At 34.7% G+C, this 57,671-nt stretch carries 53 protein-coding genes and 1 tRNA gene (2 of these 54 running past the window's edge); 27 read left to right on the top strand and 27 right to left on the bottom strand.

The window, feature by feature from the left end; genetic code table 11:
- The 3 genes from AACZ41_RS09380 to AACZ41_RS09370 all read right to left on the bottom strand — a co-directional run.
- Positions 1-666: the 5' portion of a DUF885 domain-containing protein gene (locus AACZ41_RS09380; protein ID WP_339628157.1), read on the bottom strand. The gene continues 1,071 nt to the left of window position 1, outside the view; 666 of the gene's 1,737 nt are visible here — the first part of the coding sequence; its start codon is at positions 664-666; its stop codon lies off the left edge, out of view.
- A 10-nt stretch (positions 667-676) separates the two neighbouring features.
- Positions 677-2,251, bottom strand: a complete 1,575-nt coding sequence (locus AACZ41_RS09375) for an aldehyde dehydrogenase (NADP(+)) (RefSeq protein ID WP_339628156.1) — start codon at positions 2,249-2,251, stop codon at positions 677-679.
- Between the two features lie 117 nt (positions 2,252-2,368).
- Positions 2,369-3,286 (bottom strand): dihydrodipicolinate synthase family protein, encoded by a 918-nt coding sequence (locus AACZ41_RS09370; protein WP_339628155.1) that lies wholly within the window; start codon positions 3,284-3,286, stop codon positions 2,369-2,371.
- Positions 3,287-3,418: 132 nt separating this feature from the next.
- On the opposite strand from AACZ41_RS09370, the gene AACZ41_RS09365 reads away from it, so the two are divergent.
- From AACZ41_RS09365 to AACZ41_RS09340, 6 genes are all read left to right on the top strand, one after another.
- Positions 3,419-4,264, top strand: a complete 846-nt coding sequence (locus AACZ41_RS09365; RefSeq protein WP_339628154.1) for an AraC family transcriptional regulator — start codon at positions 3,419-3,421, stop codon at positions 4,262-4,264.
- Between the two features lie 86 nt (positions 4,265-4,350).
- Positions 4,351-4,434: transfer RNA gene (locus tag AACZ41_RS09360), tRNA-Leu, on the top strand.
- 110 nt (positions 4,435-4,544) lie between these two features.
- Positions 4,545-5,444: a MerR family transcriptional regulator gene (locus AACZ41_RS09355; RefSeq protein WP_339628153.1), complete on the top strand. Its 900-nt coding sequence runs from the start codon at positions 4,545-4,547 to the stop codon at positions 5,442-5,444.
- A gap of 14 nt (positions 5,445-5,458) precedes the next feature.
- Positions 5,459-6,916, top strand: coding sequence for a phytoene desaturase family protein (gene crtI / locus AACZ41_RS09350; protein WP_339628152.1), 1,458 nt, complete (start codon positions 5,459-5,461; stop codon positions 6,914-6,916).
- Between the two features lie 8 nt (positions 6,917-6,924).
- The gene (locus AACZ41_RS09345) at positions 6,925-7,764 is read left to right on the top strand and encodes a phytoene/squalene synthase family protein (RefSeq protein WP_339628151.1); all 840 of its coding nucleotides are present in this window, start codon (positions 6,925-6,927) and stop codon (positions 7,762-7,764) included.
- Positions 7,764-8,210: a beta-carotene hydroxylase gene (locus AACZ41_RS09340; protein ID WP_339628150.1), complete on the top strand. Its 447-nt coding sequence runs from the start codon at positions 7,764-7,766 to the stop codon at positions 8,208-8,210. Before AACZ41_RS09345 ends, AACZ41_RS09340 begins: the two co-directional genes overlap by 1 nt.
- Positions 8,211-8,332: 122 nt before the next feature.
- On the opposite strand, the gene AACZ41_RS09335 is transcribed toward AACZ41_RS09340, so the two are convergent.
- From AACZ41_RS09335 to AACZ41_RS09315, 5 genes are all read right to left on the bottom strand, one after another.
- Positions 8,333-8,887, bottom strand: coding sequence for a TlpA disulfide reductase family protein (locus tag AACZ41_RS09335; protein WP_339628148.1), 555 nt, complete (start codon positions 8,885-8,887; stop codon positions 8,333-8,335).
- 78 nt (positions 8,888-8,965) lie between these two features.
- Positions 8,966-11,239, bottom strand: a complete 2,274-nt coding sequence (locus AACZ41_RS09330) for an aconitate hydratase (protein ID WP_339628147.1) — start codon at positions 11,237-11,239, stop codon at positions 8,966-8,968.
- A gap of 186 nt (positions 11,240-11,425) precedes the next feature.
- Complete coding sequence (locus AACZ41_RS09325; protein ID WP_339628146.1) at positions 11,426-12,379, bottom strand: MoxR family ATPase; 954 nt, start codon at positions 12,377-12,379, stop codon at positions 11,426-11,428.
- 4 nt (positions 12,380-12,383) lie between these two features.
- On the bottom strand, positions 12,384-13,865 hold the full coding sequence (locus AACZ41_RS09320) for a peptidylprolyl isomerase (protein ID WP_339628145.1): 1,482 nt from the start codon (positions 13,863-13,865) through the stop codon (positions 12,384-12,386).
- Positions 13,816-14,715: a peptidyl-prolyl cis-trans isomerase gene (locus AACZ41_RS09315; protein ID WP_339628144.1), complete on the bottom strand. Its 900-nt coding sequence runs from the start codon at positions 14,713-14,715 to the stop codon at positions 13,816-13,818. Before AACZ41_RS09315 ends, AACZ41_RS09320 begins: the two co-directional genes overlap by 50 nt.
- Before the next feature lie 209 nt (positions 14,716-14,924).
- On the opposite strand from AACZ41_RS09315, the gene AACZ41_RS09310 reads away from it, so the two are divergent.
- The 4 genes from AACZ41_RS09310 to AACZ41_RS09295 all read left to right on the top strand — a co-directional run bounded on the left by AACZ41_RS09310 (position 14,925) and on the right by AACZ41_RS09295 (position 18,497).
- On the top strand, positions 14,925-15,176 hold the full coding sequence (locus tag AACZ41_RS09310) for a hypothetical protein (RefSeq protein ID WP_339628143.1): 252 nt from the start codon (positions 14,925-14,927) through the stop codon (positions 15,174-15,176).
- 2 nt (positions 15,177-15,178) lie between these two features.
- A complete protein-coding gene (locus AACZ41_RS09305) occupies positions 15,179-16,306 on the top strand; it encodes a serine hydrolase (RefSeq protein ID WP_339628142.1) in 1,128 nt (375 codons plus the stop codon).
- A gap of 23 nt (positions 16,307-16,329) precedes the next feature.
- Complete coding sequence (rluF, locus tag AACZ41_RS09300; protein ID WP_339628141.1) at positions 16,330-17,073, top strand: 23S rRNA pseudouridine(2604) synthase RluF; 744 nt, start codon at positions 16,330-16,332, stop codon at positions 17,071-17,073.
- A gap of 110 nt (positions 17,074-17,183) precedes the next feature.
- The gene (locus tag AACZ41_RS09295; RefSeq protein WP_339628140.1) at positions 17,184-18,497 is read left to right on the top strand and encodes a carboxypeptidase-like regulatory domain-containing protein; all 1,314 of its coding nucleotides are present in this window, start codon (positions 17,184-17,186) and stop codon (positions 18,495-18,497) included.
- Between the two features lie 68 nt (positions 18,498-18,565).
- Here AACZ41_RS09295 and AACZ41_RS09290 read toward each other — a convergent pair whose 3' ends face one another.
- Both AACZ41_RS09290 and AACZ41_RS09285 read right to left on the bottom strand, forming a co-directional pair.
- Positions 18,566-19,078 (bottom strand): fasciclin domain-containing protein, encoded by a 513-nt coding sequence (locus AACZ41_RS09290; protein ID WP_339628139.1) that lies wholly within the window; start codon positions 19,076-19,078, stop codon positions 18,566-18,568.
- Between the two features lie 460 nt (positions 19,079-19,538).
- The gene (locus AACZ41_RS09285) at positions 19,539-21,749 is read right to left on the bottom strand and encodes an ATP-dependent DNA helicase RecQ (RefSeq protein ID WP_339628138.1); all 2,211 of its coding nucleotides are present in this window, start codon (positions 21,747-21,749) and stop codon (positions 19,539-19,541) included.
- Positions 21,750-21,936: 187 nt separating this feature from the next.
- Between AACZ41_RS09285 and AACZ41_RS09280 the strand changes: the two genes are divergently transcribed.
- From AACZ41_RS09280 to lptB, 4 genes are read left to right on the top strand one after another with little or no spacing between them, the layout of a single operon-like run.
- Positions 21,937-22,902 (top strand): KpsF/GutQ family sugar-phosphate isomerase, encoded by a 966-nt coding sequence (locus AACZ41_RS09280; RefSeq protein ID WP_339628203.1) that lies wholly within the window; start codon positions 21,937-21,939, stop codon positions 22,900-22,902.
- Positions 22,902-23,753 carry a twin-arginine translocase subunit TatC gene (gene tatC / locus AACZ41_RS09275; RefSeq protein ID WP_339628137.1) on the top strand — a complete coding sequence of 284 codons (852 nt, stop codon included), beginning with the start codon at positions 22,902-22,904 and terminating at the stop codon, positions 23,751-23,753. Before AACZ41_RS09280 ends, tatC begins: the two co-directional genes overlap by 1 nt.
- On the top strand, positions 23,737-24,087 hold the full coding sequence (locus AACZ41_RS09270; RefSeq protein ID WP_339628136.1) for a carboxymuconolactone decarboxylase family protein: 351 nt from the start codon (positions 23,737-23,739) through the stop codon (positions 24,085-24,087). Before tatC ends, AACZ41_RS09270 begins: the two co-directional genes overlap by 17 nt.
- A 51-nt stretch (positions 24,088-24,138) precedes the next feature.
- Positions 24,139-24,879 (top strand): LPS export ABC transporter ATP-binding protein, encoded by a 741-nt coding sequence (gene lptB, locus AACZ41_RS09265; protein WP_339628135.1) that lies wholly within the window; start codon positions 24,139-24,141, stop codon positions 24,877-24,879.
- A gap of 21 nt (positions 24,880-24,900) precedes the next feature.
- On the opposite strand, the gene AACZ41_RS09260 is transcribed toward lptB, so the two are convergent.
- Genes AACZ41_RS09260 through AACZ41_RS09220 form a run of 9 tightly spaced genes read right to left on the bottom strand, consistent with a single transcriptional unit; the run spans position 24,901 to position 33,113 of the window.
- Positions 24,901-25,302 (bottom strand): DUF4345 domain-containing protein, encoded by a 402-nt coding sequence (locus tag AACZ41_RS09260; protein WP_339628134.1) that lies wholly within the window; start codon positions 25,300-25,302, stop codon positions 24,901-24,903.
- On the bottom strand, positions 25,265-26,548 hold the full coding sequence (locus tag AACZ41_RS09255; RefSeq protein ID WP_339628133.1) for an MFS transporter: 1,284 nt from the start codon (positions 26,546-26,548) through the stop codon (positions 25,265-25,267). Before AACZ41_RS09255 ends, AACZ41_RS09260 begins: the two co-directional genes overlap by 38 nt.
- On the bottom strand, positions 26,545-27,024 hold the full coding sequence (locus tag AACZ41_RS09250) for a GyrI-like domain-containing protein (RefSeq protein WP_339628132.1): 480 nt from the start codon (positions 27,022-27,024) through the stop codon (positions 26,545-26,547). Before AACZ41_RS09250 ends, AACZ41_RS09255 begins: the two co-directional genes overlap by 4 nt.
- A 7-nt stretch (positions 27,025-27,031) precedes the next feature.
- The gene (locus AACZ41_RS09245; RefSeq protein WP_339628131.1) at positions 27,032-27,544 is read right to left on the bottom strand and encodes a GNAT family N-acetyltransferase; all 513 of its coding nucleotides are present in this window, start codon (positions 27,542-27,544) and stop codon (positions 27,032-27,034) included.
- A gap of 15 nt (positions 27,545-27,559) precedes the next feature.
- The gene (locus AACZ41_RS09240; RefSeq protein ID WP_339628130.1) at positions 27,560-29,740 is read right to left on the bottom strand and encodes a B12-binding domain-containing radical SAM protein; all 2,181 of its coding nucleotides are present in this window, start codon (positions 29,738-29,740) and stop codon (positions 27,560-27,562) included.
- Positions 29,741-29,780: 40 nt separating this feature from the next.
- A complete protein-coding gene (locus tag AACZ41_RS09235) occupies positions 29,781-30,725 on the bottom strand; it encodes a tRNA-dihydrouridine synthase family protein (protein ID WP_339628128.1) in 945 nt (314 codons plus the stop codon).
- A 4-nt stretch (positions 30,726-30,729) separates the two neighbouring features.
- A complete protein-coding gene (locus AACZ41_RS09230) occupies positions 30,730-31,797 on the bottom strand; it encodes an FAD-dependent oxidoreductase (RefSeq protein WP_339628127.1) in 1,068 nt (355 codons plus the stop codon).
- A 29-nt stretch (positions 31,798-31,826) separates the two neighbouring features.
- On the bottom strand, positions 31,827-32,348 hold the full coding sequence (locus tag AACZ41_RS09225; RefSeq protein ID WP_339628126.1) for a DinB family protein: 522 nt from the start codon (positions 32,346-32,348) through the stop codon (positions 31,827-31,829).
- A 27-nt stretch (positions 32,349-32,375) separates the two neighbouring features.
- Complete coding sequence (locus AACZ41_RS09220; RefSeq protein WP_339628125.1) at positions 32,376-33,113, bottom strand: CDP-alcohol phosphatidyltransferase family protein; 738 nt, start codon at positions 33,111-33,113, stop codon at positions 32,376-32,378.
- A gap of 246 nt (positions 33,114-33,359) precedes the next feature.
- Between AACZ41_RS09220 and AACZ41_RS09215 the strand changes: the two genes are divergently transcribed.
- The 11 genes from AACZ41_RS09215 to AACZ41_RS09165 all read left to right on the top strand — a co-directional run bounded on the left by AACZ41_RS09215 (position 33,360) and on the right by AACZ41_RS09165 (position 46,846).
- Positions 33,360-34,544, top strand: a complete 1,185-nt coding sequence (locus AACZ41_RS09215; protein WP_339628124.1) for a DUF4105 domain-containing protein — start codon at positions 33,360-33,362, stop codon at positions 34,542-34,544.
- Between the two features lie 17 nt (positions 34,545-34,561).
- A complete protein-coding gene (locus AACZ41_RS09210) occupies positions 34,562-36,433 on the top strand; it encodes an ABC-F family ATP-binding cassette domain-containing protein (protein WP_339628123.1) in 1,872 nt (623 codons plus the stop codon).
- Between the two features lie 158 nt (positions 36,434-36,591).
- Positions 36,592-36,852: a hypothetical protein gene (locus AACZ41_RS09205; protein WP_339628122.1), complete on the top strand. Its 261-nt coding sequence runs from the start codon at positions 36,592-36,594 to the stop codon at positions 36,850-36,852.
- A 147-nt stretch (positions 36,853-36,999) separates the two neighbouring features.
- Positions 37,000-37,491: a hypothetical protein gene (locus AACZ41_RS09200; protein ID WP_339628121.1), complete on the top strand. Its 492-nt coding sequence runs from the start codon at positions 37,000-37,002 to the stop codon at positions 37,489-37,491.
- A 30-nt stretch (positions 37,492-37,521) separates the two neighbouring features.
- Positions 37,522-37,671, top strand: coding sequence for a hypothetical protein (locus tag AACZ41_RS09195; protein ID WP_218144557.1), 150 nt, complete (start codon positions 37,522-37,524; stop codon positions 37,669-37,671).
- A gap of 65 nt (positions 37,672-37,736) precedes the next feature.
- Positions 37,737-38,312 carry a cob(I)yrinic acid a,c-diamide adenosyltransferase gene (locus AACZ41_RS09190; protein ID WP_339628120.1) on the top strand — a complete coding sequence of 192 codons (576 nt, stop codon included), beginning with the start codon at positions 37,737-37,739 and terminating at the stop codon, positions 38,310-38,312.
- 134 nt (positions 38,313-38,446) lie between these two features.
- Positions 38,447-38,671 (top strand): DUF2795 domain-containing protein, encoded by a 225-nt coding sequence (locus AACZ41_RS09185; RefSeq protein ID WP_027064442.1) that lies wholly within the window; start codon positions 38,447-38,449, stop codon positions 38,669-38,671.
- Between the two features lie 215 nt (positions 38,672-38,886).
- Positions 38,887-42,249, top strand: a complete 3,363-nt coding sequence (gene secA, locus AACZ41_RS09180) for a preprotein translocase subunit SecA (RefSeq protein WP_339628117.1) — start codon at positions 38,887-38,889, stop codon at positions 42,247-42,249.
- A 161-nt stretch (positions 42,250-42,410) separates the two neighbouring features.
- Positions 42,411-43,805, top strand: a complete 1,395-nt coding sequence (locus AACZ41_RS09175) for a Gfo/Idh/MocA family oxidoreductase (protein WP_339628116.1) — start codon at positions 42,411-42,413, stop codon at positions 43,803-43,805.
- 116 nt (positions 43,806-43,921) lie between these two features.
- Entirely contained in the window at positions 43,922-45,142 is a 1,221-nt protein-coding gene (locus AACZ41_RS09170) for a sensor histidine kinase (RefSeq protein ID WP_339628115.1), read from the top strand.
- A gap of 114 nt (positions 45,143-45,256) precedes the next feature.
- A complete protein-coding gene (locus tag AACZ41_RS09165) occupies positions 45,257-46,846 on the top strand; it encodes an amidohydrolase family protein (RefSeq protein ID WP_339628114.1) in 1,590 nt (529 codons plus the stop codon).
- 167 nt (positions 46,847-47,013) lie between these two features.
- Here AACZ41_RS09165 and AACZ41_RS09160 read toward each other — a convergent pair whose 3' ends face one another.
- The 5 genes from AACZ41_RS09160 to AACZ41_RS09140 form a co-directional block, all read right to left on the bottom strand.
- On the bottom strand, positions 47,014-47,271 hold the full coding sequence (locus tag AACZ41_RS09160) for a hypothetical protein (RefSeq protein ID WP_339628113.1): 258 nt from the start codon (positions 47,269-47,271) through the stop codon (positions 47,014-47,016).
- Between the two features lie 313 nt (positions 47,272-47,584).
- Positions 47,585-48,937, bottom strand: coding sequence for a DEAD/DEAH box helicase (locus AACZ41_RS09155; protein WP_339628112.1), 1,353 nt, complete (start codon positions 48,935-48,937; stop codon positions 47,585-47,587).
- A gap of 515 nt (positions 48,938-49,452) precedes the next feature.
- Entirely contained in the window at positions 49,453-51,108 is a 1,656-nt protein-coding gene (locus AACZ41_RS09150) for an amidohydrolase (RefSeq protein ID WP_339628111.1), read from the bottom strand.
- A gap of 45 nt (positions 51,109-51,153) precedes the next feature.
- The gene (locus AACZ41_RS09145) at positions 51,154-53,655 is read right to left on the bottom strand and encodes an FtsX-like permease family protein (RefSeq protein ID WP_339628202.1); all 2,502 of its coding nucleotides are present in this window, start codon (positions 53,653-53,655) and stop codon (positions 51,154-51,156) included.
- Between the two features lie 47 nt (positions 53,656-53,702).
- Positions 53,703-54,392 (bottom strand): ABC transporter ATP-binding protein, encoded by a 690-nt coding sequence (locus AACZ41_RS09140; RefSeq protein WP_091622973.1) that lies wholly within the window; start codon positions 54,390-54,392, stop codon positions 53,703-53,705.
- A gap of 62 nt (positions 54,393-54,454) precedes the next feature.
- Here AACZ41_RS09140 and AACZ41_RS09135 point away from each other — a divergent pair, with 62 nt between their 5' ends.
- The gene (locus AACZ41_RS09135; RefSeq protein WP_339628110.1) at positions 54,455-55,195 is read left to right on the top strand and encodes an arylesterase; all 741 of its coding nucleotides are present in this window, start codon (positions 54,455-54,457) and stop codon (positions 55,193-55,195) included.
- On the opposite strand, the gene AACZ41_RS09130 is transcribed toward AACZ41_RS09135, so the two are convergent.
- The 3 genes from AACZ41_RS09130 to AACZ41_RS09120 all read right to left on the bottom strand — a co-directional run bounded on the left by AACZ41_RS09130 (position 55,192) and on the right by AACZ41_RS09120 (position 56,857).
- Positions 55,192-55,431: a hypothetical protein gene (locus AACZ41_RS09130; RefSeq protein ID WP_339628109.1), complete on the bottom strand. Its 240-nt coding sequence runs from the start codon at positions 55,429-55,431 to the stop codon at positions 55,192-55,194. The two genes, AACZ41_RS09135 and AACZ41_RS09130, sit on opposite strands and share 4 nt — an antisense overlap.
- Before the next feature lie 324 nt (positions 55,432-55,755).
- The gene (locus AACZ41_RS09125) at positions 55,756-55,992 is read right to left on the bottom strand and encodes a hypothetical protein (protein WP_339628108.1); all 237 of its coding nucleotides are present in this window, start codon (positions 55,990-55,992) and stop codon (positions 55,756-55,758) included.
- 181 nt (positions 55,993-56,173) lie between these two features.
- Complete coding sequence (locus AACZ41_RS09120) at positions 56,174-56,857, bottom strand: peptidoglycan DD-metalloendopeptidase family protein (RefSeq protein WP_339628106.1); 684 nt, start codon at positions 56,855-56,857, stop codon at positions 56,174-56,176.
- Positions 56,858-56,958: 101 nt separating this feature from the next.
- Here AACZ41_RS09120 and msrA point away from each other — a divergent pair, with 101 nt between their 5' ends.
- Positions 56,959-57,671, top strand: partial view of a peptide-methionine (S)-S-oxide reductase MsrA gene (gene msrA, locus AACZ41_RS09115; RefSeq protein ID WP_339628105.1) — the 5' portion only. It continues 13 nt past the right edge of the window; 713 of the gene's 726 nt are visible here — the first part of the coding sequence; it begins with the start codon at positions 56,959-56,961; its stop codon lies off the right edge, out of view.

Genomic DNA, 57,671 nt, shown 5'->3' with positions numbered 1-57,671 from the left:
TATAATTTTCTGGGCAGCAACTGTAATCGAATCTTGTTGCACTTTATTAATTACTTCAGGTAGCTGTTGTAAAGGTCCGTAGAAACTACTTTGCGAATAATCGTTTACAATATGTGTATCATAAGTAGATTGGTATCCTTTAAAAATGATTTTGGGTTGAGAAACACCTTCTTTCAATCCTTTTTTCAATAAAATGATATGCTCATCAACAAAATCAGGTATGGCACCAAGCATTTTCAGATACTGTTTTGCGTCATCATAGCTTAAAATTGGTGTAATCCTATAATTAAGATTTAAATGAAATCCTTGATCCGCCTGAATAGGATTTAAATACATTTTATACTCATACTCATTTACCTGATTTTGAAGTTGAAACCTTAAAAGTTCACAGGATATCAATTCAGTTTCAGATAGTTTATTCTTATCTAATCTATTTAAAATAGCTAGTTGTTTTAATGCAAACTCAGCATCTTTTTTTGCTAAAGATTCTTTATAAACGCCCAAGGGGTGTTCACTTCTGTCAAAAGAACTGTACCCCTCTATTTCCGAAATTATCGCAGTTAATGATGGTCCTCTATTTTGAGCTTGAGAATACATCGTAAATAGAAGTAACGACATATGTAAAATCGTAAAAACATATTTGAATTTATAACTCAAGCTTTTCATTTGTTTTAATTTAATTCGTATACCTGCCTTCTTCTAAACGTACAATCCCTAATGGATTTTCATTTTGTAGTGCTTTTGGAAGAAATTTATTAGGCCAATCTTGAAAAGAAACTGGGCGCACCCATCTTTTGATAGCCGACGTACCCACAGAGGTGAAACGAGCATCGGTTGATGCGGGAAATGGCCCACCATGAACCATTGAAGAACAGACTTCTACACCCGTTGGCACCCCATTGAACAAAATTCGCCCAACCCTGCTTTGAAGTGCATCAACCACATTACCATACGTTGAAAGATCCTTTTCGTTTCCTAATATCGTACCTGTTAATTGGCCTTCTAAATTATTTAATATTTCTTCTAGTTGTGCCGCGTTTTCGCAACTTACAATTACAGAGAAAGGCCCGAAAACCTCCTTATGAAGTTTTGGATTCGCTAAAAACTTAGCTCCACTTACCTTCAATATTGCTGGTCGCGCTACATTTGCACTAGTTTCTTTTGTATAATCTGCGATAACAGTAACCCCATCTTGCCCAGACAAATCATTTTTTCCCTCGTTATATATACCATATATATTTGGATGCAACATGTAGGTTGGTTCAAGCTTTAGAATTTCTTGAGATAAGGTTTTCGCAAAAGCATCCAATTGCTCTCCGTTTATACCTAAAACCAAGCCAGGATTGGTGCAAAATTGACCCGCACCCATAGTTATCGATGATGCGTATTTGGTTGCCCAGACATCGCCAGCAGCTTCAAATGCAGAAGGAAAAATAACTACTGGGTTTATACTACCCATTTCTGCAAAAACAGGAATAGGCTCATCGCGTTCGTTTGCCAATTTATATAAGGCCATACCACCATATAAACTACCTGTAAAACCAACAGCCTTAACTTTAGGGTGTTTTACTAATTGTTGACCTACCTCAATACCTCTACTATTTAAATTTGAAAAAACGCCATTTGGCATTCCTGTTTTCTCAGCAGCTTTTATAATTGCCGAAGAAACTAATTCTCCCGTTCCTGAGTGCATTGGGTGACTTTTTACAATCACAGGGCATCCTGCTGCAAGCGCACTTGCGGTATCACCACCGGCAGTTGAAAATGCCAATGGAAAATTACTGGCTCCAAATACCACAACAGGTCCTAATGGAAATAGCATTTTTCTAATATCTGCTTTAGGCATTGGCTCTCGGTCTGGTTGTCCTTTTTCGATTACAGCCTCTACCCAAGAACCGTCTTTCAATAGCGCCGCAAACGCTCTTAATTGGCCCATAGTACGACCACGTTCTCCACGGGCCCTACCATCTGGCAGACCAGATTCCTTACAATAAGTCTCTATCAATTCATCTCCTAAAGCTTCAATTTCTAAAGCTATAGCTTCTAAAAATTCAGCTTTCTTAGTACCAGGCAAATCTTTATAAACTTTATAAGCTTCAGAAGCCAATTCAACCGCTTCATTAATTTCAACCGAGGTCGCCTCGTAAAATGTAAAATTGGTCTCTTTATTCGTTTTAGGATTGAATGTTTTATAGGTTACATCTCCTTGTTTTGACAACTTGTTTCCTATTATATTTTTTCCGCTTATCATTTTATATTTTTATGTGGTACTCAAAAATAAAGAAAGAACCTTTAATAACTTATGATTCTCTTTTTACTATTCAATCTAATTAATCTTCTAATTTCATCACCACTAATAAAAAAGCAATTAGTTAATTCCTTTATACTTAGGTAATTTTGGTCTAGAAGCCATTCCTTTTTTAATAACAGCAGCTACGCGTTCTCTTTCAGTACCGATTAAAGGTAATCTTGGCGCACGTACATTTTCAGTTCCGATACCTGTAGCTACTTCTGCCATTTTAATATTTTGAACCAATTGCGGACTAATATCTAATTCTAATAAAGGTAAAAACCATCTGTAAATTTCCAGTGCCTCTTCAATTCTTCCTGCTTTCGCTAACTCGTAAACAGCACATGTTTCTGCTGGAAATGCACAAACCAATCCAGCTACCCATCCATCGGCACCCATTAAAACACTTTCTAAACCTAAGGTATCAACACCTGTTAAAACTTTTAAACGATTACCGAACCTCGATTTAATACGGGTGATATTAGAAATATCTCTCGTAGATTCTTTAACCGCTTGAATATTATCACAATCCATAAGCTCATCGAACATGTCTAAAGTCACCATAATACCATAATCGATAGGATTATTATAAATCATAATTGGTAAGCTTGTGCTTTTGGCAGTTTCTTTAAAGTAAGTTACTGTTTCATAATCATTCGCTTTATAGCGCATTGGTGGCAGCATCATTAAACCTGTAGCACCACAATCTTCAGCAACCTCGGCAGCATGAATAGCACCTTTAGTAGTTTGCTCTGCTATATTAATAATAACAGGGACCTCGCCCTTTACAAGCTTTACGGTTTCCTTCATTAATATTTTTTTCTCATCATAGGTAAGTGTGCTCGCTTCACCTAAAGTACCCCCTAGTATTATTCCACTAACACCAGCGTCTAATTGCGCTTTAATGTTAACTGAAAACATGTCTAAATCTAATTCATCTTTATTAGTAAACTTAGTAGTAACCGCAGGCATAACGCCTTTCCATGATATACTCATCTTATCTATTTTTAGTGATACTCAAAACTACTTGTAGCATTTTAAACTTTATATTATCATATTAACCAGACCTGATACTATTCTACCCTATTATTATCTTTTATATCTTTTAAAATGATAAATTAGACGCAAATGAAAGTATATCCTTTTAAAATACCGAAACCTATAGATGAACATTTAATTGTTCAGATAGACAAAGAGCCTATATTCTATAATCGCTTGCATCAACATGAAGAAATACAAATTAGTTATATTATAAATGGAACAGGTAAATTATTGGTTGGCGATAGTATACATCAGTTTTCAAGAGGCGATATTTATGTAATAGGCAGTAATCTTCCACATATTTTTAAGAGCATACCAAGTGAGTTAGACGCCCATATGATTACTGTTTTCTTTACCGAAAACACATTCGGAAATGATTTTTTCAAGTTACCATACTTCAAAGATCTACAATCATTTTTCTTAAATTCAAATGGCGGATTCAAAGTAAAATCAGGTGAAAAACATATATCAGATTCGATATTAAAACTATATTATCAAGACAAGTTGAACCGTTTTGTTACTTTTTTACAGCTATTAGAGCTCTTAAGTACGGAAACCATAGAACCATTGAGTAAATTTATTTACTCAAAAATCTTAACATCTAATGATGGTGAACGTTTACAGGTGATTTTCGATTTTGTTTTCAAAAACTTTCAAAAACCAATTGCATTAGAAGAAATTTCTAAAATGGCATTTATGACTCCTAATGCATTTTGCCGCTTTTTTAAACAACGTACCAATAAAACCTTTTTCCAATTTTTAATTGAGCTTAGAGTTGAACATGCTTGTCAATTACTCAACTCTAAAAAGGAATTGAACATTAATCTTATTTCTGATTTATCTGGTTTTAATTCAATTTCAAACTTCAACAAAAAGTTTAAAAAGATAAAGGGTGTAACCCCTACCCAATACCAACAATCTATTTTTAGATAGAAAAGTAGGTTTCCATATTTATTATCCTCAAATATTTTATAATGATAGATAGGTTTCTATATTTGCGCTTCTATATGTAAACAATTGCCCACGTGGTGAAATTGGTAGACATGCTACCTTGAGGGGGTAGTGTTCGTAAGGACGTGCTAGTTCGAATCTAGTCGTGGGCACAAAATGGTTAGATTTCTATCTAGCCATTTTTATTTTGATAAATTTAACTTTCGAGTAGTACTTCACAAACCAATTAATTGTAGATTTGTTTAATCCTTTTTCAGAAAACATGAACAATGTAAAAAAACAATTTAGTATTAGAGATTTAGAAAACCTCTCTGGTATTAAAGCACATACTATTCGAATTTGGGAAAAAAGATATAATCTATTATCACCAGAAAGAACAGACACTAACATTAGAACGTATAGTCTCTCAAGCTTACAAAAGTTACTTAATGTTACACTGTTGTATAATAACGGTCATAAGATTTCTAAAATTGCAAAAATTTCAGACCATGACATTCCCTATGTTGTAAGAGAAATTGTAGCAAAGCATAGTCATAAGAGTCAAGCCATAAATGCGTTTAAATTAGCGATGGTGAATTTTGACCAAACCATGTTCTTTAATACTTATAATGCATTGTTAAGTGAAAATTCGTTTAGAGAAATTTTCAAGGAAACTTTCGTTCCATTACTTAATGAACTTGGTCTATTATGGCAAACAGATACAATTAGTCCAGCTCATGAGCATTTCATAACTAGTTTAATAAAGCAAAAAATTCTGCTTAATACTGAAAAGCTACAACACTTAGAACCTACTAAAAAAGATAAAGTTTTTGTCGCCTTTTTACCAGAAAACGAAATTCATGATATAGGCCTTTTATATGTTAATTATGAAATAATCTTAAAAGGATATAAATGTATTTACCTAGGACCAACAATTCCTATGGAAAACCTAGAGGACGTTTTAAAATATTTTGATGATATCTACTTCGTATCATATTTCACCGTTTTTCCTGAGAAAGATCAAATCAATAAATATTTAGAAGATTTTAGCGTATTGGTTTCAAATTACAACAATCCTAATTTTTGGATATTGGGAAGACAAACCCAATTTATTGACGAAAAAACAAAACCAAACTTTTGTAGAACGTTTCATTCTATAGATAAATTGGTAAGTAACCTATAATTGAAAGTTAATAAATGAAGAAAAATTGCATCGTAATAGGTTCTGGTTTCGCATCTTTATCAGCAGCATGTTACTTGGCAAAAGATGGGTGGAACGTTTCTGTTTATGAAAAAAACGACTCTGTGGGTGGGCGTGCTTCTCAATTTGTTAAAGACGGTTTTACCTTTGATATGGGGCCAAGTTGGTACTGGATGCCAGATATCTTCGATAAGTTCTTTTCTGATTTCAATAAAAAAACCTCCGATTATTATCAACTAGATAAATTGAGTCCTGCGTACAAAATTTACTTTTCTGACGACATCATTACCATTGGTGATTCGATGGATAAAATTTGTATGGAATTTGAAAGAATTGAACCTGGCAGCTCAAAGGAGTTGAAAAAGTTTATTCAAGAGGCACAAATTAATTATGATATTGCAATTAATAAAATTGTTTTGAGACCAGGTCTTTCTCCCTTAGAATTGGTAACAAAAGAAACTATTTTAAAAGTCGACCAATTTTTTAAGACTATAAGTTCTCAAGTTAGAAAACGATTTAAAAATCAGAAATTAATATCTACATTAGAATTTCCGGTATTATTTTTAGGTGCAAAACCTAGTAATACTCCGTCATTTTATAGTTTTATGAATTTTGCCGATTTTGGGTTAGGCACTTGGCATCCTAAAGGGGGAATGTATGAGGTGATAAAGGCCATGCAGAATCTTGCTATTGAATTGGGCGTTACTATACACACATCTAAGCCCGTTGATAAAATATTAGTTACGAACGGAAAAGCATTAGGGATTTCATCTGGTGGAGAAATATATAATTCAGATGTGATTTTGAGCGGTGCAGACTATCATCATTCAGAAAGTTTACTTGAACAAAAATATAGACAATACTCAGAGTCGTATTGGGACAAGAAAGTATTTGCACCATCATCATTGCTTTTTTATATTGGTTTTGACACCAAACTGAAGAATATTGAGCATCATAATCTGTTTTTTGATACCGATTTTGAGTTGCACGCAAAAGAAATATATGATAATCCACAATGGCCATCCAATCCATTGTTCTATGCAAATTTTCCATCAATTACGGACAATAGCATGGCGCCAAAAGATTGTGAAACGGGTTTTTTCTTGGTACCTATTGCTACCAATTTAGAAGATACACAAGAATTAAGAGATCAATATTTCGAATTAATTATGAAAAGATTTGAATTAAGAACTGGTCAAAACATAAGAAATAATATTATATTCAAGAAGGCATTTTGCGTTAAGGATTTTAAAGAGCGATACAACTCATATAAAGGAAATGCTTACGGCATGGCAAATACCCTTACGCAAACGGCATTTTTGAGACCCAATTTAAGAAGTAAAAAAGTAACTGATTTATATTTTACAGGGCAACTGACTGTACCTGGGCCCGGAGTTCCTCCTGCATTGATCTCTGGTAAATTAGTGTCAGAATTAATTATAAAAGATAATTAGTTTAACGCATGAAAGTAACTTTTGACCAAGTCTCGTACCAATGTAGTAAAGTCGTTACTGAACGATACAGCACTTCGTTTGCATTAGCAACAAAGATGCTGCATTCATCTATTCGAGGCCATATATATAATATTTACGGCTTTGTTCGCTTTGCCGATGAAATAGTAGATACATTTCATGATTACGATAAAGTAGTACTTTTTGATAAATTTGAACAAGAACTGGAAGCGGCACTAATTGACAAAATTAGTCTTAATCCTATTTTGAACTCTTTTCAACATACCTATCATACGTACAATATACCTAAGCATCTTGTTGATTCTTTTATGAAGAGCATGCGAATGGATTTAGTAAAAAATGTATATCTAACAGATGCAGAATACAAAGAATACATATATGGATCAGCAGATGTAGTTGGTTTAATGTGTTTAAAGGTATTTGTAAAAGGTGATATTGAGAAATATGAAGGATTAAAGGAATCAGCAATGGCTTTGGGATCGGCATTTCAAAAAGTGAATTTTCTAAGAGATGTAAAGGCAGATTTTGAAGAATTAAATAGATCCTATTTTCCAAACACCAATTTAATGGAACTAGATGAAAATTCTAAAAAACGAATTGTTGAAGAGATTAAAGCAGATTTTAAGTTAGGTTATAAAGGAATTATCGCCTTACCAACAGAAGCTAAATTCGGTGTTTACACAGCTTTTAAATATTATTACAAACTATTAAAAAAACTACAAAGCACCCCATCTTTAGAAATTAAGAATGCACGAATAAGAGTACCCAACTATCAAAAATTTGGACTTTTGGCACGCTCTTATGTTAAATATAAAATGAACTTAGTATAATGAATATAGTAGTGTGGATAATAATATTTTTAGGAACTTTTTTGTTCATGGAATTTATGGCGTGGTTTACGCACAAATACATAATGCATGGTTTTCTATGGAGTTTACATAGGGATCATCACAAAAAAGATCATGATTCATGGTTCGAAAGAAATGATGCTTTTTTTATTTTTTATGCAATTGTTAGCATGTCTTTATTCTATTTTGGCACCACCGGTTTTTGGTATGGCTATCCATTAGGGTTTGGAATATTAGCGTATGGCATAGCTTATTTCTTAGTGCATGACATTTTCATTCACCAACGTTTTAAACTCTTTAGAAACGCTAATAACTGGTATAGCAGAGGTGTAAGAAGAGCTCATAAAATGCATCATAAACATTTAGGAAAGGGTGATGGAGAATGTTTTGGTATGCTTTTCGTGCCTTTTAAATACTTTAAGAAGTAATCCAATAGAGAATTCGTATCAATTTTACCAACCGAGAAACATTCACCAGAAAAGTAGTTTTGCTTTTTTATCATTTAAAATTGATAAAACAGTTGAGAATTAAACTACCAAATTTCAATCTATTATTCCGATATTAATTTGTTTAAAAGATTGTTCACTTTTTCATTGTCCCAATCAGCTATAGCATTTTGGTGTATTACGATAAAACCATTCTTATCTATTACGTAAGATCCTGGTGGCTTAAGCAATGATAATGGACTCGTTTCTCCTATAATTTGGTATGTTACAGGAAAAGTGTATCCTTTCTCTTTCATAAAAAGTTCAACAGGCTCTCTTTCCTCATTTGTTATTATATAGAACTTTATCTTAGTACCAAAAGTATCGTATAGATATTGAATATCTTTTAATTGTGCCTGTGAAGGCATGTGCCAAGATGTCCAAAAAGTTATGAATGCTACTTTTTCTTTAGCCTCATTGAAATTAATAAATTTCCAACTTTCATCCTTAAGTTTCCAATCATAATCAGAAATCTTACCTCTTTTTTCTTGCTTGATAATCGTTGGTGAAGTAGCAAAAATTCTATTAAGGAGTATTTTGCTGTAATCACCCAAAGGCGTAACAAAAAATGAAAGTACAAATGCAATAATCATTAGGGTAATAACCGTCTGTCTCTTCATTGAAATTTAATAGGGTTCAAAACTAAAAAACTCCTGATTATAATCAGGAGTTTTGCTTACTTATTTTAAGCTATTGATTTATGAAGCATTTTCCCTCTTAATTACATTAAGAGCAGAACCTTCTCTATACCATCCTATTTGGGCAGCATTATATGTATGATTTACTTTAATTACATCGTTACTACCATCAGCATGTACAATCTCTATTGTTAATTGTTTGTCCGGTGCAAATTCTGAAATATCCAGAAAGTTAAATGTATCGTCTTCTTGAATTAGGTCATAATCACTTTCATTTGCAAAAGTCAACCCTAACATACCTTGTTTTTTAAGGTTTGTTTCATGTATACGCGCAAATGACTTAACTATAACAGCGGCAACCCCTAAATGACGAGGCTCCATAGCAGCGTGCTCACGAGAAGAACCTTCACCGTAGTTATGATCGCCCACAACGATACTTCTAACACCAGCAGCTTTGTACGCGCGTGCTGTATCAGGAACACCGCCAAATTCACCTGTTAATTGATTTTTAACCATGTTAGTCTTATGACCAAAAGCATTAACCGCACCAATTAAACAGTTGTTAGATATGTTATCTAAATGACCACGGAAACGTAACCAAGGACCTGCCATTGATATATGATCCGTAGTACATTTACCAAAAGCTTTAATCAACAATTTAGCACCTTTTAGACTTTCGTCCTTTATAGGTGTAAATGGTTCTAATAATTGTAATCTTTCAGAATCTAAAGCTACTTTAACAACCACACCAGAACCATCTTTGTCTGGAGCAAGGTAACCTGCATCTTCCACTTCAAAACCTTTTGGAGGTAATTCCCATCCTGTTGGCTCATCGAACATGACTTCTTCACCATTTTCATTGATTAATTTATCCGTCATCGGATTAAAATCTAATCTGCCAGCAATTGCGATAGCCGCAGTTATTTCTGGAGAAGCTACGAAAGCGTGCGTATTTGGGTTACCATCTGCACGTTTTGCAAAGTTTCTATTGAAAGAATGTACAATACTGTTTTTCGGTGCATTTTTAGGATCGCTGTAACGCGCCCATTGACCGATACATGGTCCACATGCATTAGTGAATATTTTAGCGTCCAATTTCTCAAAAATTCCAAGAATACCATCACGAGCAGCTGTATAACGAACTTGCTCGGAACCAGGGTTAATTCCTAATTCAGCTTTCATTTTTATTCCTTTATCAATTGCTTGTTGTGCAATTGAAGATGCTCTAGACAAATCTTCATAAGAAGAGTTCGTACAAGAACCTATTAATCCCCACTCAACAGCTAATGGCCATTCATGCGCAGTAGCCTTCTCTGTCATATCGTGACCAACTTTAGTCGACAAATCTGGTGTAAAAGGACCATTCAACAATGGTGTTAATTCTGATAAGTTTATTTCAATAACTTCATCAAAATATTGTTCTGGGTTTGCATATACCTCGGCATCTGCAGTTAAATGCTCTCTAACTTTGTTTGCAGCATCAGCAATATCAGCTCTATCGGTAGCTCTTAAATAACGCTCCATTGAGTCATCATAACCAAATGTAGATGTAGTAGCACCAATTTCAGCACCCATGTTACAAATAGTTCCTTTACCAGTACATGATAATGATTTAGCACCAGAACCAAAATATTCTACAATTGCTCCCGTTCCACCTTTTACGGTAAGAATTTCGGCAACTTTTAGTATTACATCTTTAGGTGCCGTCCAACCAGAAATTGTTCCAGTCAACTTAACACCGATTAATTTCGGGAATTTTAATTCCCAAGCCATACCTGCCATTACATCAACGGCATCAGCACCACCAACACCTATTGCAACCATTCCTAATCCACCTGCATTTACAGTATGTGAATCTGTACCTATCATCATGCCTCCTGGGAACGCATAATTTTCTAGGACAACTTGGTGAATGATACCTGCACCTGGTTTCCAAAAACCAATTCCGTATTTATTAGAAACAGATTCTAAAAAATCGAACACTTCAGCACTGGTTGTATTTGCAGATTTCAAATCTGCTGTAGCCCCATTTTTTGCCTGAATCAAGTGATCACAGTGAACTGTAGTTGGTACTGCTACTTTCGGCTTACCAGCTTGCATAAACTGCAATAAAGCCATTTGAGCGGTTGCATCTTGACAAGCGATACGATCCGGGGCAAAATCAACATAATCTTTACCTCTCGTAAATGCCTTAGTTGGCGCCCCATCCCAAAGATGTGAGTATAAAATTTTCTCAGAAAGGGTAAGTGGTTTTCCGACAATACTCCTAGCCTCATCAACACGTTTAGCCATATTAGCGTAAACCCCTTTTATCATATCAATATCAAATGCCATTCTTTATCTTATTTTAAGTTAGCGCAATTCGGTAAATTTAAGAAAATCTACAACGCAATTAAAATTAAATAAGTATGATTGTTCGGTTTTTCTTTAATAGGTTAACATTGTATAACCAACACATTCTACAGAATGGGTTCATTGTAACAATTTGTATATAAAAAGCTAAAAATATAAGAGGGAAGGTTAAAGCAATTTATCGATGATATCCTCTTCGCTGATACCTTCTGCTTCTGCTTTATAGTTTTTGATAATACGATGGCGAAGTATACCTTTTACGACCACATGTACATCTTCTATATCTGGTGAAAATTTACCATGAATTGCAGCATTTGCCTTGGCGCCTAAAATAAGATTTTGTGATGCCCTTGGGCCAGCACCCCAATCTAAATATTGCTTCACATAGTCTGAAGCTGAATCTAAATTTGGTCTAGTACTGTTCACTAATTTAACAGCATACTCTACAACATTATCGGCAACAGGAATTCTTCGTATTAATTCTTGAATTTCTATAATATCCTGAGCGCTAAAAAGAGGATTTATAGTTTGCTTAATATTAGCGGTTGTATTCTTAACCACTTGAATTTCTTCTGCAACAGAAGGATATTTTAATTCTATTGCAAACATAAAACGATCTAATTGGGCTTCTGGCAAAGGATAAGTACCTTCTTGCTCAATTGGGTTCTGAGTAGCTAAAACAAAATATGGAAGTTCTAATTTATGCTGATGGCCGGCAATTGTAACCGCTCTTTCTTGCATTGCCTCTAAAAGTGCCGCCTGTGTTTTTGGTGGAGTTCTATTAATTTCATCAGCCAAAATGATGTTTGAAAAAATAGGCCCTTTAAGAAATTTAAAATTTCTATTCTGATCTAATATTTCACTACCAAGTATATCACTAGGCATTAAATCGGGAGTAAATTGTATTCTTTTAAAATCTAAACCTAAAGCTTTTGCGATGGTATTCACCATCAACGTTTTTGCTAGACCAGGAACACCTATCAATAATGAGTGTCCCCCTGTGTAAATTGAAAGCAAAATCTGTTCAATTACTTCATCTTGACCTACAATAACCTTAGCTATTTCCTTTTTAAGCTCGGCATGTTTTAAAACTAGGCGTTCTATAGCGGCAACGTCTGACATATATCTATTGCTTTACCCAATTGTTAGCGAACTCACAATTTCTGTTTTCGTCGTTCACACTAATATAGGTTTCTTCAATATGATCGTCCATCCATTTTTTAATGGCGTTATATTTCTTCTCGGTAAGTGCCAAATCTTGAATTTTAGTATAATCTTTTGAAAAGTCGGCCACATGCTCATCAAACCTATTGGTAATCTTTAAAATTTTATATTTAGGTGGCCCACCGCGGGGGTCTTGCTCTAAAACTGGGTACGTAATCTCATTATCCTTTATACCCTGTACTTGATTGTATAATGTAGGATCCATTTTTGTCAGCTCGAATCGTGAACTAAAATCTTGAGGATTTCTTAGCAGTCCGCCATCAAACTTAGTTTCTTTTTCATCAGAAAAATTCAGTGCGGCTTCGGCAAAAGTAAATTCTTTATTTATGATTTTTTTTCGTATACTATCTAATTCAGCTTTTGCTTCATCAAGCACATTTTGAGAAATTTCTGGCTGAACGAGTATATGCCTTATATCTAATTCTTGACCTCTAATTTTCTCAACAAAAATTATATGATAACCTGAAGGTGTTTCAAAAGGCTCAGAAACTTCACCTTCCTTTAGGCTAAATGCAACATCTTTAAATGCTTTATGAAATCCAGTTTCTTTAGTAATGCTGTAAAAACCACCTTTTGAGGACGATCCAGGGTCTTTAGAATACAATATAGCTTTAACACTAAAACTAGCATCATTATCTTCGACATCTGCTTTAATTTGATTTAATTTATCGACTGCTTTCTGTATCTCCTCGTCAGATGCCTTTGGCTCTTTTGTAATTTGAGCTATTTCTAATTCAGCACCAAAAATTGGACGTTCATCTTCAGGTATCTTGTTAAAGAATTGACGAACTTCTTCAGGTGTAATTTCAATTTCTTTAATAATATCTTGCTGCATACGCTCAGAAAGCATTCGCAATTTATTTATCTTATATAATTCTTCTCTAAAAGTCGCTTCATCTTCTTTCTTGTAATACTTCAAGACCTTATCCATAGAACCAATTTGTTGTACTAAAGATTGTAATTGACGATCACCTGTTGCATTAACCTCATCGTCAGACACCAAAATACTATCTTGAACAGCTTGGTTAGCGTATAAACGGTCTTCCATCAACTTACCTAAAAGGCCACAGTGAGTAATATCTTCTGTTGAAGCTCCCTGACTTTTTAAATCGATCATTGTTTTTTCGATATCAGAATCTAAGATCACATAATCACCAACAACAGCCGAAATACCATCTAATTTAATTTTCTTGAAATTGATTGATGAGTCCTTTTTAGCTACAGTTGCTTCGGCAACAGCTTCTACTGGTTCAACTTCATTATCGGTTACTGTTGGTATAGAATCTTGTGCTGAAACAACACTAGAGAACAGTATAACCGAACCGATATAAATACTATTTTTTACTTTCGAAAACTTCAAATTCTTTATCCTTGATTGCTTCATCTAATAATTCAGTTTCTAGTTTACGCAGGTAGTCCATTTTTCTGCGACTTAATAAAACTTGTTCTATGGTAGGCTTAATAAATGACAAAGGTGCAATTTCATTGACATCCTTTATTTCTTCAATTTTCCCCAAATATACCCCGATTGAATCCTCCAATTCAAAAAATTGTGAATTTTTTAAGTACTTATCGGCATTGTCGATGTTAATTGGGGGTATTTCTTCAAAAATTCTAGTAAATCGCACCCAAATAGAATCATTAAAATTCAACTTATTGAATTGCACGCCAATAGAATCTAGATAACGGACATCTTCTTCCTTAAACCTCTTCATCCGCTTGGACACCTCTTCTTTATCCATAAATCCCTTTGGCAAAGACACAAATCGTATTCTAGCAATTCTTTCTTTCAGCTTAAAATTTTCCTTTCCTTTCTCATAGAAAGTCTCTAATTGAGCATCAGTAATAATAGTATCTGTTGCTTGTGAAACCAAAGCTTCCTTATAAACGCGTGTATATAAATCTGTTCTATAATCGTCTACCAACGCATTGTACTCAGCTAATTTATCTTCAGACAAATTAATTTTGGCTTTTGACAGCAGTAATTGTTTCGATGCCCAGTTATTGATAAAGTTAACAGCAAAAGATGCACTGTCCCCTTTGGTCATGTTTTCAGTTATTAATGGCGCTAAATCTTCTTGAAACAAATAAGCATCGCCTACTCTGGCAATTGGGTTCTTCCGCTCTTCTTTTTTAAAAAGACCTTCACAAGAAACAATTACAAAAGACAGCAACCCTATTAGTAGGATAGAATATGTCCTATGGAATAAAAATTCTGATTTATTAAAAAACATCAAGCAAAAATAGCAATAACCCTATCGTGTGCAAATGCTTATTGATTTACTTAACATAAATTTTGGTGTTATAATATAAAACAAAACCTTATTATGGATAAAAAATGAAAAATTGCATTGTTGTAAACCATAACATATTGGCAAACGAACTAATCAATTTTAGGTAAATTTGCCTATATATAGTCGTTAATTTTAAAACCAACAATAACTTGAGCAGACAAATAAAATTACTTTGGGATTTCAGAGGTCCAGCTGCACTAAAAACAGCTGAGCACCATGAAAAGCATTTAAAAGAGTTTATTGCCATAGAAAATACAGTTCTTAATATCACAGGTTTTAAAGAAATCAATGATATGCACAGCATTGCGTTTATGGTAGTAGAAGAAAAAGAAATGATTTCGGTTAGGGATATGCTAAAACCCCATCGCGGAGAAGTATACACACCTAATAAAATTCACTAATCATGAAACAACTCTTATTTTTACTAAGTTGCGTTTTTTTAGGCTCTTGCTCTTCACAAGGGCAAAATTTAAATTTTCTTGAGACTGCTTTATCCTCGCAAAATCCAAAAATTAAAAGGGTGATGGATAATATTGCAAGCTATCAGGTTCAAATACGATATACACAAATTAATAGAAGAAATGATAGTGTAATTTTCACTGACTATGATTTTCAGGTGAACGATAGCAATTATTTTTATCCGGCAAGTACGGCTAAATTCCCAACTGCGGTATTGGCATTAGAAAGATTGAACACTACCGACACCCTATCCATGGATACCAAATACTATGTAGAAGGTGACACCATTCAAAGTACTTTCAAACAAGATGTGTCTGAAATTTTTGCAGTAAGTGATAATTTAGCAAACAATAGATTAGTAGAATTGTTAGGTTTCGAGGACATTAATAATACCTTAAGAAAAAAAGGCATTACACCCGTTAGAATAGCACATAGGCTTGGAGAGCATTCAGATAATCTAAGTACCAAGCCATTAATAATTTATTTAAATGATTCTACCACCGGTATAACCAAATCAATATTAAACAAAATACCTTTAGAACTAAACCTTTTGAACATAACTAAAGGTTCTGGTTTTTACGAAGATGATATTTTAATTAAAGAACCTTTCGATTTTAGCAGTAAAAATTACTTTCCCATTTCATCGCAACACAGTCTGATCAAAAGAGTCATATTCCCCCAAAATTTCGACATTAACGAACGATTTAATCTAAGCGAAGTACAACGTGAATATTTGTTATCAGCTATGCATACGGTACCTAGAAAAATAGGGTATGACCCTAAAATATATTATGATGGCTACTGCAAGTTTTTCATATATGGTGATACTAAAGAAAATATACCTGAACATATTGAAATTTATAATAAAGTAGGATTTGCATATGGAACATTAACCGATTGCGCCTATATAAAAGATACAGAAAAGAATATCGATTTTCTTTTAACCGCGACTATCTTAGTAAACAAAGATGGCATATTCAATGATGACGTTTATGAATATGATGAAATTGGCATTCCATTTTTAGCACAATTAGGAAGAGAAATCTATCAACAGGAATTAAAACGTAACTAATACCCGAAACCGCAAGAAAAATCATGCAAGATAATTCCAACAAAACAAGAATTAATAAATATTTAAGCGAAGCAGGTTATTGTTCTCGTAGAGCAGCAGATAAACTTATAGAACAAGGTAGGGTCACTATTAATGGTGCCGTTCCAGAAATGGGAACGAAAATCTCTACAGGTGATGTTATAAAAGTTGATGGCGAACTAATAAATGAACCAAAAGGAAAATCTACTTATTTAGCTTTCAACAAACCTGTCGGCATAGTTTGCACGACAGATACTGGAGTTGAAAAAGATAATATCATTGACTACATCAATTATCCGAAACGTATTTTCCCAATTGGTAGATTAGATAAACCCAGTGAAGGGCTTATTTTTCTTACTGATGATGGTGACATCGTAAATAAAATTTTGAGAGCTCGTAACAATCATGAGAAAGAATATTTAGTAACAGTTGATAAACCTATCACCATAGATTTTCTAAACCGTATGCGTAGAGGTATTCCCATATTAGATACGGTTACTAGAGAATGTGAAGTCTTTGATGTTAGTACGTATCAATTTCGAATTATTTTGACACAAGGTTTAAATAGGCAAATACGTAGAATGTGCGAGTATTTAGATTACAGAGTAAAGAAGTTGAAACGAATTAGAATCATGAATGTACATTTAGATGTACCAGTTGGAAAATGGAGAGACCTAACCGAAGAAGAACTGAAAGAGATTAATAGACTCGTGAGCTCGTCCTCCAAAACATTCGACAGTAACCAGTAAATTCAATACACCCCTTACTGTTTTTGCAATACAACAAACAGGCAAATTATCACGCAAAAATACAGCATAATCCACTAAAAATCATTACCTTAATATAAAAAAGAATCGTAATGAAAACATCACAAAATATCATACAGCAAAAGTACGGACCAAAGTTTCTACTATTTATTTTTCTATTTATTTGTACGGGAGCAAATTTAATTTTTGCCCAAAATTCTAATTTTACAGAATATACAGGTGAAGTTCTTGATTCGAACAATAAAAAACCTTTAGTGTTTGCTACGCTTACAATTGAGAACACTAATCACAGTACAATTACCAATTCAGAGGGGCAATTCGCTCTCAAGGTACCCAATGATGTCGTAAATGGAAATTTAGTCATTGGATTTTTAGGATATAAAACAAAGTCAATTCCACTAGCTCAATTGGATAAAAAAGATAGCAGGATATTGATGGATGAATTTGTAATGGCGCTATCAGAAGCAAGAATAGATGCTCCTAACGATGCTAAAGCCTTGGTGATGGAAACGCTTAATAAGAAAGGTGAAAATTACTTGAACGAGAATACTGTAATGACAGCTTTTTATAGAGAAACGATTAAAAAGAGAAGAACAAATGTTAGTTTATCAGAAGCAGTTGTAAATATTTATAAAGCTCCATATTCATCTAACAAAAGTGATGCGTTAGAATTATATAAAGCGAGAAAGAGTACCGATTATAATAAATTAGATACCGTCGCTTTAAAGCTACAAGGTGGCCCTTTCAATACATTATTTGTAGATATGGTCAAATACCCCGATTATATCTTCACTCAAGAAACCCTCCCCTATTATGACTTTTCATTTGATACATCTACTAGAGTAAATGATCAATTAATCTATGTGATCGATTTCAAACAAAAGCCAGAAATCATAGATCCATTATATAAAGGGAAATTATACATCGATGCAGAAAATAAAATTTTAACTAGCGCAGTCTACTCTTTGAACATTACGGACAGAAGATTAGCATCTCAAATGTTTGTTCTCAAAAAACCTCGGAATGCAGAGGTTTGGCCTACAGAAGTGTCCTATAGAGTGGATTATCGCGAAAAAAATGGAAAATGGTATTATGGGTATAGTAATGTACTTTTAGAATTTAAAATTAACTGGGATAAACGATTGTTTAATTCTGTCTATAGTATGAGCTGTGAAATGGCCGTTACCGATTGGGAGAAAAACATTGATAACTATATACCAAAATCAAAAAATAGGATCAAATCATCCATAATTTTAAGTGATGAAGCTATTGGTTTTGCAGATCCTAATTTTTGGGGTGAATATAATATTATAGAGCCGGAAAAATCAATTGAATCTGCCATCAAAAAAATTCAAAGACAATTACGAAGAGGTAAGTTTGATACTGATGGCACATCGAAACCTTAGAAGAATAATAGTATAGAAAAGCCCATCTATGTATTATAGATGGGCTTTTGTTTTGGGGGAAATTAAAATTACTTCGGCATTACAACTGTATCAATTGCATGTATAACACCATTACTTGCTGCTACATCTGCGATAACAACAGCAGCCATGTTGCCTTTTTCATCTTTCAACATTACTTTATCACCTTTTAATGATAAGATAATTGTACCCCCTTGTACTGTTTTAACAGGAAAAGCACCTTCATTACCCTTAATAGCTTTTACGACATCACCAGCCATATATTTCCCGGCAACAACATGATATGTTAGTAAACCAGCTAAAGCACTTTTACTTTCTGGTTCTAACAAACTTTCTACAGTACCAGCTGGTAGTGCTGCAAAAGCACTGTTTACAGGTGCAAAAACTGTAAAAGGCCCTTCACTACTAAGTGTTTCTACCAAATCAGCAGCCTTAACGGCAGTAACCAATGTTGTAAAATTTTCATTCCCAACGGCAACACCGACAATAGTTTCTGTTTGTGCAAACGATGTTGAAACAAACAACAAAAAGGCACTTAACGTTGTAATTTTTAAAATTCTCATAGTTCTTTTTTTTTATTTCTGTAAATGTAGTTAGTTACATTACATAAGAATCTTAAATTTTGTTTAATTTTTTTTTAAATATGTTAAACAATCTACAATATACTTGAAATCAGTAATTCAAAAAAATAGTTTTAAACCAATAATTACAGATTAACACCAACTCATTACTTGGAGTTATATGAATATTTTACCCGCTAGAAATTTTTAGATGTGAGTGATATGCTTATTAACTACTTAAGATAAAAGATCTTATAGTAGAATAATACATCTGAGAAATTAGAAAAACAATTAGTTAGTCTTTTAATACGAAGTGAATATTCGAAATAAAATATAAGAGGCATTAACTAATTAGAGATAATGTTAGATAACATCATATCTAATTAATTTGTTTTATTGATACCAAGACCGTTTAAACAATTATTTTACTAAATTATGGATTAGTAAATCATAAATTCACTTGTTAGTTAGCAACCTCGCTAATAAATTTCAATCGATACAAGCGAAGTTCCTCTTCTTCATATTCACCGTCAAATTCACTCAATGCTTCCTCCAAATCATCGGTATCAGCTTCTAAAAAGTACTCATGAATTTCTTCTTGTTGATCATCATCTAAGATTTCATCAATCCAATAATTCAAATTTAACTTTGTACCACTGTAAACAATTTGTTCCATCTCCTTAATAAGATCAGGAATTTCCAATCCTTTAGAGGAAGCAATATCGGACAAAGGCAATTTTCTATCCACATTCTGAATTACATAAAGTTTCAAAGCAGAATTAGCACCAGTACTTTTAACAACTAGATCATCAGGTCTAATAATCTCATTCTCGGTTACATAATCATTAATAAAAGTAATGAAAGGCTTACCGTATTTTTTTGCTTTTCCCTCTCCTACACCATGAACATTCAATAATTCGTCATGTGTAATCGGATATTTCAAAGCCATATCTTCTAATGAAGGATCTTGAAACACAACAAATGGAGGCACTCCTAGTTTTTTAGCTTGTGACTTTCTTAAATCTTTCAATTGTTTTAGAAGTCGCTCATCGGCAATTCCACCAGATTTTGCAGCTCCAACAATAGCATTATCATTTTCAGCATTATAAACATGGTCTTTGGTCATCATGAATGAAACAGGATTTTTCAAAAACTTCTTTCCATTTTCGGTCAAATGCAATACACCATACTGTTCAATCTCTTTTTTTAAAAGTCCTGCTACAAGGGTTTGGCGAACTAATGCCATCCAATAGCTTTTATCTTTATCAGAACCGATAGCAAAAAAAACTTTTTCATTGGTCTTATGAGAAGTTATTATGGCATTCATTTTACCACGTAAGGTATTTACAATCTCTTTTGACTTAAATTTTTCGCTTGTACCTTGTACTACCTTAAGTAGTTTTACAACATTATCTTTTGCTTCTTCCTTGTCTTTAGGATTTCGTGTATTATCATCCATTTTAGCACCATCACCATTGACATCGTCAAACTCCTCACCGAAATAGTGTAGCATAAATTTACGTCTAGACATAGACGTTTCTGCATAGGCGACAACTTCTTGCAGCAATGCATTACCTATTTCTTGTTCCGCTACCGGTTTACCCGACATGAACTTCTCTAATTTTTCAATATCCTTATATGAGTAATAAGCCAAACAATGACCTTCACCTCCATCACGACCAGCTCTACCTGTCTCTTGATAATAACTTTCAATACTTTTTGGAATATCATGATGAATTACAAAACGTACATCGGGCTTGTCTATTCCCATACCAAAGGCAATTGTTGCGACCACTACATCTACATCTTCCATCAAGAACATATCTTGATATTTAGATCTTGTCTTTGCATCAAAACCTGCATGATATGGCACTGCACTTACACCGTTCACTTGCAACACCTGGGCCAACTCCTCAACTTTTTTACGGCTTAGGCAATATATAATCCCAGATTTTCCAGAATTTTGTTTTACAAATCTGATTATATCAGCTTCTACATTTTCGGTTTTAGTACGTACTTCATAGAAAAGATTCGGGCGATTGAACGATGCCTTAAATAGCTTCGCGCCGCCAATGCCTAAATTCTTGATAATATCTTCTTGTACTTTAGGAGTAGCCGTAGCCGTTAAGCCTATAATTGGAATATTATCGCCTAAGCGCTCTACAATAGATTTAAGATTACGATACTCAGGTCTAAAATCATGTCCCCATTCAGAAATACAATGTGCCTCATCGACTGCAACAAAAGAAACAACCACCGATCTCAAAAACTCAACATTTTCTTCTTTGGTCAATGACTCAGGTGCAACATATAAAAGCTTAGTAATACCGTTGGTTATATCTTGTTTAACTTGTTTTATCTCACCTTTATTCAATGAGGAATTTAAAACATGGGCAATTCCTATTTCAGAAGAAACCCCACGAATGGCATCTACCTGATTTTTCATTAAAGCAATTAAAGGAGAAACTACAATTGCGGTACCTTCTTGCATAAGGGCCGGTAATTGGTAACATAGCGATTTACCACCACCTGTGGGCATAATCACAAACGTATTATTCCGTTGTAAAACATTTTTGATTACTTCTTCTTGAAGTCCTTTGAACTGAGAAAAACCAAAATATTTTTTTAATGAGGAATGTAAATCTATATTCTCAAAATCTTTACTGTCTGTCACATTTTACATTTAAGGGGAAACTACTTATTATACTAAAACTCATAAGTAAACAAAAATATTATTTACCTAGCTTGGCTGTTCTAAATTATTATGCGATAATCAACATATAAAATTAAGTTTGTTTAATTTTGTCATCTTAAAGATAACACATTCTTTTAGGAATACAATCCATAATTTGAATAATAGATTGATAGCTACGAACACCATTATTGACTTGGCAAAAAAAACCATTGAAACTGAGCGTGATGCTATAGCGCATCTCTCAACACTGCTAACAAATGACTTTGCCAAAGTTGTCAATTGTATTATTGAATCAAAAGGACGGGTAATTATTTCTGGTATTGGAAAAAGTGCCATTATTGCCACGAAAATTGTAGCCACTTTAAATTCTACCGGAACTCCTGCAATTTTTATGCACGCGGGAGACGCTATTCATGGGGACTTAGGTACGGTTCAAGACAATGATGTCGTCATTTGTATTTCAAATAGTGGTAATACTCCTGAAATTAAAATGTTGGTTCCACTTTTAAAAAGAGGAACTAATAAATTGATTGCTATGACCGGTAATACCGAATCTTTTTTGGCAAAGCAAGCAGATTATATTCTAAACACTTTTGTTGAAAAAGAAGCTTGCCCTAACGGATTGGCTCCTACAACGAGTACCACAGCCCAATTAGTAATGGGCGACGCCTTGGCTATTGTTCTTTTGGAGATAAAAGGATTTAGCAGTACAGATTTCGCGAAATACCACCCAGGTGGTTCATTGGGTAAACGTCTTTATCTCAGAGTTGCAGATTTGGTAGGCAAAAATCAAATACCAAGTGTTCAGAAAGATGCCGAAGTTAAAAAAGTTATCGTAGAGATTTCTAAAAAAATGCTAGGAGTTACTGCGGTTCTTGATGGTGAAAAAGTTGTTGGCATCGTAACCGATGGTGATATTAGACGCATGCTTAACAAGCATGATAATATCAAAGACTTGACTGCAGAAGATATCATGACAAGCAACCCTAAAACCATACCTGCAGACACTTTAGCCATCAAAGCATTAGAGCACATGCAGAAAAAAGGAATTTCACAATTACTTGCCATGGATAATGGTACCTATGTTGGTGTTATTCATTTACATAATTTAATTAACGAAGGTATTTTATAATGAAATCCAAAGCTACTACGCCTCACAACGAGATGTCATTTCTCGACCATTTAGAAGAATTAAGATGGCATTTAATTCGGTCTACAGTGGCAATAGTTATCATAGGCTCTGTAGCCTTTTTAATGAAAGATTTCATTTTCGACACGGTCATTTTCGGGCCTAAGAAAATGGATTTCCCAACCTATAAACTCTTTTGCGATATTGCCACCTATTTTGGTTTTGACTCTGCTTTCTGTGCAGAAAAACTACCTTTTACTATTCAAAGTAGATTAATGTCCGGACAGTTTTCTGCGCACATTTGGACATCTATTTGGGCCGGTTTCATCATTGGATTTCCTTATGTTTTGTATGAAATGTGGAAATTCATTAGCCCCGGGCTTTATGAAAAAGAACGAAAGAGCTCAAGAGGCTTTATTCTAATTGCTTCCCTCTTATTTTTCATTGGTGTTCTATTCGGTTATTATGTAGTAGCGCCGCTATCTATAAACTTTTTAGGTACATATCAAGTAAGTTCAGAAGTAACTAACGAATTCGATTTAGCTTCCTATATATCAACCGTTAGGGCTTCTGTAATTGCTTGTGGTATTCTTTTCGAACTACCGATTATAATCTTCTTTTTAACAAAAGTGGGACTTGTTACCCCCGAGATTATGAAGAAGTACCGCAAGATAGCCTTGGTCATCGTACTTATACTATCCGCCGTAATTACTCCACCAGATGTTGCCAGCCAAATCATTGTGGCAATACCAGTATTGATCTTATATCAAGTGAGTATCTATATTTCTGCCATGGTACTTAGAAAAGAAAGAAAAAAAGCTAAAAAAGAAAATACCAATGTCAAACCAAATTGAAGAATTTAACGCCTATCGTTCTAAAATGAACGACAAGCTATTGGCTGATAATAATAAAATTGTTAAACGAATTTTTAATTTGGACACTAATGCGTTTGCTGCGGGTGCATTAGATGTTAAGACCAAAGAATTATTAGGCCTTGTAGCCTCTACCGTTCTTCGTTGCGATGACTGTGTAAAATATCACTTAGAAAGCTCTCATAAAGAAGGTGTTTCGAAAGAAGAGATTATGGAAACTTTAGGTATTGCAACCTTGGTAGGCGGCACGATTGTTATACCTCACTTAAGAAGAGCATATGAATATTGGGAAGAATTAGAAAACCAACAAGGTTAAATAATCCCTAATTACTTTTCTAACAGACCAATAACCAATAGATTTGAAAACATGAAGTTACGTGCCGATAATATTATGAAGTCCTACAGAGGTCGTAGGGTGGTCAAAGGAATTTCTTTGGAAGTAAACCAGGGAGAAATCGTTGGATTACTAGGGCCAAACGGCGCAGGCAAAACAACTTCCTTTTATATGATTGTTGGTCTTATAAAACCCAATGGTGGCAGCATCTATTTAGACGACATGGAAATCACAAAATTCCCCATGTACAAAAGAGCCCAAAATGGCATTGGTTATTTGGCGCAAGAAGCTTCGGTCTTTAGAAAGCTTAGTATTGAAAAGAATATTTTAAGCGTACTTCAACTAACCAAACTAAGCAAAAAAGAGCAACATATGAAAATGGAGTCGCTTATCGAAGAGTTTGGCTTGGGCCATATTCGAAAAAGCCGTGGCGATTTGTTATCTGGTGGCGAGCGAAGAAGAACAGAAATCGCTAGAGCTTTGGCAACTGACCCAAAATTTATATTATTAGACGAACCCTTTGCTGGTGTCGACCCCGTAGCCGTAGAAGACATACAACGCATTGTAGCTCAATTAAAAGATAAAAACATTGGTATTCTTATTACCGACCACAACGTGCAGGAAACGCTTGCTATTACAGAGCGTTCTTATTTAATGTTCGAAGGTGGGATTTTAAAGTCAGGTATTCCTGAAGATTTGGCTGCAGATGAAATGGTACGTAAAGTATATTTAGGCCAAAACTTTGAGCTGCGTAAGAAGAAGTTGGATTTTTAAGCAAAAAACGACCTATCAACTTTATTCTATCTCTTTGTATTTATTCAAATTATAAAGCCCCCATCCAAAAAATAAAAGCTCTAAAATTAAGGCAGGGGTAAAGAGTGGCGACACTCCATCAAATAGGGTACTAACAATTCTACCCAAAGAAATACCTCCCATAAAAAGAACATTGCTTAAAGTGGCCCCAAACCAAAATTTGGGTTTAAAAGTACTTATTAACCAATATGCGCCAATTCCCAAATAAATACCCATGACTGCGCGCAGCATATTCTTCAATTCTAAATCCTGCACTTCAAAGCCCAAAAGTTTAGGCATTATAACGGTTGGATAACATCCATATACAATTCCGGCTATAATAACTATAACCCCAGATAATAATAAATTAATATTCTTTGGGCTTGTCATAGTATCGTTTTCCATAAAGTTTAAAATATCTATATGCTGCTATTCCACCAATGAATGAAAATAATGCTAACATCCAAAATACATGTTGATGTCCTTCCAAACCTGGTGAAGCATCAAGTAAATATCCCATTGCAGGGCCTGCAAAAATATCTGGAGTATAACCTATTAAAGAAATTAATCCTACTGCAGTACCTGTTAATAGCAAAGGAATTTTACCACTTTGCATTACAGCAAAATACAAGGATCGTGCAGCATAAACTCCTATAGCAACGACTAATATCGAGAGAAGAAACACAAAATATGGGATATCCGATACCACACCAGTTGCAAAAACAATAGCACCGAAAAAAGCGATTATAAAACTTAATAATAAGAATAAACTAGGTCTAGAACGGTCTGCCAACACACCAATTAAAAACCCCACAACCGGACGTACAAATAACAAAAAAGTACCCACCTGCGCAGAACCTACTTCATCTAACAGCATAACATCTTGCGCATATAGCGAGAATACATCCGTAATCTTGTAACCCACATAAGCGCATAGAATAATGATCATTAATAATAATACCGATGGCAATCGTAATACCTCCCCTATCTGCGAAACGGTAATACTATCCATAATAATTTTTTTCTCTTGATGTTCTGGTAATTTCATGAACATCCACACCAAGATACCTACAACAGCTACAATTGCTGAGGATATTAATATGACGTAGCGAAAGGCAAACCTGCTTTCTTGTAAGGTTGCAACTTCCAAATCTGTAGTTATAAAATAGGAGAACACCAAAACTCCCATTGTTCCGAAAAGCGCTCCTACAAGACCTCTGCCACCATCTAATAATCCAAATGCTTTGCCTTGATATTTTGGACCGCCCCAAACCCGAGTAGCTTTTATCATCGGTGACCAGAAAAGAAAAATTGTTGTGAAGCCCCAAAATCCATATAAGATTTGAAGCGTTGAATATTCTGGAAAAGTTGCAAAGACCAAGCCACCTAAAGCGGTCATCCAAAGGGCTATTGCAATTAATTTCCTGGGTTGATATTTATCTGCTAATGGCCCTCCAAATAAGTAAGACACTAAGGCTACAAAACCATATACAGAGAAGCAAAGCCCAAGTTCTACATTATCTAATTCAAAAACTTTTAAGACTGTAGGCCTAAATACACGTTGCAAAACAAAGGGTAATATAAAAACGCTTTCCCCAGCTAAAATTAATAGAAACAAGTAATACCAAGGTGCTTTATCAGGGTCTTTCATTTAGTCTTAATCGGAATCCAAATTTCCTCTTCTGAGGTTGAATCGTTGTTTTTATATTTGGCACCTAGAACTTCAAAATGTGGACGGTGATCTAAAATATAATTTGAGTTTGGTATCCACTTTCCATAAATATATTGAAAAAAAGCTTGGGCTTTAGCTGCATCACCTTTAAAATTGAATACGGCATAAAGTCCGCCTTCTAGAAACAAACTACCCAACCCTGAAGGAATTTCTTTAAAACTATCTACCTCAACACAAGCCCACTTTACAAAATTTTTAGCAGGAGAAAACGTTTCAAAATAATCCTCAGGATAATCTTGCAACGAAATAAAGTCTTGAGACAATTTATTTGGAACTTTCTTGCTATGCTGTCTAAAATTTTTCCAAACCTCAAAAGTCTTATTATCGACCAAACTCATTTCTTCACTTAGACCTACAAACTTTTTAGATTTTAACTCAACTATTCTAGGCGTCATCTTTAACTTACTTTAGGTCAATTTCAAATAAACAAACAGGACCTTGTTTGTAATGAGGTGGTAATTCATCAACATTCGGCAGATCAAACATGCCTAAAAAACTAAAACCACAATTACAGTAATGATTAATTAGGCGACTATTATCGCCAATAGTATCTAAACGAATAAATTGTTTCTTATACTTCTCTGCAAGACCTTTAGCCCACTCTACAATTGTACCTACAAAGTTATGACCTCTAAATTCTGGATTTGTAGCTATACGATGAATATAAATGGCGGCATCTTTATTCCGCTCTTGCCAAATTTGTTCGTCAGAAAAAGTAATAGCCCAAATACAGGCAATATCTTCATCAATAAGTAATTTAAACTGTCTTCGTTCATTAATTTCAGTCGTTACCATTTCAAGGTCAAAATCTGGCCAAACGACAACTGTTTTTTTACTTTTTTGGTAATTAGATGCTATGTTATATAATCGAAATATTTCATCTAAATCTTCTGAACTAACATTCTTTACCACCATTATGAATATATTTTATTACAAAACTAAAAGGCCATGTTCACGTAAACCAACTATCTGTTTAGAATACCAAAAAAGCTCAAAGTCGTTAAATTGCATTTCAAAATCTGACTTCAATTGCCCAAAAGTTATTGGTTTATTTTGTGGCTTCATTTTCTCTAAATTGGCAATTAACCACTCCCCTTTCTCTTTATCAACCGTTGCGCTATATATATCTGTCGTGGTATGAAAACACAACTCTAATTGCTCCCAAGTTATCCCTTTTTTCTTTTTAATACGCTCTTTAGCTTCAGGCTGTAAACCAAGCCAAACAATTTTTGCAGATGTTTTTATGTTCAACAACAAATCTTGTTGTAGGCAATTATATAAATAATCGGGAGCTATGGTTGTAGAAGGAATTTTAAAATCGAACCATTCTTGCAATGTCATGTCAAATCCGATTCCGTGCATAAAATTGAATAACGATTTTTTTAATCCGAAGCTAAATTTGCTATGGTCTACACCGGTTTTATCCTTAAAGTCAATATCGTTATTAGCAAAACTGATAGATTTTAAATCAGGAATGACACCATACTCTTCAGGATGTAAACCAACCGGACTATGAGCCGTCAACGCGAATTGATGCCAAAAACCCGATTGTATTATTCCCAACTCGAACAACTGCCGCACCATCTCTAAACTATCAATCGTTTCTTGAACGGTCTGTGTTGGATAGCCATACATTAAATAGGAATGAACCATTATGTTCGCTTCGGTAAAATTTCTGGTTACTTGCGCTACTTGTTCTACCGTTACCCCTTTATCAATAAGTTTCAACAACCGATCTGATGCCACTTCCAATCCGCCAGAGACAGCAATACACCCCGATGCTTTAAGCAAATAGCACAGGTCTTGCGTAAAATTCTTCTCAAAACGAATATTGGTCCACCAAGTTATGGTCAGGTCTCTATTGAGTACTTCTAATGCAAATGCCTTCATTAACGAAGGTGGTGCTGCTTCATCGACAAAATGAAAGCCTGATTCACCGGTTTGTTCGATTAAAGTTTCTACACGGTCTACCAAAAGACTTGCCGCAACAGGTTCGTAAATTTTTATATAATCTAAAGAGATATCACAAAAAGTACATTTACCCCAATAGCAACCATGTGCCATGGTGAGTTTATTCCAACGACCATCGCTCCACAAACTATGCATGGGGTTAGCAATTTCTATAACCGAAATGTATGTATCCAATAATAAATCTGAATAGTCGGGAGTACCTACATCTTGCTGTTTATAATCTGACCGTAAACTAGAGTTTTTGTAAACGACTTGATTATCCTCTAAAATGAAAGTCCGTTTTAATTCTCCGTCTCCATTCATGACATATTGATGAACAAGCTCTAGAGGAAGCTCCCCATCATCTAACGAAATAAAATCAAAAAATTCAAAAACACGAACATCGGTAAGGCTACGTAACTCTGTATTTGGAAAGCCGCCGCCCATGGCAATTTTGACAGATGGATGATTTGCTTTAATAAATTGTGCACAACGAAAAGCACTGTATAAATTTCCAGGAAAAGGCACAGAAAAACATACCAATTTAGGCTGTATATGCTTTAACTGTTCCGAAAGCAAGTCAAGGGTTAATCCATCAATAAAAGTTGGTTCTTCATTTAGGTGACCATAAAGTTCATCAAACGAATTGGCACTGCGCCCCAAGCGTTCGGCATACCTACTGAAACCAAAATTTGGGTCTATACATTCTACAATAAAATCGGATAAATCTTCAAGGTATAACGTCGCTAGATGCTTCGCTTTATCTTGCATCCCCATATTCCCAAAGGCCCATTCCAAATCATCCAATTGTTGAAAACGAGAAGCTTGCGGTAAGAAATTATCGGTACACAACTGCCTAGCCAATGTTTCGTTATTACCTTGGAGAAATAAAATTACCGCATCTAGCGTTTTCAGATAATCTTGGCGAAGCGCATATATTCTTTGGCAGTTTTCAGAAACAATAGCGTCTGCCTTAAAAGCCATATCAAAAAGTTTCTGAAATGTATTTTTAGCAAAGAGTGATAGAATAACCTCAATCCCTAAATCCGATTGAAAAGATGAAATATCCTTTGTATTCAAAAAGCCCTTTATATATGACGTGGCAGGATAAGGGGTATTCAATTGGGTAAAAGGTGGTGTTATTAAAAGAAGGTCTTTCACAAGATTTTTTTAGAACAATCCTGCAAAGATAACAGATACCTTACTCATTATTCAATATCTCACGTACCGCTTGCTGATATGCCTTGGGATTATTGGCTTTCTTAATTTTCTTGAATGCCTTTTGCGGATTTGAGGTGGCTTGAGAAAAATATTCCCAAAACCCCTGCATTTTCATTTTAATAGGCGTTGGCCCTGATAATGCTTCGTCATATTGCTGATAAATTGTATCATGAAATTCTGAAAAAATCTTCCAACGGTCTTTTGGGTATTCGGTAGTATTATTTTTAATCATACTAGGTAAAAACGGATCAGCAATGAGACCTCTACCCATCATAAAATGGTCAATAGTAGGAAAACGTTCTTTCATTTCCGTAAACTTAGCCACAGTTGTAATATCTCCATTGTAGTATAATTCATGCTTGGTACTTTCAACACAACGTTGAAACGCATCTAAATCTACCCCGCCTTTATACAATTGCTTACCTATACGCGCATGAATGGCAATATTCTTTAATGGATAAGAATCTAGAATAGGAAAAACGTCTAAAATCTCTTCTGCATTCTCATAACCCATTCGCATTTTCATAGAAACAACAACATCGGTTTCTTCATGGGCACGTTTAAGGATATGGTCAATTTTCTCAGGATTACAAATGAGTCCGCTGCCCATGCCCTGCTTTGTAACCATTGGGTAAGGGCAACCTAAATTCCAGTTGAGTTCTTTGTACCCCAAACTCTGAATGTATTTCACTACAAATAAAAATTCATCGGCATCACCTGTCATTACTTGTGGTATAACTTCTAAAGTGGTATTATTCTCTGGCTGTAAATCTTTTTGATACGAGTTTTTAATGACCATTTTCCCATTCAATCGAATGTATGGCGCATAAAAAGTATCTATACCTCCAAAATATCTATAGAATGCATTACGAAATCTAAAATCGGTAAAACCCTGTAAGGGAGATGATAATAAGGTAACTGACATGTATTTAGGGCTGCGTTATGTGCATGTTCTTCAATTTTGCGACAACAGATTCAGCTGCAAAAATAGCGCCTTCCATGTAACCAGAGTGATGTTTCGATGTTTCTGATCCAGAAATAAACAATTTGTTATGCAAAAAAGGTTGTTGATAAAGCGCATGTCCTCCATTTTGATGTGGAAACAAGTTTTCTACCTGTCTATCTGAATTGGTAAATTCTTCTTGATACCAAGCCGTTTCATGATATGATTCATATTGCACGGCTTCATCACCAAACACTATTTTCAACTGCGCTTCAATTTTCTCAATTCGTTGTTCTTTAGTAAAACGAGCACAACTACCAGAAGCAAAACCAACAAGTGCATAGGATTTTGTTTCTAAATTCGATTGATCATAGAATTCAGTCAACGGACCAACATTACTAAATATAGTGCCCGATTTACCCTGCTCTCGCCAAAATGGCTTTTTATACGTAAACGCCACTTTTATGGAGTCTTGCATCCAAGTATGGGTTTGCTCAGCCAATGAAACCAATTCATTTGGCAATTCAGGTGAAAATACTATTTGTTGTATTAATACCGCAGGTGGTAATGTGGTAATAACTACATCTGCTTTAAAAATTTGAGAAGAAGTTTTTACTGCCGATGTATTTTCAGAGAATACAATTTCATTCACTGCTTGGTTCAAAAGAACTGTATTCGGTTTTAGCTTAGAGTGAATTGCATTAAGTAAATCGATAGTGCCGTTTTTAAAGCGATAACTAGGACTATTATTTGGCACAGTAATTTCTTGAGGTGGCACATTCGAAAACGTCTGAAAATACGATATACCGGTAAGGAACTGCTCAAAAAAAGGAACTTTAAACTCGTCGATAATGTTCAACAATTGGTAATGGCTTTCATTGAACCAGGTTGCTCCCATTTCGACTTTGGCGTTACCCGATTCTAAAGTATATATTCTACCTCCTATTCGGTCCCTTGCTTCTACGACCGTAACGCTAAAACCAAGTTCTTGTAGGCGGTATGCAGTTAAAAGCCCGGTTAAACCTGCACCTATAATTACGACCGATTTATTCATTGTAGTATTTTGTCCTGATTAAAAAGGAGCTATGAGATGTTAGATTTCAGTGCACTTACGGTCACCAGCAACTGACCTATATGTCGTTGGCTATGCTCGGCGGCGTGAAATAAGAGACCTATTACCGTAGACGGTAATTTCTTTCTACCCACAGAACGTTTTTCCGTAAGTGTTTGCTCTGGAATTGTTTTGAAATATGCTAAAGCTTCGGTAACTTTTAACGAAAATTGATCGCGTAAGTCTTCAACTTCTGTTTCTAAATTAAAAGCACCTTCCTGTTTTAGAAATTGAAACTGTTCATCTGTAAGCGATTCACTTTTTGCGTAAGTCAGCATTCTATCTAAAACCCCAGCTATATGGTTCATATGAAAACCGACAGAAGCTCTACCAGCTACTTTTGCCCATAAAAGTTCTTTAGGGAAATCTGCAGTATACTTTTTCAACTCATGCTCAGACTGCAAAAGTGCATGAGCTGCCGGAAGTAAACCATCAGGTATGTTAGGTATTGGTCCTGCTAACCAAAACTCTTCTTGTTCCTGTTCATTATCCATAATTCTTATTTACTATTATTCCCTACATTAAAGTCTCTCTTGTATGACAGAACTTACTACATAAAATAGAATAATCAACGGTATAGCCATGAATTTCATAGTTACAATAAGTACTAGACTAATAATCAAAAAGATATAGCGCATGGCATTATCCTTAAAGCTGGTATTTTTAAATTTCAAAGCAAATAATGGTAGATTGGCATTTAGGAGATAAGCACTAACAAATGTTAGAATAATCAAGAACCATTGGTTAAGGATCAAAGTATTTAAAAAATCATTGTTCTGATATAGTAATATTAGAGGCAAGGATAGAATTAAAAGCGCATTAGCAGGAGTTGGCAGCCCAATAAACGAGGAAGTCTGATTTTCGTCAATATTAAATTTAGCCAATCTGTACGCAGAAGCCATTGTAATTGCAAAACCTAAAAATGGCAACAAGTGTATAAATCTTACTTCCCCAGATTCCATAAAAAGGTGAGAACCATCTCCCCAACCGCTAGTCTGTGACATAGCTAACAATTGAAACATTATGATACCAGGAACTAGTCCGCTAGTAATCATATCCGCTAAAGAATCTAGTTGCAGTCCCAATTCACTTTTCACATCAAGAACACGTGCCGCTAATCCGTCAAAAAAGTCAAAGAAAATTCCCAAGGCAACAAATATTGCCGCAATTTCCAATCGGTTTAACACAGCGAACATTGTAGCTACACAGCCACAAAAAACATTCATTAGTGTAATAAAATTAGGGATATGTTTTTTCATATAATTTTGGCTTTGGCTACAACAATTATTTGACTCTTAACTTGATCAAAAAAGAATTCTCCAATATATAATTTACCATAAAAATAAGATAATTCTATTGGTTCTAACTTTTAAACCGATAAAGTAAAACGAGTTTTAAATTAAAAATTGGTACATAATCTCGTTCAATTAGTAAATTATAAAAGCTTTTAGAATTAAATATCTTATTATTCGCATCTTTGCAGCTGCTATGATCTAGTATAGGGCATGTTCAGAAAAATCAGTTTTTTTTTAATTCTACTTTTTAATTCATTTTGGGGATATTCTCAAAATGTGGAACTCTCCCCATTATCTAAAATCAGTTTATTGACCGTTGGCACGGGAGAGGATTTAGCTTCTAAGTTTGGACACAGTGCCATAAGACTACAAGACCCAACTTTAGGCATTGATGAAGTTTATGGTTACGGAACTTACGATTTTGAAGATCCTAATTTCTATTTAAATTTCACCAGGGGTAAATTATCATATACTATTTCCCGAATTCCGTTTAAGTATTTCGATTATTCCTATCAGCAAGAAAAACGATGGATAAAAGAACAAGCCTTAGATTTAAATTTACAGCAACGTACCGATATCGTTGCATTTTTAGAAAACAACTTACTGCCTGAAAACAAAAAATACAAGTATGATTTTTTGTTCGATAATTGCGCTACTAGAATACCAATGGTTTTTGAAAAGACCTTAGGTAGTTCTTTTAAATTTGACTATGATTATTTAGAGGATAAACTGACATTTCGCGAGTTAATACGACTAAAACTAAATCCTAATACCTGGTCGAATTTCGGTATTGACTTAGCTTTAGGCTCTGTTATTGATCGAAAGGCTATGCCATACGAACATTTGTTTTTACCAATTTATGTGTACCAACAAATGAAACATACCACATTGAACGGAAAGCCTATTGTTAAAAAGGAATCTATTTTATTAGATATACCTGAACAAAAAAATAGTACTCTTTTCTTTTTGACACCCGCATTCTGGCTCGCACTTCTTTTGGCATTGGTAATTTGGACAACTTACAAGGATCATAATAAAAAGAGACGAACCAAATGGCTAGATTTTTCGCTGTTTATGCTTACAGGTCTTTCAGGTATATTAATATTATTTCTTTGGTTCGGGACAGACCATTTAGCCACAAAAGGAAATTACAACGCCTTATGGGCTTTTGCCCCAAATGCCATAATCGGATTTTTAATCCTAAAAGAAGAAGTTCCTAATTGGCTTAAATTTTATTTGGTATTATTAATTGGCATGTTATTCTTTACCTGTATTCTTTGGATGTTTAAAATTCAAGTTTTCTCAATTCTATTAATCTTAGTTATTCTAGCTTTAGCAATACGCTACCTATTTCTTTTGTATCATTTTAAAAATGTGATTCAACCTAAAAAATAAAAATCAAGATACCCTACATGAATTTACTTACCGTTGAAAATATTTCTAAATCCTATGGCGAATTGGTACTTTTTGAAAACCTTTCTTTTGGAATCAATAAAGACCAAAAAATTGCCTTGATCGCTAAAAACGGTACGGGTAAAACTTCCATTTTAAATATCCTTTCAGGAGCTGACACCCCTGATAGCGGACAAGTTAACTACCGAAAATCTACACGTGTTTCCTTCTTGGCCCAAGAACCTATCATGGACCCTAACTTAACGGTTGAGGAAACTATTTTCGCGTCAGACAATGAAATATTACAGGTACTTGCCAATTACGAAAAGGCATTGCTAAACCCAGAAGACGCAGACGCCTATCAAAAAGCATTTGAGGCGATGGACCGTTTTGAGGCTTGGGATTTTGAAACCCAGTACAAACAAATACTTTCAAAGCTAAAACTTGATGATTTGGATGCCAAAGTAGATAAACTTTCTGGTGGACAAAAGAAACGTTTGGCCTTGGCGAATGCACTCATCAACAAACCTGATCTTTTGGTATTAGATGAACCTACCAACCATTTAGATCTAGAAATGATCGAATGGTTAGAGGAATTTTTTGCTAAAGAAAATATGACTCTATTTATGGTAACGCACGACCGTTACTTTTTAGAGCGCGTTTGTAATGAAATTATAGAACTTGAAAACGGAAAGTTATATCCATATAAAGGCAACTACTCTTATTACCTAGAAAAAAAGGAAGCCCGCATAGAACAAGAAGCAACGGAGCATCATAAAACAGAATTACTTTTTAAGAAAGAATTGGATTGGATGAGAAGGCAACCCAAAGCCCGTACCACCAAATCTAAATCTAGAATAGATGATTTTGCTGTCATTAAAGATAAAGCAAGTCAACGTAGAAAAGACCATCAGGTACAGCTAGAATTGAATATGGAGCGTGTAGGAAGTAAAATTCTAGAGCTCCATAAGATATCTAAGTCCTACCCTAACAAACCTATTCTAGATAAATTCGAATATGTTTTTCAAAAAGGAGAACGAATAGGAATTATAGGTAAAAACGGTACTGGCAAATCCACTTTTTTAAATATACTTAGTGGACGCGACCAACCGGATAGTGGTAAAGTAATAGTAGGCGATACTATTAAATTTGGTTACTACACTCAAAAAGGTATTGAGATTAAAGAAGGTCAGAAGGTTATCGATGTCATACGTGAGTTCGGGGATTATATTCCTTTAATGAAAGGAAAACAGATATCTGCTCAACAATTATTAGAACGTTTTCTGTTCGATAGAAAAAAGCAGTACGATTTTGTAGATAAATTGAGTGGTGGTGAACGCAAGCGTCTTTACTTGTGTACTATACTTATACAGAATCCGAACTTCTTAATTCTTGATGAACCTACCAACGATTTGGATATTGTAACACTAAATGTATTAGAAAGTTTTCTGATGGATTTTCAAGGATGTCTTTTAGTAGTTTCGCATGACCGTTATTTCATGGATAAAATTGTAGATCACTTATTTGTATTTAGAGGTGATGCCATAGTGGAAGATTTCCCCGGGAACTATTCTGATTTTAGAGCATACGAAGACAGCCAAATTCAAGATAAAAGAGAACAAAAAGAAATTCAACCTTCTACCAAGACCAATTGGAAAGAGCCAGATACAACTCCGAAAATATCGTATACTGAACAACAAGAGTTTAAAAAAATAGAGAGAGAAATTCAAAAGCTCGAAAAAGAGAAAGTTGCGCTTCAAGAAAAATTCACCGATGGTTCGTTAAGTGGTGAAGATATTAAAGACTTATCGATTAGATTGAAAGAAGTAACCGATTCTATTGAAAGCAAGACCGAACGATGGTTTGAACTTTCAGCACTTATGGAGGGTTAAGGACAATTAAAACATAGACTTCACAGTATATTTCACTACTTCCAAAAGATAATAGACGGGTGGTAATTACCATTCGTCTAAAGTAAAATGCCGCTCAACTATATGCGGCAAATTATGTTTGTTCATGCCTGTACTTTAGCAGTGTAAAACAAATATTCATGAAATCAATTATCCTTTTAACCGCACTTTTCTTCACATGTTTCTTAGCTCAAGCACAAGCAAACAATGAGAATGTTTCTTTAGATGCTGAAACTGCACAAGTTGAAATGGCACAAACAATTGAAACTTCTAATAGTACTGTTCCTACTATAGAAATTGAAAATACAAACGACGTTGCAAGATTATACAAGAACAAAAACACCAGAGTAATTAAGGCTTTGGAATTCACCACCAAATTGAACAGTGTTAAACTTTCATAATTAGATACCTACTGCCCTATTCTTACTTAACTACACCTACCCTGTTTCCTTACCTTTACACGCAACGGTAAAACATTAATGTTCACCATTACAATTCTAAGTTGCATCACTAATCATTACTTTTGACAAAAATCGAAAAAGTAATTAGTGTTTCGTTTTATATCCTTTATTAAATTCTTTGTTTCATCTACCAATCAACATGGGGTTCATTCTCCATTTGTATATGATTATTTGACCAAATGTCTTTATAAGAGAAAGCAATTAAAACTTCCCATAACCTTAAAGGTTCTTATCAAAAGTCTTGATTACTTCGAATATCATTCACTTCGCATTTTGGGCACTAATGAAAAAATTGAGGAAACCATCAAACACTATTGCCCAAATATTTCCTTTACTAAAAACGATGCCGATGTTTTATTTGGATGTGTATCCGACCTTAACATTGGTTTAGAAGTCAATAATTTAGCTAATGACTCTATGTTATTTTTAGACGGAATTCATAAAAACCCGAATAATAATGAAAGTTGGGAAAAGTTAAAAGCATTAGACCATGTACGAGTTACTGTTGATTTATTTTACTGCGGAATCATATTTTTTAGAAAGGAACAAGCAAAGCAACATTTTAAGATACGGATATAATCCTGTAATTTTAAACTAAAATAATTTTTAATGAACAGTAATACCATATATATAATTCTAGGAGTCGTGTTCGCTATATATTTAGCTATACGCATAACCAGTAGAGGAAAGTCAAATGACCGAAAATCAAGAAAGTTCATGGGAGATTATGAGCGAAAGAACAAAGACGAAAACCGGTAATAATCGCAAAAACTCGTTAGCTTAGAACACCCTGAAATTTACTTCAACTTTCTACAATCTACAAAATGAAAATATATACCAAAACAGGGGATGACGGCACAACCGGACTTTTTGGTGGCACACGTGTACCAAAGCATCATATCCGTATAGATAGTTATGGTACCGTAGATGAATTGAATTCTTGGATTGGACTCATAAGAGATCAAGATATTGATTCAATCTACCGACAACAATTAATAGCAATACAGGAGCATTTGTTTACAGTAGGGGCAGTTTTGGCCACTGACCCAGAAAAAGAAGTTCTAAAAAATGGAGAACAACGCCTAAAAATCACCAAAGTAGGGTCTGAAGAAATCGAATTTTTAGAACATGCTATTGACGAAATGGACAATCAATTGCCACAAATGACTCATTTTATTTTACCTGGCGGCCATACTACAGTGTCATACTGTCATATAGCACGAACCGTTTGTAGAAGGGCAGAACGCATTTCAACATTATTATTTGAAAACGAACCATTCGACGGTAATGTTCTTTCCTTTTTAAATAGACTTTCAGATTACTTATTTGTATTGGCACGGAAATTGTCATGTGATTTAAAGGCAAATGAAATAAAATGGGTTCCTAAGAAAAAGGACTAATAAATCCCTAATTTATTCGTTATCAATTAATAATCGCAAAAAAACACAGAGATTAAATTGAAATTTATCACTAATTTCTTGGTCGTCTCAATTTTAAAATTACTTTTGCAAAAAATTAAAATTAAACAATTACTATGTATTGGACATTAGAATTAGCATCCTATTTAAGTGATGCACCTTGGCCGGCAAGTAAAGATGAGTTAATAGATTACTCCATCAGAACTGGAGCCCCTTTAGAAGTCGTAGAAAATTTACAATCTATGGAAGAGGAAGGTGGCGAGATATATGAATCTATCGAAGAGATTTGGCCTGACTATCCTACGGAAGAAGACTACCTCTGGAACGAGGACGAATATTAATATTCGATATCATAATAACTACTTAAAAGTCTCCTCGGAGGCTTTTTTTTTATGTAATTTTGGCAGGTATTTAGGTTATACAGGTTAAAAAACAAGACTGGAATACCTTTTGCTTATTTAATGCGTCGGCCATATTTGTCGTTTCTAAAATATTTTGAAAATCTCCTTACCTATTTTTGGGTTAAGTAAATTTCAATTCTAATAGTTTAAAATATATGAGTTTTATTAATTCCATCCTAAAGGCATTCGTTGGTGATAAATCACAAAAAGATGTAAAGGAATTACAGCCTTTAGTAGATCAGATAAAGACATTTGAATCGCAGCTTGAAAGCCTTAGCCATGACGAACTAAGGCAGAAAACCATAGAGTTTAAGAAGATAATTCAGGATTCTTACAAAGAGAAAACTGACCAAATAATAACTTTAGAGGAAGAGGTCAAGAACTCTACAGATATTGACAAGAACGAAGATATCTACACCGAAATTGATAAATTAAAGGAAGAAGCATATACTATTTCTGAAGAAACTTTAAACAAGTTACTTCCAGAAGCTTTCGCCGTTGTAAAGGAAACTGCCAAACGTTTTGCTAATAATGAAACTTTGAAAGTGACAGCGTCAGAATATGACAGAACATTGTCAGGTTCTAACGATTATGTCACCTTAGAGGGCTCAAACGCTATTTGGAAAAATTCTTGGAACGCTGCCGGTAAAGAAGTAACCTGGGATATGATACATTACGATGTACAGCTTATAGGTGGTATTGCAATGCACCAAGGTAAGATTGCTGAAATGCATACTGGTGAAGGTAAAACTCTTGTAGCAACATTACCCTTATATTTAAATGCACTAGGCGGAAACGGTGCTCACTTGGTAACCGTTAATGATTACCTAGCAAAAAGAGATAGTGCTTGGATGGCACCTATATTCCAATTTCATGGCCTTTCTGTTGATTGTATAGATCATCACCGACCAAATTCCGATGGTAGACGTGCAGCTTACAACGCAGATATTACCTATGGTACTAATAACGAGTTTGGTTTCGATTATCTAAGGGATAATATGGCACACACACCGAAAGATTTGGTGCAACGCCCACATAACTACGCCATTGTCGATGAGGTAGATTCTGTGTTGATAGATGATGCTCGTACCCCTTTAATTATCTCTGGTCCTGTACCAGAAGGTGATCGTCATGAATTTAACGAATTGAAACCCAAGGTTGGCGAAATCGTACAAAAGCAACGTCAACATTTAACCAGTGTTTTGGCAGAAGCTAAAAAACTGATAGCTGAAGGCGATACCAAAGAAGGCGGATTTCTTTTACTCCGTGTATTTAGAGGATTACCAAAAAATAAGGCCTTAATTAAGTTTTTGAGTGAAGAAGGAGTCAAACAATTACTCCAAAAAACCGAGAATTTCTATATGCAGGATAATAATAGGGAAATGCCCAAGGTAGATGAAGACCTATTATTCGTTATTGATGAGAAAAATAACCAGATCGAATTGACAGATAAGGGTGTTGATTATATTTCTGGCGAAGAAAATAGAGACTTCTTTGTAATGCCAGATATTGGTGGTGAAATTGCTAAAATTGAAAACCAAGATCTTGAAATTGAAAAAGAGGCCGAACTTAAAGAAGAGCTTTTTAAAGACTTTACCATTAAGAGCGAGCGTATTCATACCATGAGTCAATTATTAAAAGCATACACACTGTTCGAAAAGGATACCGAGTATGTAGTAATGGACAATAAGGTAATGATCGTTGATGAGCAAACTGGTCGTATTATGGATGGCCGTAGATACTCCGACGGACTTCACCAAGCTATTGAAGCGAAGGAGAATGTAAAAATCGAAGCATTAACCCAAACTTTTGCAACGGTAACATTACAAAACTACTTTAGAATGTATCGTAAGCTCTCTGGAATGACCGGTACGGCCGTTACAGAAGCCGGTGAATTCTGGGAAATATATAAATTGGATGTAATGGAGATTCCAACCAACAGACCAATTGCTAGAGATGACCGTAACGATTTAATTTACAAAACGAAAAGAGAAAAGTACAATGCAATTATTGATGAGGTAACGAAAATAAGTAAATCTGGAAGACCAGTTCTTATTGGTACCACTTCTGTAGAAATATCAGAATTATTATCTAAACTACTAAGTGTTCGTAAAGTTCCACATAATGTATTGAACGCAAAGCTCCATAAGAAAGAAGCAGATGTTGTTGCCGAAGCAGGTAATGCAGGTATTGTTACCATCGCAACCAACATGGCAGGTCGTGGTACGGATATTAAATTATCTGAAGAAGTCAAAAAAGCTGGTGGTCTTGCCATAGTAGGCACAGAACGTCATGATTCAAGACGTGTAGACAGACAGTTGCGCGGACGTTCTGGTCGACAAGGTGATCCAGGAAGCTCTCAATTCTACGTTTCCCTAGAAGATAACCTTATGCGTTTGTTCGGCTCGGACAGAGTTGCTAAAATGATGGATAAGATGGGTTTAGAAGATGGTGAGGTTATTCAACACAGTATGATGACCAAATCTATTGAACGCGCTCAGAAAAAAGTAGAGGAAAATAACTTTGGAGTTCGTAAGCGTCTTTTAGAATATGATGATGTTATGAACGCACAGCGTGAAGTAGTCTACAAAAGAAGGCGACATGCATTACAAGGTGAGCGTTTAAAGCTTGATATTGCCAATATGATCTATGACACCTGTGAGATAATTGTAGAAGGTAATAAAGCTGCCAATGATTATAAGAATTTTGAATTTGAGCTGATTAAATATTTTTCGATGACATCGCCAGTTGATGAAGCTGACTTTGGAAAATTAGGCGCTCAAGAAATAACAGGTAAAATTTATAAAGCTGCATATAACCATTATAATGATAAAATGGAACGTAATGCTGCATCTGCTTTCCCTGTAATCAAAAAGGTGCATGAAGATAATGCAAATAATTTCGAGCGTATTGTAGTTCCATTTACCGACGGAATCAAAAGTTTAAATGTTGTAACAAATCTTCAGGAAGCTTACGATACAAACGGCAAACAATTAATTACCGATTTCGAAAAGAATATTTCACTAGCTATAATTGATGACTCATGGAAAACGCACCTTCGCAAGATGGATGAGTTGAAACAATCGGTACAATTAGCAGTTCACGAGCAAAAAGACCCATTATTAATTTATAAGTTCGAAGCATTTGAACTTTTTAAGTCAATGATAGAGAAAGTGAACAAAGAAGTAATTTCATTCTTATTTAAAGGAGAATTACCCTCTGAAAACACAAACGCTATTCAAGAGGAAAGGAATATTCAACGTTCGAAAGAAAATTTAAAAACGACTAAAGAAGAAATTCCTAATAGTGATGAAATGGCAGCTCAGAGTAGAGCCGTAGGTCAAACACAAGGACAGCGACCTGCCGTTACCGAAACTATAACAAGAGAACAACCTAAAATTGGTCGTAACGAACGAGTGACAATTAAAAATGTGTTGAGTGGAGAAAGCAAAACTGTAAAATTCAAGCAGGCAGAACCTCTTATTCAAAGCGGAACTTGGGTATTGACCCAAGATTAATAATAATACTTTCTATATTTAAAAAAGGCATCCCAATATTGGGATGCCTTTTTAATACCTCCTATTCTCACTTTTATTGTCATTTTATTAAAACAACTTACCCAAAAAAATTTGGTATTTAAAATTAGTTATATTTAGATAACTTCTTTAAAACCAAACCAATGAATACCACCAGAAGAAAATTCATCAATTCTATAGGAATGCTTGCAGCTAGTTCAGCTTTTCCAATTTCAACATTCGCATTTAGTAAGACTTCAAAATTGAAAATTGCATTGATAGGAACCGGTATACGAGGAACAACCTTTTGGGGAAAACGTTTGGTTGACGAATATGCCGAAATTTTAGAATTCGTCGGGCTATCCGATATTAATTCAAGTCGTTTGAAATATGCTAAAAATTTTATTGGAGCTGATTGTCCAATTTTTACAGATTTTGAAGAAATGGTGAATGTTACAAAACCAGATTTAATTATTGTTACTACTAAAGATTCAACCCACCATGAATATATAATTAAAGGATTGCAAATGGGTTGTGATGTATTAACGGAAAAACCGTTGACTACAGATGAAATTAAATGTCAGGCAATTATTGACGCTGAAAAAAAATCAGATAAAAAACTAATTGTAGGTTTTAATTATAGGTGGAGCCCATATGCAACCAAAATAAAAGAATTATTAGCAAACAAAACGATTGGGAATTTGGTATCCGTCGATTTCCATTGGTATTTGAACACCTATCATGGCGCTTCTTATTTTAGAAGATGGCATGGTGAGATGGAGAATAGCGGATCCCTTTGGGTTCATAAATCGACCCATCATTTTGATCTATTAAACTGGTGGATAAATTCTGAACCCGATCAGGTTTTTGCCTACGGTGATTTGGAATATTATGGCAAGAACGGACCACAAAGAGGTCCTAATTGTCGTAGTTGTAATCATAAGGATACCTGCGAATTTTATTGGGATATAACCAAAGATAACGCATCTAAAAAATTATATGCAGATCACGAACATGAAGATGGCTATATAAGAGACAATTGTTTATTTAGGGAAAATATTGATATTTATGATAAAATGTCTGCCCAAGTAAAATATGCCGATAATACGGTGTTGAACTATAGCTTAACTACCTATTCACCATTTGAAGGGTGGCGTGTTGCTTTTAATGGCACAAAGGGCAGAATTGAAGCTTCACAAGACATTCCTTACCATTCAATAACCTCTGTTAATGAAGCTGAAAAACATGTTTTGGAAATGGCTCAAAACAATAAGGAAGAATTAAACCATGAGTCCATTATCGTACACAAGCTTTGGGAGAAACATAAATTAATAAAAGTACCTGTTGAAAAAAGTGGTCATGGTGGTGGTGATAAAAGACTTCATGATAAAATATTCGTCAATCCTGAAATAACTGACCCATACGGCAGAACTGCCGGTGTTAGAGATGGGGCAATGTCCATTTTAATTGGTATTGGCGCTAGAAGAAGCATTGAATCTGGAAAGGCTATTAATATTGGAGATTTAACAGACCTTACGCCGAAGAAAGTTCGCAGCTAATGTCAACTTTATATAATTATGTTATACAATAACAAAAAATACTAGTATAATGTTAAAAACATAATTAGATTTACATTACTTAATTAGTATGTTTTTTTAGTACATAAACAATGTCTATGCCCGGATTTACCATTGACAAAGAGCGTCTTCAGGATAAAACCAAACTTTTTTTAAGGGTAAATTATACCACTAGCATAATATCCATTCTATTTGGAGCATTATGCTATTTCCTATTAGGTATAACCGAAGTTGTTCCTTTCACACTTTTAGCATTTGGGGTTTTAAACCTCATCAACTTACAATTCTTTAAAGTCCATAAAAAGATATTGCCAACCTTCAATTTTTCATCTATAATTGGACTTTTATCCTCATTTATAATAACCTTATACAGTGGAGGAATCCATAGTCCTTTTATCTTTATGATCCCGTTAGTTGCATTTGGTGGCTTTATCAACAGTAGTAGATATGGCAAAATCTATTTGAACGTTATTATAGTTCTAATCTTATTAGTATTTACACAAACTATACCTGAGTTAAAGATTACAGAAAATGCCGTTCCAGAAAGTTCGAGTGCTGTTTTTAGCCTAGTTTCAGTTTTATTTTCGGTTTTTATTTTAGGAAACACCTTTGGCAAAAGTTTATTAAAGACCTACAACGCGCTCTATACTTCAAAAAGGGTTATGGCTAATCAAGTTCATGAAAAAGAAAATTTACTAAAAGAAGTTCATCATAGAGTTAAAAACAACTTACAGACCGTATCCAGTTTATTAAGCCTCCAATCTCGAAATATTGAAAACGGTACAATGAAAGGCCTGTTAAAAGGAACGCAGAATAGGGTAATCGCAATGGCAATGGTTCATGAAATGCTCTATATGCGAAAAGACATTAGCCATATTGAGTACAAATCTTATGTTCAAGAGTTAAGTGAATATTTAATTCGTTCTATAAAAGGAATCGACAATAATGTTATTTTAAAAATTGATATTCCAGATATTAAGTTAGGTATAGACACTGCCATTCCATTAGGTTTATTGATCAATGAATCTTTGACCAATGCATTAAAGTATGGTATCGAAGGTGACGAAGAAGGCGAAATCAATATTAAACTACAAAAAGATTCAGAAAAAGAAAATTGTTACATTCTTGAAATAGGAGATAATGGTATTGGTTTTCCTGAAGCAATCAATTACAAAAACACAAAGTCATTAGGTTTAAAACTTATCCACAATCTTACCCGTCAATTACGGGGAACAATTGAACGCGATACCTCTAAAAAAGGCACCAACTACATTATCAAATTCCAAGAAATAAAGCAACAATTATCTCCAGTTGCATAGGTTAAAGCCTTCAATAATTGCTAGTTCATAATTCTATTAATAAAGTTGACACTTGCTCTGTGTACTTACTATCACTTTGCCTATATTTAGAGGACTAACTTAAACCACTACCTTATGTTCAAACAAATAGTATTAGCTACGGTATTCATTTTCGTAGGCTTACTAAAAATCAATGCCCAATCTCTTGAAGGAGATGGCCCACACAATCAATTAATAATTAGAGGCGTAATGCTTATTAATGGTAATGGAGCACCACCACAAGGCCCAATTGACATTGTTGTGGAAAACAATATTATTAAAGAAGTTAAAGTTGTAGGGTATCCTGGTGTAGCCATCGATAACTCTAAACGACCACAATTAAAAGCAGGTGGCAAGGAGCTAGATTGTACTGGTATGTACTTAATGCCTGGCTTCATAGATATGCACACCCATATTGGAGGTGATGCGCAAGGTGCTGATCCAGATTATGTTTTTAAACTTTGGATGGCACATGGTGTAACCACAGTAAGAGAAGTTGCTGGCAGAGGTATTGATGCGACGCTAGATTTAAAACGAAAAAGCGAGAGAAACGAAATTATCGCCCCACGTATAATCTCATATACTGCGTTTGGGCAAACAAGCAAATCTTTTAACCCTTTGAACGATATTCCTATATCTACTACCGAACAAGCTCGTGAATGGGTACGTGCCAATGCTAAAAAAGGAGCTGACGGTATTAAATTTTTTGGTGCAGAACCAGCTATTATGGCGGCAGCACTTGATGAAAATAAAAAATTAGGTTTAGGCTCTGCATGTCACCATGCACAAATGAGTGTTGCTAGATGGAATGTACTTCATTCCGCTAGGGCAGGATTAACTTCAATGGAACATTGGTATGGATTACCGGAAGCATTATTCGATAATCGTACGGTGCAGGATTTTCCTCTTGATTATAACTATCAGAATGAGCAACATCGTTTTGAAAATGCCGGCAAATTATGGGCACAGGCAGCTGAACCATACTCTGAACATTGGAATAATGTAATGAATGAATTATTGGCGTTAGATTTTACTTTGGATCCTACGTTTAATATCTATGAGGCCAGTAGAGATTTACAGCGTGCTAGACGTGCCGAATGGCATGAAGACTATACATTGCCCTCACTTTGGGAATTTTATCAACCTAGCAAAGTATCTCATGGTTCTTATTGGCATGATTGGGGTACAGAGCAGGAAGTGCAATGGAAAAAGAACTATAATCTTTGGATGACCTTTATCAATGAATATAAAAATAGAGGTGGTCGTGTAACAACTGGTTCCGATTCTGGGTTTATATTCCAATTATACGGTTTTGCGTATATACGTGAACTAGAATTAATGCGTGAAGCAGGATTTCACCCTTTAGAAATAATACAATCTGCAACCTTAAACGGTGCAGAAGCATTAGGTTTAGATGACAAATTAGGTTCAGTTACAATTGGAAAATTAGCAGACTTTGTTGTAGTAGAAGAAAATCCGCTTAAAAATTTAAAAGTACTATATGGTACAGGAGCTATAAAGCTTACCGATGATAATGAGGTGGTTCGTATTGGTGGTGTAAAATATACTATTAAAGACGGCATCGTTTACGATGCAAAAGCGCTATTGACAGACGTAAAAAGACAAGTTGATGAAGCCAAGGCCAAGGATAATTATACGATAAAGCAGCCTGGTATTAAAAACTAAAACTTTCTTTTATTCACTGTCACTTTGATTGCACGAAGTTGCTTTTTATTTTTTGAAGTAAAGTATACAACTCCCAGAACAACAAAAGCAGGTATTAAAAGTGTAAGTAACATCATAATTTATAATTTAAAGGGTGCTTCATTGCACCTTTTTTAATAGAGCAAAGATTATGCCAACTTACCGTAACTCTTATGGGTAATGAAGGCTAATTCTCTATTGACTCTAGAATTTTTATATCGATACAATCGAGTTAATTCAGTTTCAGTAGTAATTGTAAACGTTTTCTTATAGTCAGTACCATTAAGGCTATCAACCATAACAATACCCATTTCAATAAGGTTAACTTTATCATCTGATTGAGGGTTTTGTGCCTTCGCCAATGCTCCGGCGAAAATTATTATTAGTAGAGTGAATATTGCTTTCATATCTTAATGTTGGATATTATAAAGATACCAGCAGCTCAACAATCAAGGCTCTTGACCTCGCTGAACTGCTCTAATTTTCGGCTAGCGTAAATTTCTATGATGAATCGACGAAAAGTTTCGACAAATGGTTTTTAACCTAAAAACATTACACAGAGATAGTATGTAGTTCGTCGATGTTTTTAAATAACTGTAGAATTAAAGCATCAACAAAAACACCTTAAATGGAATGTTCTAAATGATATATGTTCAGAAAAGCTAGTAAGTTACCCTGTATTATAAAAAGAAAGCTATATGTGAATTAAAGAAGGAATTATTATTTATTTCTACCCCTTTTTCCATAATTTTTATCGCCTCGAGTCTTTGGCTTAGAATATTTCTTTTTAATAATCCATTTATAAGAACCACCTTGGTTTTCCTTTTTGTTCTTATCCGATTTATCATGAAAACTAGCTCCACGCTCGTCTTCATTTATATTCAAAGGATTTTCACGCTCCTTATGTTTGGGTTGTTCGTCGAAAGTAAGCTTAGTGGCTATTTCAACATCACTTGGTAAATCCAATAAATTTACTTTCTGCAACATCAAATCTTCGATGGCATCTTTTGCTTCCTCCTCATTTGGAGTAAATAATAAAATAGAAGTACCCTCCTTCTCTGCCCTACCCGTTCTACCGATTCGGTGCATATAGTTTTCAGGATAAATAGGTGTATCAAAATTAATGACATGAGAAATTTCCTGAAGGTCAAGTCCGCGTGCCATAACATCTGTAGTTACCAAAATACGGTTCTTCCCCTCATCAAATTGGTTGATAGAGCGTAATCTATAGTTTTGGGTCTTATTAGAGTGTATGATACAGATTTCTTCACTAAAAAATTCTGCCAGTTCTTTGAACAATAAATCTGCACTACGTTTGCTAGAGACAAAAACCAAAACTTTATGGTATTCCTCTTCTTTCTGCAGTAAATTGACCAGCAAATTTACTTTTGTATAAAAGTTTGGGGTAGCATACCCAAATTGAGTTATGTTCTCTAGTGGAGTTCCACTTACTGCAATTGAGATTTTCTGTACTCCTGTAAAGAAATCAGTAATAAATAACTCTATGTCATCTGTCATAGTTGCAGAGAACATAATATTTTGTCTTCTGTTCGGTAATAATTCAAAAATATTAACCAATTGAAATCTAAAACCAAGGTCTAACATTACATCGACCTCATCAATCACAAGTTTCCTAACTGATTTTAATTGAACAGCTTTGGTCAAAATTAAATCGTATAATCGTGCAGGAGTTGCCACCAAAATATCGGTACCCAAAGCCAACGCATCTTTTTGTCGTAGCATACTTTTACCTCCAAATACGCCTAATACACGTATACCTGAATATTTAGCCAGTTTTTCAGCTTCCTCTACAACTTGTACTACCAACTCACGAGTAGGTACAAGAATAATCACCTTCGGATGAATTTCTTTTGAAAATGATAGGGTATTTAAAATAGGTAATAAATATGCAAATGTTTTTCCTGTTCCAGTCTGTGCAATACCGACAACATCGCTACCACTCATTACGATAGGAAAAGCCTTCTCTTGAATAGGTGTTGTATTTTCAAAACCTAAATCATCTAAGGCTTTTTCTAAGTTTCTAGAAATCTTTAAATCGGTAAACAAGGGCATAAGAATGACTTTTGTATTAAAAATGCAAAGCTATGTGGATTAGTTGACAATACATGCTAAATGCTGTAATTATAGCGTTAATATTGACCAGTGGGGGTTATCAATTTTCATTAATTAATGATATTGTAAATCAATTGGTTATTATCTTTCTATTTCTTCCTGTAAAAATATAAAGCAACGTACCTAAAAAAGGAAGGAAGAACACGATTAAAAACCAAGTGGTTTTAGCATCATTTTTAAATTTATTTCGTGCTATATCTATTAAACAATAAATCCATAGCCCTAATATAACCAGTAGAAAGGTTTGCCATGCCCATAAACCTAAAGATAAGTTTGAGATAGTACTTTCCATAATGAAGATTAATATTTAGTAATCAGTTTCAATAAAAGCATTAAGTTAAAACTAAAATGGCATCAAACCTTAAAAATTCCACAACCTATTAAATAATGATACTGACGATTTTTAAAATTTAAATATTCCAGTTTTATTATTGTTTTTGATATTATACTCTAAACTAGTCTAAGTTTGAAACATACACTTTATTTCCACCAATATACGTTTGTAAAACATGTACATCTTTAATTTTATTCGGTTCTATAGAGAACAAATCTTCACTAAGAATAACAAAATCAGCGAATTTTCCAGGTTCTAAAGTTCCTTTTAAATTTTCATCGAACGAACTGTAGGCTGCATTCTTAGTGTATGCCATTAACGCCTGTGACACACTGATTTTTTGTTCCGGAACCCAACCATCAGGGTTTTTACCATCTGTAGTTTGACGAGCAACAGCTGCATAAACTCCATAAATTGGAGAAGCAGGTGCAACAGGCCAATCACTACTAAAAACTAAAGTTGTATTTGCATCCAATAAAGATTTAAAAGCATAGGTACTTTTAATACGTTCTTTACCAATAAGTTCTTCTGCCCACCTACCATCATCAATAGCATGATAAGGCTGCATACTTGCAATAACATTGAGTTTAGAAAATCGATTAATATCATCCTTGGCTAAATGTTGTGCATGCTCAATTCTAAATCGTCTGTCCTTATTCCCATTATCTTCAATAACGCGTTGGAATGTGTTCAATATGGTATTATTCGCTCTGTCACCAATAGCATGAACTGTAATTTGTAAGTTTTTATTATCTGCATTTGATACCCATTGATACAAACTATCTACATCAACTATAAAGAGACCTTTATCCTCCGATTTATCCGAATAAGGTTCATTGAATGCTGCGGTATGTGAACCTAATGAGCCGTCTACAAAACCTTTCAGCAAGCCATTTTTCAACCATTTCGGTTCAATTGTAGTATTAGGTATAGAATTCCAGTATTTTAAGGGATCTGCAGAATAGACTCTAATTTTCAATTTATTAGAAGCATACATTTTATCCAATATCTCAAAGCCTCCTAAACTATCTACATCATGAATGGACGTTACACCTTGAGAAATCAAATAATCTTGAGCTGCATTTATTGCCTCTTTCTTCTCATTATTAGTAAGCGCTGGTATTTTATTCAAGACCAAATACATAGCCTCGCTTTTTAAAATGCCTGTGGGAGTGCCATCAGGGTTTTTAACAATTTCACCATTTTCTACATTTGCAGTATTCTTATCTATACCTGCAATTTTCAAGGCAGCTGAATTAGCTAAAATCATATGCCCATCCATTCTATAAATTGCAACAGGATTTTCACCGGTAAATTCATCTATCCATTCCTTAGTAGGGAGTTCTCCACCCCAAAGTGTATGGTCCCAATTTCCTTCAACTATCCATTGGTTAGGTTTTATATTGTTTGCGAATGCAGCAATTCTATTAATGAACTCATTTTTTGTTTTAGCATCTCTCAGTTGCACACTTAAAAGACTATTGCCGCCCATTAGTAAATGTACATGAGTATCAATAAAACCAGGTGTTATGAATTTATTTTGAACATCAATTACTTCTGTAGATTCCCCTTTAAACTTTTGAATATCTATTACTGAACCAATGGCCAGAATGGTATCCTCTTTAATGGCCATAGCTTCTGCTTTTGGATTATCAGAATTTCCTGTCCAAATATTCGCATTGGTAATAATGAGGTCTGCTTTTATGCTATCATTTTCACATGAAGTTAAAAGAATCGTAATAGCAAAAGAAAAAATTAATCGTTTTATCAAGATCATAAGTAAATCATCTTCAGTTAAAAAATTATAAAAAACAATAACCCTTTATTTTCCTTCTTTTCTTAATACTTGCAATGGCGGACTATTTAAAACACCTCTACTATTTAATAATCCTATAAAAAGCACTAAAAGAGTAATTCCTGGTAAGACCATTAAAAATGGCACCCATGAGGGTATAAATGGTGTATCAAAAATAAAATAGGCAAGTAAAAAGCTACTAACTAACGAAAGTAGTACGCCTACTCCACTACCTAAGACACCTAAAAACAGATATTCCAAAGCATTAATTTTTAAAATCTGTTTGCTTTGTGCACCAAGTGTACGCAACAATACACTTTCACGTATACGTTGGTATTTGCTATTACGTACAGATCCTATTAAAACAATAATACCTGTTAGAATACTGAAAAAAGCCATAAAGGTAATCACCCATGAAATCTTATCCAGAATATTTTCAATAAGTGTCACCACCTGTCGTAAATCAATAATGGAGACATTAGGAAACTTTCTCACCAGTTCACGTTGCAAATTGGCTGAAGATTTTTTGTCAGGTGCGTTTGTTGTCAATACATGAAACTGTGGCGCATTCTCTAATACTCCTTTTGGAAATACAATAGAAAAATTGAGCTGCATACGCGCCCAATCTACCTGTCTAATATTACCCACTACGGTGGTCATCAATTTTCCTTGAACATTAAATAAAATGGTATCGCCTAGAGTTACAAGTGCATCATTGGCTACATTATCTGCTAAAGAAATCGGTATAACCTCAGCATTAAGCGCTACACTAGGTATCCACTCCCCTTCTAATAACTTCTCAGACCCGATCATAGAGTCTCGATAGGTAGTTCTAAACTCATGGTTTAAAATCCATTTATTCACCCGTGTAGTACTATCTAATCGAATATCATTAACACTGCGGTCTTTTATACGTTCCATTCGCATAGTTACGATAGGAATATTATCAATTACAGTTAACCCATTTGGGGTAATCGTGTTGGCCACGGCATCACGTTGTTCGGTCTGAACGTCAAAAAGTATCAAATTCGGACTTTCAGCGCTTGATTCGAAAGACGTTTTAGCGAGTAGAAAATCTTTAGTAAAATATAAGGTACTTATTAGAAAGGTTCCGATTCCTATTGCCAATATTAATACCACGGTTTGGTTATTGGGGCGATATAGATTCAATAAACTTTGTCGCGCTGCAAAGCTCCACGATTTTGGAAAATATCGTTTTATCAATCGCATAAATAGAATGGACACTCCAGCCAAAATGGAGAACGTCACTAAGATACCTGTTACAAAACTTGCTGCAAATGACCATCTGCCCAACAGCCAATATGCAAAAAGGAACACGAAAAGAACTATGGCCAACATTACCCATATTTGATATAACCGTGATTTTTTATTGGTATCTTCCTGTACGCGTAAAACTTGTAAAGGTGAAACGAACCAGGTATTAATTAACGGAGAAAGGGCAAACAAAACTGACATGCACACCCCTAATAACAAGCCCACAAAAATCGATTGGAACGAGGTAGAAATTTCTACTTGAAACGGTAAAAATTCTTGGAGAATCACCGGAAAAGTTTGCTGTAAAACCAGACCTATAATAGTGCCAATAAAGCCGCCCAACAATCCCATTCCCGCAATTTGAAGCAAATAGATTAAAAAGGTCTGCTTACGGGTCGCTCCTAAACATTTTAGAACGGCGACAGATTTTAATTTCTCTTTAATATAAATATGCACAGAGCTAGCGATACCTACACAACCTAACAGAAGTGCTATAAATGCCACAAGATTTAAAAATCGACCAACATTTTCATACCGCCGACCTAATCGCTGACTGGTATCTGTATGGGTATCTAAATCAGCATTTTCGGCATCTAACAAAGGATCTACCTTTTTATTAAGTTCCTTTAAATCTATATTGGGGTTTTTAAAATAATAATTATACCCTAAACGGCTTCCCCTTTGTAGTAGTCCGCTTTCTTCCATAAACCGAAACGGCACAATAATAGGCGGTGCTGCCGTAGCGCCAATTCCTGTACTACCAGGTGCGGTTATCAATGAACCGATAATCGGAAAAGTAATAGACCCTAGCTTTACACTATCGCCCGGTTTTAAATTAAATTGTAACATCGCGGTAGCATCAACTAAAGCACCTCCTTTTTCTTGAAATTCAATAGCTGCGTTTGCGGGCTCGGTTTCTAATTCCCCATAAAAAGGAAAACCTCCTTCCATACCACGCACCTGAACTAATTTAGTAGCTCCATTTTTTGTAAAAGCTGCCATCGAAGCGAAATTCACCTCCCTAGCATCGGCTCCACCAAGGGAGTCCATCAACTGAATTACCCGCTCATTTGCTGGTTGATTACTATCGATGAGAAAATCGGCTCCCATAAGGGCTTTTGACTGTAGACCGATGTTATCTTTAAGGTTATCACTAAAAGACTGAATTGAAACGACTGCTGCTATACCTAAAATTATGGAAGCCATGAACAAGAGCAAGCGCTTACCACTTGCCTTACCATCGCGCCAAGCCATTTTCAATAACCAATTAAAGTCTGCTTTTGAAGTTCGTGTTGGTTTACTCAAGATATTGCAGAGGTTTCATTGATTACTATTTTACCACCTTTAAGTCGTAATACATGTTGGTTCAGTTTAGCCAATTCTAAATCATGGGTTACAATAACCAAAGTAGTTCCCATTTCAGTATTTAAATCGAACAGTAATTTTATCACCTTTTCTCCTGTTTCTTCATCTAAATTACCCGTTGGTTCATCAGCAAAAAGAATTGAAGGTTTGTTTGAAAATGCCCTAGCTAAAGCAACCCGTTGTTGTTCCCCACCAGAAAGCTGTGACGGATAATGATTATGTCGATTGCCAAGACCAACTTTGGTCAGTAGTTCCATAGCATCTTTTGTTGCATGTGGCGCACCCTGTAATTCTAAAGGAACACTTACATTCTCTAATGCGGTCAGGGTCGGTAACAATTGAAAATCTTGAAAAATAAATCCGACTTTTTTATTTCTTAAAAGAGCACGCTGGTCTTCATTCAACGTACTTAAATCTTCACCACAAAGATCTATACCACCTTCATCAATTTCATCTAAACCAGCACACAGTCCTAACAAAGTAGTTTTCCCACTACCGGAAGGACCTACGATTGCAAAAGTTTCCCCTTCCTCTATTGAAAAAGAAATATCATCTAATACTGTCAAATTTTTAGATCCACTCGTATACGTTTTCCTTAGATTACGTACGTTTAATATCTTTGCCATAAATCATTTTACTTCAAGCTAACAAAATAAGCAAATGATTTTGAATCTAATAAGCAAAGACTATGTTGAAAGTATTAAAGTTTCGTTATTTTTTATGGGCACTCATGGTTATTGGATGTGGAGAAAGTACAGAACAAAAACAATCGGATGGCGCTACCAAAGAAATTAGTACTACCCAAAAGGAGGTTATTGATACTAACCAAAAGGTTATCTTGTTTTATGGCAATAGTCTTACAGCCGCATATGGCTTAGATACAAAGGAAGGATTCCCAAATAGAATTCAGCAGCGTTTAGACTCTTTAGGATTGGAATATAAGGTCATTAATTCTGGATTGAGCGGCGAAACCACATCTGGCGGTTTAAATAGACTTGATTGGGTACTGAACCAACCTGTAGATATTTTTGTTTTAGAGTTGGGTGCTAATGACGGACTAAGAGGAATACCCATTTCTGAATCGATGAACAATCTTCAAGCAATGATAGATATGGTTAAGGCTAAAAACCCTGAAACTATAATTATTTTAGCCGGTATGCAGATACCACCAAATATGGGTGCTGATTATACTTCACAATTTATGGCAATGTATCCTACTTTAGCCGAGTCTAATGAAATACTGTTAATACCTTTTTTATTGGAAGGTGTTGCTGGTATACCTGAATTGAATTTAGAGGATGGCATTCACCCAACAGCAGAAGGGCAAAAAATTGTAACTAATAATGTCTGGAAAATTTTGGAATCGGTTGTTCTACCAAAAACCGATATAGAGGTAACTACAGCTACCGAAGTTGATAAATTGAATTAAGCAATAAGTATTTTTAAAGTTGTTGGTTTAAATTTTAAAGCTTGTTTAATTCTAGCATTTTTAACTTTAAAAAACCTTGCAGCTGTTTGGTAACCCTGAGTATTAATATCAGATTGGTCTATTATATCTGCCATGGGCATTACAACAGTCTGTACTTTGGTAACGGGTAACCTATCTTGGGCTTGGGACGCGGTTCCCAAACAGACAACAAGGAATAAAAAAATAATTGTACGCATAATAAGTAGGTAAATTTGGTTTGTAGATAACCCACTCATTGTAAGTAAACGTATTTCTAAATCGATAAGATGTACTGTTTTATCGATGAACGGATATATTTTCGATGTATTACCTTATTCTGTAGTCCTTTTTCCTACAAATATTTCTGTCGATAATCGGTAAATACGAGCCGTTTATCGATTTAGTGATTATATTCCTACAAATTCAGAAATTTTATATTCTGGATATATTAATCGTTTGCTTAAAGGCGGTAATCTAGATTTAATTTCTTAAAGATATAATAAGGAGAATGCTGTTAAGTAGTTATTCGATTTCTAATAAAATTAAGCCATTTTAGGTTTATTAGCCTTAGTAAGAAAATTCAGTTCCTTTTTGATATTCGAATTTTTAAACTTGTATAAACGAGCAACTTCAGTTTTAGTCTCCAAGTTCAATTCGTAAGATGTTTCAGTAACGATAGTCATTTCAATAGTTTCAACTTTTACATCGGCAGTACCGTTTTGTGCTTGAGCAGTAAATCCTAAGAAGATGATAAAGATAATTGTTACTATTGTTTTCATGACTTGCGTTTGTTACACTTATAGAACGCAGCAGGCCTTGATTCACTTGGGGGTGAATCGCTCAAAAACACATATTACTCGTTACTTTACACGTACTCGGTTGAAGTGTAAAATCTGGTCGACAAACGACACAGTAACCAAAATCACCTTAGCGATTAAAGATGCAGTTAATCGATACAGGTTACTTCAACTTCAATAAAATATTGGGGTCTGGGCAGTTTTCCTGATAAAAGGACAATTGTTCTTTGGCGCATACTCCCGGATAATCACCGTGGTTCCCTTCTAAGTCATTAATAATCTGAAAATGAAGATGTGGGGCATAATTGACATTTATATCAGGTGTTCCTAATCTGCCAATGGTATCGCCCGCTTTAAATTCTTTATTAATAAAAAGTCCATCCAACGAATCTACCGACAAGTGGCCATATAAAGTGTAAAAGATATAATTACCCAAAACATGCTTTAATATAATCGTTGGTCCGTAATCACCAATAACATTATTATTCTTAAAACTATGCACCACACCTTTTATGGGAACAATTACTTTGGTTAAGGCAGCGCACCAATAATCGATTCCTAAATGAATGTTTCGAATTGGTTTTTTGCTCGAGGTAAAACCTTCCTTATCATTATATAGGTTACGCTCTTCTAAATAGCCCCCATATGCTATTAACCCTTGCTTATCGAGCAAAATTTTATCAATATAATTTTGACAAACAGCATAGTCAGTGATATCTAAACCCAATAACTCCTCATTATCCTTAGAAAGATTTAAGGATACATATTCCTGAATAGGAATTGCCGTATCTAAAATAGAAATAGGGTTTGTGGTATACGATTTAAGGTCTTCAAGCAATGTATCCATTTCCCAAAAATATAATATCCTTTTATCTAGTTAACATTTTTTAACCATTTTCCTCGTAAGGTCTTTGTAAATTACCTACAAATTGCTAAAAGAAAATTGCCATGAAATTATTACAATTAACAATATTGGCCTGTGCTACATTACTAGCTACAAGTTGTCAATCTAAAGTCAAGAAAAATACCTTATCAGAAAATGCTGAAAACACTGAAATTGTAAATGATGAAGTTGATGAGGTTGATGAGGTTGATGAGGTTGTAAAACTAAGTCCCCAACAATTAAGTAAATATGAAACTGCCTATTTTGCCAGTGGTTGTTTTTGGTGTGTAGAAGCTATTTTCGAGAGTGTTAAAGGAGTTAAAGAGGTTGTTTCTGGCTATGCTGGAGGCGAACAAAAGAATCCTACCTATGAAGACGTCGGTTATGGTAAAACTGACCATGCAGAAGCTGTAGAGGTCTATTATGACCCAAAAGAAATCTCCTTTACCGAATTGGTTCAAGTTTTCTTTGGTTCTCACGACCCTACCCAATTAAATAGACAAGGTCCTGATCGCGGTAGACAATACCGTTCTATTGCCTTTTACAAAACCGATGAACAAAAGAAAATAATAGAAGGATACATGCAAGCACTTACAGATCAAAATGTATATGGCGGCGACCCAATTACAACAGAGGTCACCCCATTCACGGTTTTCTATAAGGCAGAATCTTACCACCAAGATTACGAAAAAAACAATCCTAATAATTCATATATTAAAAACGTATCTATACCAAGATTAAATAGGTTTAAAGAAAACTTTGGAGATTATTTAAAGAA

It is taken from the genome of uncultured Maribacter sp. (genome assembly GCF_963974015.1).
Taxonomy (GTDB): domain Bacteria; phylum Bacteroidota; class Bacteroidia; order Flavobacteriales; family Flavobacteriaceae; genus Maribacter.
This window is presented reverse-complemented; position numbering and strand designations above follow the sequence as displayed.

Bases quoted from the DNA above. Each gene is read 5' to 3' on its own strand.
- AACZ41_RS09245 (WP_339628131.1), bottom strand. From the start codon at position 27,544: ATGGTGGTAAAGAATGTTAGTTCAGAAGATTTAGATGAAATATTTCGA.
- AACZ41_RS09125 (WP_339628108.1), bottom strand. From the start codon at position 55,992: ATGAAAACAATAGTAACAATTATCTTTATCATCTTCTTAGGATTTACT.
- AACZ41_RS09295 (WP_339628140.1), top strand. From the start codon at position 17,184: ATGAAAACATCACAAAATATCATACAGCAAAAGTACGGACCAAAGTTT.
- AACZ41_RS09325 (WP_339628146.1), bottom strand. From the start codon at position 12,379: ATGTCAGACGTTGCCGCTATAGAACGCCTAGTTTTAAAACATGCCGAG.
- AACZ41_RS09355 (WP_339628153.1), top strand. From the start codon at position 4,545: ATGAACAATGTAAAAAAACAATTTAGTATTAGAGATTTAGAAAACCTC.
- AACZ41_RS09330 (WP_339628147.1), bottom strand. From the start codon at position 11,239: ATGGCATTTGATATTGATATGATAAAAGGGGTTTACGCTAATATGGCT.
- AACZ41_RS09205 (WP_339628122.1), top strand. From the start codon at position 36,592: ATGAAATCAATTATCCTTTTAACCGCACTTTTCTTCACATGTTTCTTA.
- AACZ41_RS09335 (WP_339628148.1), bottom strand. From the start codon at position 8,887: ATGAAGAGACAGACGGTTATTACCCTAATGATTATTGCATTTGTACTT.
- AACZ41_RS09190 (WP_339628120.1), top strand. From the start codon at position 37,737: ATGAAAATATATACCAAAACAGGGGATGACGGCACAACCGGACTTTTT.
- AACZ41_RS09220 (WP_339628125.1), bottom strand. From the start codon at position 33,113: ATGAAAAAACATATCCCTAATTTTATTACACTAATGAATGTTTTTTGT.
- AACZ41_RS09145 (WP_339628202.1), bottom strand. From the start codon at position 53,655: ATGGCTTGGCGCGATGGTAAGGCAAGTGGTAAGCGCTTGCTCTTGTTC.
- tatC (WP_339628137.1), top strand. From the start codon at position 22,902: ATGAAATCCAAAGCTACTACGCCTCACAACGAGATGTCATTTCTCGAC.
- secA (WP_339628117.1), top strand. From the start codon at position 38,887: ATGAGTTTTATTAATTCCATCCTAAAGGCATTCGTTGGTGATAAATCA.
- AACZ41_RS09185 (WP_027064442.1), top strand. From the start codon at position 38,447: ATGTATTGGACATTAGAATTAGCATCCTATTTAAGTGATGCACCTTGG.
- AACZ41_RS09150 (WP_339628111.1), bottom strand. From the start codon at position 51,108: ATGATCTTGATAAAACGATTAATTTTTTCTTTTGCTATTACGATTCTT.
- AACZ41_RS09210 (WP_339628123.1), top strand. From the start codon at position 34,562: ATGAATTTACTTACCGTTGAAAATATTTCTAAATCCTATGGCGAATTG.
- AACZ41_RS09155 (WP_339628112.1), bottom strand. From the start codon at position 48,937: ATGCCCTTGTTTACCGATTTAAAGATTTCTAGAAACTTAGAAAAAGCC.
- AACZ41_RS09215 (WP_339628124.1), top strand. From the start codon at position 33,360: ATGTTCAGAAAAATCAGTTTTTTTTTAATTCTACTTTTTAATTCATTT.
- AACZ41_RS09235 (WP_339628128.1), bottom strand. From the start codon at position 30,725: ATGTCAGTTACCTTATTATCATCTCCCTTACAGGGTTTTACCGATTTT.
- AACZ41_RS09135 (WP_339628110.1), top strand. From the start codon at position 54,455: ATGTTGAAAGTATTAAAGTTTCGTTATTTTTTATGGGCACTCATGGTT.
- lptB (WP_339628135.1), top strand. From the start codon at position 24,139: ATGAAGTTACGTGCCGATAATATTATGAAGTCCTACAGAGGTCGTAGG.
- AACZ41_RS09365 (WP_339628154.1), top strand. From the start codon at position 3,419: ATGAAAGTATATCCTTTTAAAATACCGAAACCTATAGATGAACATTTA.
- AACZ41_RS09160 (WP_339628113.1), bottom strand. From the start codon at position 47,271: ATGAAAGCAATATTCACTCTACTAATAATAATTTTCGCCGGAGCATTG.
- AACZ41_RS09120 (WP_339628106.1), bottom strand. From the start codon at position 56,857: ATGGATACATTGCTTGAAGACCTTAAATCGTATACCACAAACCCTATT.
- crtI (WP_339628152.1), top strand. From the start codon at position 5,459: ATGAAGAAAAATTGCATCGTAATAGGTTCTGGTTTCGCATCTTTATCA.
- AACZ41_RS09375 (WP_339628156.1), bottom strand. From the start codon at position 2,251: ATGATAAGCGGAAAAAATATAATAGGAAACAAGTTGTCAAAACAAGGA.
- AACZ41_RS09165 (WP_339628114.1), top strand. From the start codon at position 45,257: ATGTTCAAACAAATAGTATTAGCTACGGTATTCATTTTCGTAGGCTTA.
- rluF (WP_339628141.1), top strand. From the start codon at position 16,330: ATGCAAGATAATTCCAACAAAACAAGAATTAATAAATATTTAAGCGAA.
- AACZ41_RS09195 (WP_218144557.1), top strand. From the start codon at position 37,522: ATGAACAGTAATACCATATATATAATTCTAGGAGTCGTGTTCGCTATA.
- AACZ41_RS09250 (WP_339628132.1), bottom strand. From the start codon at position 27,024: ATGACGCCTAGAATAGTTGAGTTAAAATCTAAAAAGTTTGTAGGTCTA.
- AACZ41_RS09320 (WP_339628145.1), bottom strand. From the start codon at position 13,865: ATGAAGCAATCAAGGATAAAGAATTTGAAGTTTTCGAAAGTAAAAAAT.
- AACZ41_RS09130 (WP_339628109.1), bottom strand. From the start codon at position 55,431: ATGCGTACAATTATTTTTTTATTCCTTGTTGTCTGTTTGGGAACCGCG.
- AACZ41_RS09315 (WP_339628144.1), bottom strand. From the start codon at position 14,715: ATGTTTTTTAATAAATCAGAATTTTTATTCCATAGGACATATTCTATC.
- AACZ41_RS09255 (WP_339628133.1), bottom strand. From the start codon at position 26,548: ATGAAAGACCCTGATAAAGCACCTTGGTATTACTTGTTTCTATTAATT.
- AACZ41_RS09305 (WP_339628142.1), top strand. From the start codon at position 15,179: ATGAAACAACTCTTATTTTTACTAAGTTGCGTTTTTTTAGGCTCTTGC.
- AACZ41_RS09370 (WP_339628155.1), bottom strand. From the start codon at position 3,286: ATGAGTATATCATGGAAAGGCGTTATGCCTGCGGTTACTACTAAGTTT.
- AACZ41_RS09140 (WP_091622973.1), bottom strand. From the start codon at position 54,392: ATGGCAAAGATATTAAACGTACGTAATCTAAGGAAAACGTATACGAGT.
- AACZ41_RS09270 (WP_339628136.1), top strand. From the start codon at position 23,737: ATGTCAAACCAAATTGAAGAATTTAACGCCTATCGTTCTAAAATGAAC.
- AACZ41_RS09225 (WP_339628126.1), bottom strand. From the start codon at position 32,348: ATGGATAATGAACAGGAACAAGAAGAGTTTTGGTTAGCAGGACCAATA.
- AACZ41_RS09340 (WP_339628150.1), top strand. From the start codon at position 7,764: ATGAATATAGTAGTGTGGATAATAATATTTTTAGGAACTTTTTTGTTC.
- AACZ41_RS09230 (WP_339628127.1), bottom strand. From the start codon at position 31,797: ATGAATAAATCGGTCGTAATTATAGGTGCAGGTTTAACCGGGCTTTTA.
- AACZ41_RS09290 (WP_339628139.1), bottom strand. From the start codon at position 19,078: ATGAGAATTTTAAAAATTACAACGTTAAGTGCCTTTTTGTTGTTTGTT.
- AACZ41_RS09175 (WP_339628116.1), top strand. From the start codon at position 42,411: ATGAATACCACCAGAAGAAAATTCATCAATTCTATAGGAATGCTTGCA.
- AACZ41_RS09260 (WP_339628134.1), bottom strand. From the start codon at position 25,302: ATGGAAAACGATACTATGACAAGCCCAAAGAATATTAATTTATTATTA.
- AACZ41_RS09170 (WP_339628115.1), top strand. From the start codon at position 43,922: ATGCCCGGATTTACCATTGACAAAGAGCGTCTTCAGGATAAAACCAAA.
- AACZ41_RS09345 (WP_339628151.1), top strand. From the start codon at position 6,925: ATGAAAGTAACTTTTGACCAAGTCTCGTACCAATGTAGTAAAGTCGTT.